Origin of the sequence: Streptomyces aurantiogriseus (assembly GCF_014649375.1) — a bacterium.
Lineage (GTDB): Bacteria > Actinomycetota > Actinomycetes > Streptomycetales > Streptomycetaceae > Streptomyces > Streptomyces aurantiogriseus.
Genome location: NZ_BMSX01000025.1, coordinates 57,224 through 113,368, shown reverse-complemented (window position 1 = coordinate 113,368; position 56,145 = coordinate 57,224). Strand labels below are relative to the sequence as shown.

At 70.2% G+C, this 56,145-nt stretch carries 53 protein-coding genes and 1 riboswitch (2 of these 54 only partly in view); of the genes, 27 read left to right on the top strand and 26 right to left on the bottom strand.

All coding sequences use genetic code 11. The annotated features are described in order from the left end of the window. The 7 genes from IE263_RS38960 to IE263_RS38930 all read left to right on the top strand — a co-directional run. Positions 1-430 carry the 3' portion of a spermidine synthase family protein gene (locus IE263_RS38960; protein ID WP_189942820.1) on the top strand. The gene continues 260 nt to the left of window position 1, outside the view, so only the last 430 of its 690 coding nucleotides appear in the window; the start codon falls outside the window, past its left edge; it ends in the stop codon at positions 428-430. Positions 431-551: 121 nt separating this feature from the next. Continuing rightward, positions 552-1,292 (top strand): response regulator transcription factor, encoded by a 741-nt coding sequence (locus tag IE263_RS38955; RefSeq protein ID WP_189942819.1) that lies wholly within the window; start codon positions 552-554, stop codon positions 1,290-1,292. Beyond that, positions 1,289-2,392 carry a HAMP domain-containing sensor histidine kinase gene (locus tag IE263_RS38950; RefSeq protein WP_189942818.1) on the top strand — a complete coding sequence of 368 codons (1,104 nt, stop codon included), beginning with the start codon at positions 1,289-1,291 and terminating at the stop codon, positions 2,390-2,392. Before IE263_RS38955 ends, IE263_RS38950 begins: the two co-directional genes overlap by 4 nt. 301 nt (positions 2,393-2,693) lie before the next feature. Beyond that, positions 2,694-6,488, top strand: coding sequence for a multifunctional oxoglutarate decarboxylase/oxoglutarate dehydrogenase thiamine pyrophosphate-binding subunit/dihydrolipoyllysine-residue succinyltransferase subunit (locus IE263_RS38945; RefSeq protein ID WP_189942817.1), 3,795 nt, complete (start codon positions 2,694-2,696; stop codon positions 6,486-6,488). A gap of 85 nt (positions 6,489-6,573) precedes the next feature. Next, entirely contained in the window at positions 6,574-6,753 is a 180-nt protein-coding gene (locus IE263_RS38940) for a DUF6104 family protein (RefSeq protein ID WP_003992906.1), read from the top strand. Between the two features lie 193 nt (positions 6,754-6,946). Beyond that, positions 6,947-7,894 carry a DUF4097 family beta strand repeat-containing protein gene (locus tag IE263_RS38935; RefSeq protein ID WP_189942816.1) on the top strand — a complete coding sequence of 316 codons (948 nt, stop codon included), beginning with the start codon at positions 6,947-6,949 and terminating at the stop codon, positions 7,892-7,894. A 1-nt stretch (position 7,895) separates the two neighbouring features. Then, the gene (locus IE263_RS38930; protein ID WP_189942815.1) at positions 7,896-8,957 is read left to right on the top strand and encodes a helix-turn-helix transcriptional regulator; all 1,062 of its coding nucleotides are present in this window, start codon (positions 7,896-7,898) and stop codon (positions 8,955-8,957) included. Between the two features lie 379 nt (positions 8,958-9,336). Here IE263_RS38930 and IE263_RS38925 read toward each other — a convergent pair whose 3' ends face one another. The 4 genes from IE263_RS38925 to IE263_RS38910 form a co-directional block, all read right to left on the bottom strand. Then, positions 9,337-9,903: a Clp protease N-terminal domain-containing protein gene (locus tag IE263_RS38925; RefSeq protein WP_189942814.1), complete on the bottom strand. Its 567-nt coding sequence runs from the start codon at positions 9,901-9,903 to the stop codon at positions 9,337-9,339. Further along, positions 9,903-10,112, bottom strand: coding sequence for a helix-turn-helix domain-containing protein (locus tag IE263_RS38920; RefSeq protein ID WP_018571396.1), 210 nt, complete (start codon positions 10,110-10,112; stop codon positions 9,903-9,905). The genes IE263_RS38925 and IE263_RS38920 overlap by 1 nt, the downstream gene beginning before the upstream one ends. Positions 10,113-10,211: 99 nt before the next feature. Next, positions 10,212-11,177: a zinc-binding dehydrogenase gene (locus IE263_RS38915; RefSeq protein ID WP_189942813.1), complete on the bottom strand. Its 966-nt coding sequence runs from the start codon at positions 11,175-11,177 to the stop codon at positions 10,212-10,214. A 305-nt stretch (positions 11,178-11,482) separates the two neighbouring features. Further along, a complete protein-coding gene (locus IE263_RS38910) occupies positions 11,483-12,715 on the bottom strand; it encodes an NAD(P)-dependent malic enzyme (RefSeq protein ID WP_189942812.1) in 1,233 nt (410 codons plus the stop codon). A 625-nt stretch (positions 12,716-13,340) separates the two neighbouring features. Here IE263_RS38910 and IE263_RS38905 point away from each other — a divergent pair. Genes IE263_RS38905 through IE263_RS38895 form a run of 3 tightly spaced genes read left to right on the top strand, consistent with a single transcriptional unit; the run spans position 13,341 to position 16,068 of the window. Beyond that, a complete protein-coding gene (locus IE263_RS38905) occupies positions 13,341-14,309 on the top strand; it encodes an ABC transporter substrate-binding protein (RefSeq protein WP_189942811.1) in 969 nt (322 codons plus the stop codon). A 29-nt stretch (positions 14,310-14,338) separates the two neighbouring features. Beyond that, positions 14,339-15,307 carry an amino acid ABC transporter permease gene (locus IE263_RS38900; protein WP_189942810.1) on the top strand — a complete coding sequence of 323 codons (969 nt, stop codon included), beginning with the start codon at positions 14,339-14,341 and terminating at the stop codon, positions 15,305-15,307. Then, a complete protein-coding gene (locus IE263_RS38895) occupies positions 15,307-16,068 on the top strand; it encodes an amino acid ABC transporter ATP-binding protein (RefSeq protein WP_308430800.1) in 762 nt (253 codons plus the stop codon). The genes IE263_RS38900 and IE263_RS38895 overlap by 1 nt, the downstream gene beginning before the upstream one ends. 148 nt (positions 16,069-16,216) lie before the next feature. On the opposite strand, the gene IE263_RS38890 is transcribed toward IE263_RS38895, so the two are convergent. Then, on the bottom strand, positions 16,217-16,975 hold the full coding sequence (locus IE263_RS38890) for a class I SAM-dependent methyltransferase (RefSeq protein WP_189942809.1): 759 nt from the start codon (positions 16,973-16,975) through the stop codon (positions 16,217-16,219). A 100-nt stretch (positions 16,976-17,075) separates the two neighbouring features. Between IE263_RS38890 and IE263_RS38885 the strand changes: the two genes are divergently transcribed. Next, a complete protein-coding gene (locus tag IE263_RS38885; RefSeq protein ID WP_189942808.1) occupies positions 17,076-17,705 on the top strand; it encodes a CGNR zinc finger domain-containing protein in 630 nt (209 codons plus the stop codon). On the opposite strand, the gene sodX is transcribed toward IE263_RS38885, so the two are convergent. Next, positions 17,609-18,043, bottom strand: coding sequence for a nickel-type superoxide dismutase maturation protease (gene sodX, locus IE263_RS38880; protein ID WP_189942807.1), 435 nt, complete (start codon positions 18,041-18,043; stop codon positions 17,609-17,611). The two genes, IE263_RS38885 and sodX, sit on opposite strands and share 97 nt — an antisense overlap. 146 nt (positions 18,044-18,189) lie before the next feature. Here sodX and sodN point away from each other — a divergent pair, with 146 nt between their 5' ends. After that, on the top strand, positions 18,190-18,585 hold the full coding sequence (sodN, locus tag IE263_RS38875; RefSeq protein ID WP_189942806.1) for a superoxide dismutase, Ni: 396 nt from the start codon (positions 18,190-18,192) through the stop codon (positions 18,583-18,585). 130 nt (positions 18,586-18,715) lie between these two features. Here the strand turns inward: sodN and IE263_RS38870 are convergent, their stop codons facing one another. Beyond that, positions 18,716-18,949 (bottom strand): hypothetical protein, encoded by a 234-nt coding sequence (locus IE263_RS38870; protein WP_189942805.1) that lies wholly within the window; start codon positions 18,947-18,949, stop codon positions 18,716-18,718. 19 nt (positions 18,950-18,968) lie between these two features. Beyond that, positions 18,969-20,123: an inorganic phosphate transporter gene (locus IE263_RS38865; protein ID WP_189942804.1), complete on the bottom strand. Its 1,155-nt coding sequence runs from the start codon at positions 20,121-20,123 to the stop codon at positions 18,969-18,971. Between the two features lie 169 nt (positions 20,124-20,292). Between IE263_RS38865 and IE263_RS38860 the strand changes: the two genes are divergently transcribed. Then, entirely contained in the window at positions 20,293-21,063 is a 771-nt protein-coding gene (locus IE263_RS38860) for a VOC family protein (RefSeq protein WP_373312235.1), read from the top strand. Here IE263_RS38860 and IE263_RS38855 read toward each other — a convergent pair. From IE263_RS38855 to IE263_RS38840, 4 genes are all read right to left on the bottom strand, one after another. Continuing rightward, entirely contained in the window at positions 21,045-21,329 is a 285-nt protein-coding gene (locus IE263_RS38855) for a hypothetical protein (RefSeq protein ID WP_189942857.1), read from the bottom strand. The genes IE263_RS38860 and IE263_RS38855 overlap by 19 nt on opposite strands. A gap of 30 nt (positions 21,330-21,359) precedes the next feature. Then, positions 21,360-21,623 (bottom strand): hypothetical protein, encoded by a 264-nt coding sequence (locus tag IE263_RS38850; protein ID WP_189942856.1) that lies wholly within the window; start codon positions 21,621-21,623, stop codon positions 21,360-21,362. Positions 21,624-21,838: 215 nt separating this feature from the next. Beyond that, entirely contained in the window at positions 21,839-22,960 is a 1,122-nt protein-coding gene (locus IE263_RS38845; RefSeq protein WP_189942803.1) for a family 2 encapsulin nanocompartment cargo protein polyprenyl transferase, read from the bottom strand. 112 nt (positions 22,961-23,072) lie between these two features. After that, positions 23,073-24,479, bottom strand: a complete 1,407-nt coding sequence (locus IE263_RS38840) for a family 2B encapsulin nanocompartment shell protein (protein WP_189942802.1) — start codon at positions 24,477-24,479, stop codon at positions 23,073-23,075. 113 nt (positions 24,480-24,592) lie between these two features. Here IE263_RS38840 and IE263_RS38835 point away from each other — a divergent pair, with 113 nt between their 5' ends. Continuing rightward, positions 24,593-25,567 carry a 1-aminocyclopropane-1-carboxylate deaminase/D-cysteine desulfhydrase gene (locus IE263_RS38835; RefSeq protein ID WP_189942801.1) on the top strand — a complete coding sequence of 325 codons (975 nt, stop codon included), beginning with the start codon at positions 24,593-24,595 and terminating at the stop codon, positions 25,565-25,567. A gap of 165 nt (positions 25,568-25,732) precedes the next feature. Here IE263_RS38835 and IE263_RS38830 read toward each other — a convergent pair whose 3' ends face one another. After that, positions 25,733-27,331 carry a Na+/H+ antiporter gene (locus IE263_RS38830; protein WP_189942800.1) on the bottom strand — a complete coding sequence of 533 codons (1,599 nt, stop codon included), beginning with the start codon at positions 27,329-27,331 and terminating at the stop codon, positions 25,733-25,735. A gap of 60 nt (positions 27,332-27,391) precedes the next feature. On the opposite strand from IE263_RS38830, the gene IE263_RS38825 reads away from it, so the two are divergent. The 3 genes from IE263_RS38825 to IE263_RS38815 all read left to right on the top strand — a co-directional run bounded on the left by IE263_RS38825 (position 27,392) and on the right by IE263_RS38815 (position 29,472). Further along, complete coding sequence (locus IE263_RS38825; protein WP_189942799.1) at positions 27,392-27,652, top strand: UBP-type zinc finger domain-containing protein; 261 nt, start codon at positions 27,392-27,394, stop codon at positions 27,650-27,652. Positions 27,653-27,922: 270 nt separating this feature from the next. Beyond that, a complete protein-coding gene (locus IE263_RS38820) occupies positions 27,923-28,336 on the top strand; it encodes an ATP-binding protein (RefSeq protein WP_003992877.1) in 414 nt (137 codons plus the stop codon). Further along, positions 28,333-29,472: an RNA polymerase sigma factor SigF gene (locus IE263_RS38815; protein WP_189942798.1), complete on the top strand. Its 1,140-nt coding sequence runs from the start codon at positions 28,333-28,335 to the stop codon at positions 29,470-29,472. The genes IE263_RS38820 and IE263_RS38815 overlap by 4 nt, the downstream gene beginning before the upstream one ends. A 21-nt stretch (positions 29,473-29,493) precedes the next feature. Here IE263_RS38815 and IE263_RS38810 read toward each other — a convergent pair whose 3' ends face one another. Continuing rightward, positions 29,494-29,946 (bottom strand): hypothetical protein, encoded by a 453-nt coding sequence (locus IE263_RS38810; protein WP_189942797.1) that lies wholly within the window; start codon positions 29,944-29,946, stop codon positions 29,494-29,496. Positions 29,947-30,080: 134 nt separating this feature from the next. On the opposite strand from IE263_RS38810, the gene IE263_RS38805 reads away from it, so the two are divergent. Together IE263_RS38805 and IE263_RS38800 are read left to right on the top strand one after the other, a co-directional pair. Next, the gene (locus IE263_RS38805; protein ID WP_189942796.1) at positions 30,081-31,049 is read left to right on the top strand and encodes a diacylglycerol/lipid kinase family protein; all 969 of its coding nucleotides are present in this window, start codon (positions 30,081-30,083) and stop codon (positions 31,047-31,049) included. A gap of 319 nt (positions 31,050-31,368) precedes the next feature. Beyond that, positions 31,369-31,626: a WhiB family transcriptional regulator gene (locus IE263_RS38800; protein ID WP_016639615.1), complete on the top strand. Its 258-nt coding sequence runs from the start codon at positions 31,369-31,371 to the stop codon at positions 31,624-31,626. Positions 31,627-31,836: 210 nt separating this feature from the next. Here IE263_RS38800 and IE263_RS38795 read toward each other — a convergent pair whose 3' ends face one another. Beyond that, positions 31,837-33,312, bottom strand: a complete 1,476-nt coding sequence (locus IE263_RS38795; protein WP_189942795.1) for a sensor histidine kinase — start codon at positions 33,310-33,312, stop codon at positions 31,837-31,839. Positions 33,313-33,888: 576 nt separating this feature from the next. On the opposite strand from IE263_RS38795, the gene nagB reads away from it, so the two are divergent. Next, positions 33,889-34,674, top strand: a complete 786-nt coding sequence (nagB, locus tag IE263_RS38790; RefSeq protein WP_189942794.1) for a glucosamine-6-phosphate deaminase — start codon at positions 33,889-33,891, stop codon at positions 34,672-34,674. A gap of 256 nt (positions 34,675-34,930) precedes the next feature. On the opposite strand, the gene IE263_RS38785 is transcribed toward nagB, so the two are convergent. The 4 genes from IE263_RS38785 to IE263_RS38770 all read right to left on the bottom strand — a co-directional run bounded on the left by IE263_RS38785 (position 34,931) and on the right by IE263_RS38770 (position 39,662). Then, on the bottom strand, positions 34,931-36,421 hold the full coding sequence (locus IE263_RS38785) for a glycoside hydrolase family 3 protein (protein WP_189942793.1): 1,491 nt from the start codon (positions 36,419-36,421) through the stop codon (positions 34,931-34,933). An 8-nt stretch (positions 36,422-36,429) separates the two neighbouring features. Continuing rightward, on the bottom strand, positions 36,430-37,296 hold the full coding sequence (locus tag IE263_RS38780; RefSeq protein ID WP_189942792.1) for a carbohydrate ABC transporter permease: 867 nt from the start codon (positions 37,294-37,296) through the stop codon (positions 36,430-36,432). Next, the gene (locus IE263_RS38775; RefSeq protein ID WP_189942791.1) at positions 37,293-38,279 is read right to left on the bottom strand and encodes a carbohydrate ABC transporter permease; all 987 of its coding nucleotides are present in this window, start codon (positions 38,277-38,279) and stop codon (positions 37,293-37,295) included. Before IE263_RS38775 ends, IE263_RS38780 begins: the two co-directional genes overlap by 4 nt. Positions 38,280-38,375: 96 nt before the next feature. Next, entirely contained in the window at positions 38,376-39,662 is a 1,287-nt protein-coding gene (locus IE263_RS38770; RefSeq protein ID WP_189942790.1) for an extracellular solute-binding protein, read from the bottom strand. Positions 39,663-40,083: 421 nt separating this feature from the next. Between IE263_RS38770 and IE263_RS38765 the strand changes: the two genes are divergently transcribed. The 7 genes from IE263_RS38765 to IE263_RS38735 all read left to right on the top strand — a co-directional run bounded on the left by IE263_RS38765 (position 40,084) and on the right by IE263_RS38735 (position 48,566). Then, on the top strand, positions 40,084-40,848 hold the full coding sequence (locus tag IE263_RS38765; protein ID WP_189942789.1) for a GntR family transcriptional regulator: 765 nt from the start codon (positions 40,084-40,086) through the stop codon (positions 40,846-40,848). Positions 40,849-41,150: 302 nt separating this feature from the next. Further along, positions 41,151-41,417: a DUF3311 domain-containing protein gene (locus tag IE263_RS38760; RefSeq protein ID WP_189942788.1), complete on the top strand. Its 267-nt coding sequence runs from the start codon at positions 41,151-41,153 to the stop codon at positions 41,415-41,417. Beyond that, positions 41,414-43,042 (top strand): monocarboxylate uptake permease MctP, encoded by a 1,629-nt coding sequence (gene mctP / locus IE263_RS38755; protein WP_189942787.1) that lies wholly within the window; start codon positions 41,414-41,416, stop codon positions 43,040-43,042. The genes IE263_RS38760 and mctP overlap by 4 nt, the downstream gene beginning before the upstream one ends. A 72-nt stretch (positions 43,043-43,114) precedes the next feature. Further along, positions 43,115-43,621: a GNAT family N-acetyltransferase gene (locus IE263_RS38750; protein ID WP_189942786.1), complete on the top strand. Its 507-nt coding sequence runs from the start codon at positions 43,115-43,117 to the stop codon at positions 43,619-43,621. 17 nt (positions 43,622-43,638) lie between these two features. Beyond that, a riboswitch (cobalamin riboswitch) is annotated at positions 43,639-43,809 on the top strand. 122 nt (positions 43,810-43,931) lie between these two features. Then, the gene (locus IE263_RS38745) at positions 43,932-46,316 is read left to right on the top strand and encodes a ribonucleoside-diphosphate reductase subunit alpha (protein WP_189942785.1); all 2,385 of its coding nucleotides are present in this window, start codon (positions 43,932-43,934) and stop codon (positions 46,314-46,316) included. Positions 46,317-46,372: 56 nt separating this feature from the next. Beyond that, entirely contained in the window at positions 46,373-47,380 is a 1,008-nt protein-coding gene (locus IE263_RS38740; protein ID WP_189942784.1) for a ribonucleotide-diphosphate reductase subunit beta, read from the top strand. A 223-nt stretch (positions 47,381-47,603) separates the two neighbouring features. Beyond that, positions 47,604-48,566 carry a GlxA family transcriptional regulator gene (locus IE263_RS38735; protein ID WP_189942783.1) on the top strand — a complete coding sequence of 321 codons (963 nt, stop codon included), beginning with the start codon at positions 47,604-47,606 and terminating at the stop codon, positions 48,564-48,566. Between the two features lie 22 nt (positions 48,567-48,588). Here the strand turns inward: IE263_RS38735 and IE263_RS38730 are convergent, their stop codons facing one another. The 7 genes from IE263_RS38730 to rsrA form a co-directional block, all read right to left on the bottom strand. Beyond that, entirely contained in the window at positions 48,589-49,959 is a 1,371-nt protein-coding gene (locus tag IE263_RS38730; RefSeq protein ID WP_189942782.1) for a bifunctional albaflavenone monooxygenase/terpene synthase, read from the bottom strand. After that, entirely contained in the window at positions 49,956-51,065 is a 1,110-nt protein-coding gene (gene cyc1 / locus IE263_RS38725; RefSeq protein WP_444545107.1) for an epi-isozizaene synthase, read from the bottom strand. The genes IE263_RS38730 and cyc1 overlap by 4 nt, the downstream gene beginning before the upstream one ends. A 273-nt stretch (positions 51,066-51,338) precedes the next feature. After that, positions 51,339-51,989, bottom strand: a complete 651-nt coding sequence (gene def / locus IE263_RS38720; RefSeq protein ID WP_189942780.1) for a peptide deformylase — start codon at positions 51,987-51,989, stop codon at positions 51,339-51,341. 149 nt (positions 51,990-52,138) lie between these two features. Continuing rightward, complete coding sequence (locus tag IE263_RS38715; RefSeq protein ID WP_189942851.1) at positions 52,139-53,119, bottom strand: tetratricopeptide repeat protein; 981 nt, start codon at positions 53,117-53,119, stop codon at positions 52,139-52,141. A gap of 107 nt (positions 53,120-53,226) precedes the next feature. After that, entirely contained in the window at positions 53,227-54,471 is a 1,245-nt protein-coding gene (locus tag IE263_RS38710; protein WP_189942779.1) for an HD-GYP domain-containing protein, read from the bottom strand. Next, positions 54,468-55,775 carry an HD-GYP domain-containing protein gene (locus IE263_RS38705; RefSeq protein WP_189942778.1) on the bottom strand — a complete coding sequence of 436 codons (1,308 nt, stop codon included), beginning with the start codon at positions 55,773-55,775 and terminating at the stop codon, positions 54,468-54,470. Before IE263_RS38705 ends, IE263_RS38710 begins: the two co-directional genes overlap by 4 nt. 122 nt (positions 55,776-55,897) lie before the next feature. Continuing rightward, positions 55,898-56,145, bottom strand: partial view of a mycothiol system anti-sigma-R factor gene (gene rsrA, locus IE263_RS38700; protein WP_189942777.1) — the 3' portion only. It continues 55 nt past the right edge of the window; only the last 248 of its 303 coding nucleotides appear in the window; the start codon falls outside the window, past its right edge — the gene reads right to left on this strand; it ends in the stop codon at positions 55,898-55,900.

Below are 56,145 nucleotides of genomic sequence, written 5' to 3'. Positions count from 1 at the left end.
GGGCCGCATCACGGTCGTCGAGCGCGAACGCGCCGTCATCGGCTGGCATCTCGACGGCCCCCTCGCCGCCCTCTCCGGCCCCGCTCTCGCCGATCCGCGCACAAAGATCGAGGAAGCGGATCTGCTCGACTACGTCAATGAGACATCCGCCACGTTCGACGCGCTGTGCCTGGACATCGACAACGGGCCCGACTGGACCGTCACGGAGGGCAACGACAGCCTCTACTCACCGGCCGGACTCGCAGGCTGCGCACGGGTGTTGAGACCCGGCGGGGTACTGGCCGTATGGTCCGCACAGCCGTCTCCGGAATTCGAGGGAACCTTGGGGAATGCCGGGTTCCAACAGGTGCGTACCGAAGAGATCCCTGTTGCCCGAGGCGTGCCGGACGTCGTGCACCTCGCCGTTCGACCCGCCGTTCGACCTGGATAGCAAAGCCGCGGTGACTCCGGGTACGTTGCTGCCCTGACGCCGATCATTTACGCGTCAACCGCAGTCATGCGCAAACAAGGGATCACCCCACTGATTCCGGAAAGCACCTCAGGGGCGGGCGATGGAGCAGACACACACCTCGCACAACGGCACGACGACGGCGACCCCGGGCGCACAGCGCCGCGTTCTGGTCGTGGAGGACGACCCGACGATCGTCGACGCCATCGCGGCCCGCCTGCGCGCCGAGGGATTCCTCGTGCAAACGGCAGGCGACGGTCCGGCGGCCGTCGACACCGCAGAGGCCTGGCAGCCCGATCTGCTGATCCTCGACATCATGCTGCCCGGCTTCGACGGTCTGGAGGTCTGCCGTCGTGTGCAGGCCGCCCGCCCGGTGCCGGTGCTGATGCTCACCGCGCGCGACGACGAGACCGACATGCTGGTCGGGCTCGGCGTGGGCGCCGACGACTACATGACCAAGCCGTTCTCGATGCGGGAACTGGCGGCACGCGTGCACGTGCTGCTGCGCCGCGTCGAGCGGGCCGCGCTGGCCGCGGCGACGCCGAGGAGCGGCATCCTGCGCCTCGGCGAGCTGGAGATCGACCACGCCCAGCGCCGGGTACGGGTGCGCAGCGAGGACGTGCACCTCACGCCCACCGAGTTCGACCTGCTGGTCTGCCTGGCCAACACCCCGCGCGCGGTGCTCTCCCGTGAGCAACTCCTCGCCGAGGTGTGGGACTGGGCGGACGCCTCCGGCACCCGCACCGTCGACAGCCACATCAAGGCGCTGCGCCGGAAGATCGGGGCCGAGCGGATCCGTACGGTGCACGGCGTGGGCTACGCGCTGGAGACGCCGACACCATGAGCGGCGGGCCGGACGCACCGAGAAGCCCCGGGGAGCCCTGGGGCGGCGTACGCCCGTTCTCGATCAAGACCAAGCTGGGAGCGCTGGTCGTCATCTCGGTGCTGATCACCACCGGGCTGATGATGATCGCCATGCGCACCGAGACCGAGCTGCGCTTCATCACGGTCTTCTCAATGATCGCCACACTGCTGATTACGCAGTTCGTGGCGCATTCGCTCACCGCGCCGCTGGACGAGATGAACACGGTGGCCCGGTCCATCTCGCACGGCGACTACACCCGCCGGGTCCGCGAGAACCGCCGCGACGAGCTGGGCGACCTCGCCCAGACGATCAACGTCATGGCCGACGAGCTGGAGGCCCAGGACCGTCAGCGCAAGGAGCTGGTGGCCAACGTCTCGCACGAGCTGCGCACGCCCATCGCGGGCCTGCGCGCGGTCCTGGAGAACGTGGTCGACGGCATCGCGGAGGCCGACCCCGAGACCATGCGGACGGCGCTGAAGCAGACGGAGCGGCTGGGACGTCTCGTGGAGACGCTCCTCGACCTGTCCCGGCTGGACAACGGCGTCGTACCGCTGCGCAAGCGGCGGTTCGAGGTGTGGCCGTATCTGTCCGGGGTGCTGAAGGAGGCCAACATGGTGGCCTCCGCGCGCGCGACCATGGGCTCGGGCGGCAGTCACACACGGACGGACGTCCATCTGCACCTGGACGTCTCGCCGCCGGAGCTGACCGCGCACGCGGACCCGGAGCGCATCCACCAGGTCGTCGCCAACCTCATCGACAACGCGGTCAAGCACAGCCCGCCGCACGGGCGGGTGACGGTGAAGGCGCGGCGCGGACCGCAGCCGGAGTCGCTGGAGCTGGAGGTCCTGGACGAGGGCCCCGGCATTCCGCGCTCCGAGTGGCGCCGCGTCTTCGAGCGGTTCAACCGCGGGGCCGTCCGCCGGCCGCACGGTCCGGGCAGCGACGGCGGCACGGGACTGGGGCTCGCGATCGCCCGCTGGGCGGTCGATCTCCACGGAGGCCGGATCGGGGTGGCCGAATCCGAGCGGGGTTGCCGGATTCTTATCACCCTTCCGGGAGAGCCTTCCGTGCCAAGTTGACGTAAAGTGCGAAGCGGAGCCACAAGATCCACCGGTGTCCGCGCAGCCGGACACGTGTGATCAGGCAGAGCACCGGCGCAGGCCGGAGGGGGTCCGTACGTTCAGGTGCGCGACCTGCGTCAACCCATCCTTTTTGCAGGGCAACCGCGCTTGTTTCCCGCCATTTCCACCCTCGAAACACGCTCTTTGATGTGACTTACACGACGAAGCAGCGGGCTGACCTGACCTTCACCCGCTGGGAGGCGTAGCCTTTATTCCCGCTGTCCATCACCTTGTGAAGCGGAAGAGGGCGGTTGCCGCCGTGTCGCCACAGTCCCCCAGTAACTCGAGCATCTCGACCGACGCCGACCGAGCGGGCAAGAACCCCGCCGCGGCCTTCGGGCCCAACGAGTGGCTCGTCGACGAGATCTATCAGCAGTACCTCCAGGACCCGAATTCTGTAGACCGTGCCTGGTGGGACTTCTTCGCCGACTACAAGCCGGGGGCCGCCAGCGCTCCGGCTCCGGCGGGTACTGCGGCCGCGGGGGCCGCAGGGACCACCACCACGCCCCCGGCGGCGCCCGCCGCCCCGGCCGCTCCGGCCCAGGCCGCGCCCGCTGCTCCGGCCACCGTGCCGGCCCCGGCCGCCCCGAAGCCCGCGGCCGCCGCCCCGGCTCCCGCGAAGCCCGCCCCGGCGGCCAAGCCGGCCGCCGCCCCGGCGAAGGCCGAGCCCGTCACCGCGGCCCCCGACGGCCCGGAGTACGTGACGCTGCGCGGCCCGTCCGCCGCGGTCGCCAAGAACATGAACGCCTCCCTGGAGCTGCCCACGGCCACGTCCGTGCGCGCGGTCCCGGTGAAGCTGCTGTTCGACAACCGCATCGTCATCAACAACCACCTGAAGCGCGCCCGGGGCGGGAAGATCTCCTTCACGCACCTGATCGGCTTCGCGATGGTGCAGGCCATCAAGGCCATGCCGTCGATGAACTGGTCGTTCGGCGAGAAGGACGGCAAGCCGACCCTCATCAAGCCGCCGCACGTCAACCTCGGCCTGGCCATCGACCTGGTGAAGCCCAACGGCGACCGCCAGCTCGTCGTGGCCGCCATCAAGAAGGCCGAGACGCTGAACTTCTTCGAGTTCTGGCAGGCCTACGAGGACATCGTCCGTCGCGCCCGCGACAACAAGCTGACGATGGACGACTTCACCGGCGTCACGGTCTCCCTGACCAACCCCGGTGGCCTCGGCACCGTCCACTCCGTGCCGCGTCTGATGCCCGGCCAGTCGGTCATCATGGGCGTCGGCTCGATGGACTACCCGGCGGAGTTCCAGGGCACCAGCCAGGACACCCTCAACAAGCTCGGCATCTCGAAGGTCATGACGCTCACGTCGACCTACGACCACCGGGTCATCCAGGGCGCCGCCTCCGGCGAGTTCCTGCGCGCCGTCGCCAACCTCCTCCTCGGCGAGAACGGCTTCTACGACGACATCTTCGAGGCCCTGCGCATCCCCTACGAGCCGGTCCGCTGGCTCAAGGACATCGACGCCAGCCACGACGACGACGTCACCAAGGCCGCCCGTGTCTTCGAGCTGATCCACTCCTACCGGGTCCGCGGCCACGTCATGGCCGACACCGACCCGCTGGAGTACCGCCAGCGCAAGCACCCCGACCTGGACATCACCGAGCACGGCCTCACCCTGTGGGACCTGGAGCGCGAGTTCGCGGTCGGCGGCTTCTCCGGCAAGTCCCTGATGAAGCTGCGCGACATCCTCGGCGTGCTGCGCGACTCGTACTGCCGCACCACCGGCATCGAGTTCATGCACATCCAGGACCCGAAGCAGCGCAAGTGGATCCAGGACCGCGTGGAGCGCGGCCACACCAAGCCGGAGCGCGAGGAGCAGCTGCGCATCCTGCGCCGTCTGAACGCCGCTGAGGCCTTCGAGACCTTCCTGCAGACGAAGTACGTCGGCCAGAAGCGCTTCTCCCTGGAGGGCGGCGAGTCCGTCATCCCGCTGCTGGACGCGGTGCTGGACTCGGCTGCCGAGTCCCGCCTGGACGAGGTCGTCATCGGCATGGCCCACCGCGGCCGCCTGAACGTGCTCGCCAACATCGTCGGCAAGTCGTACGCGCAGATCTTCCGCGAGTTCGAGGGCAACCTCGACCCGAAGTCGATGCACGGCTCCGGCGACGTGAAGTACCACCTGGGCGCCGAGGGCACCTTCACCGGCCTCGACGGCGAGCAGATCAAGGTCAGCCTGGTCGCGAACCCCTCGCACCTGGAGGCCGTGGACCCGGTCCTGGAGGGCGTCGCGCGCGCCAAGCAGGACGTCATCAACAAGGGCGGCACGGACTTCACGGTCCTGCCGGTGGCGATCCACGGCGACGCGGCCTTCGCGGGCCAGGGCGTGGTGGCCGAGACCCTGAACATGTCGCAGCTGCGCGGCTACCGCACCGGCGGCACGGTCCACATCGTCATCAACAACCAGGTCGGCTTCACCGCGGCGCCCGAGTCGTCGCGTTCCTCGATGTACGCCACGGACGTGGCCCGCATGATCGAGGCCCCGATCTTCCACGTGAACGGCGACGACCCGGAGGCCGTGGTCCGCGTCGCACGTCTGGCCTTCGAGTTCCGCCAGGCGTTCAACAAGGACGTGGTGATCGACCTCATCTGCTACCGCCGCCGCGGTCACAACGAGTCGGACAACCCGGCCTTCACCCAGCCGCTGATGTACGACCTGATCGACAAGAAGCGCTCGGTGCGCAAGCTGTACACCGAGTCCCTGATCGGTCGCGGCGACATCACCCTGGAAGAGGCCGAGCAGGCGCTGCAGGACTACCAGGGCCAGCTGGAGAAGGTCTTCACGGAGGTCCGCGAGGCCACCGCGCAGCCGGCTCCGGGCACCTCCCAGGACCCGCAGGACGGCTTCCCGGTCGCGGTCCCGACCGCGATCTCCACGGAGGTCGTCAAGCGCATCGCCGAGTCCCAGGTCAACGTCCCGGACCACATCACCGTCCACCCGCGTCTGCTGCCGCAGCTGCAGCGCCGCGCGGCGATGGTCGAGGACGGCACCATCGACTGGGGCATGGGCGAGACCCTCGCCATCGGCTCGCTGCTGCTCGAGGGCGTCCCGGTCCGTCTGGCGGGCCAGGACTCCCAGCGCGGCACGTTCGGCCAGCGGCACGCGGTGATCATCGACCGTGAGACGGGCGAGGACTTCACCCCGCTGCTCTACCTGTCCGAGGACCAGGCCCGCCTGAACGTCTACAACTCCCTGCTCTCCGAGTACGCGGCGATGGGCTTCGAGTACGGCTACTCGCTGGCCCGCCCGGACGCGCTCGTGATGTGGGAGGCGCAGTTCGGCGACTTCGTCAACGGCGCGCAGACGGTCGTCGACGAGTTCATCTCCTCGGCCGAGCAGAAGTGGGGCCAGACGTCCGGCGTCACCCTGCTCCTCCCGCACGGCTACGAGGGCCAGGGCCCGGACCACTCCTCCGCCCGCCCGGAGCGCTTCCTCCAGCTCTGCGCCCAGAACAACATGACGGTCGCGATGCCGACCCTGCCGTCGAACTACTTCCACCTCCTGCGGTGGCAGGTGCACAACCCGCACCACAAGCCGCTGGTCGTCTTCACCCCGAAGTCGATGCTGCGCCTGAAGGCCGCGGCCTCCAAGGCGGACGAGTTCACGAGCGGCCAGTTCCGCCCGGTCATCGGCGACGTGTCGGCCGACCCGGCCGCGGTCCGCAAGGTCGTCTTCTGCGCCGGCAAGGTCTACTACGACCTCGAGGCCGAGCGTCAGAAGCGCGGCGTCACGGACACCGCGATCATCCGCATCGAGCGCCTGTACCCGCTGCCGGGTGCCGAGCTCCAGGCGGAGATCGCCAAGTACCCGAACGCCGAGAAGTACCTGTGGGCCCAGGAGGAGCCGGCCAACCAGGGCGCCTGGCCGTTCATCGCCCTGAACCTGATCGACCACCTGGACCTGGCCGTCGGCGCCGACGTCCCGCACGGCGAGCGCCTGCGCCGCATCTCGCGGCCGCACGGCTCGTCCCCGGCGGTCGGCTCGGCGAAGCGCCACCAGGCCGAGCAGGAGCAGCTGGTGCGTGAGGTGTTCGAGGCGTAACCGCTCTCGACAGGCGTACCCGGCCGGGCCGCACCCCTCTCGTGGGGGTGCGGCCCGGCCGTTTCCGCGCACTTATCCTTGACCCATGTACTTCACGGACCGTGGCATCGAAGAGCTGGAGAAGCGGCGCGGCGAGGAGGAGGTCACCTTCGAGTGGCTCGCCGAGCAGCTGCGGACGTTCGTCGATCTGAACCCGGACTTCGAGGTGCCGGTGGAGCGGCTGGCGACGTGGCTGGCTCGGCTGGACGACGAGGACGACGAGTAGGTCGGGCCGGAGGCCTGTCGTCGGGTCGATTCGCGTGTGGGCGCCCCCAGGGGCGCCCTTCGTCGTTGGTACCACTGGAACAGGTGCCTTGCGGTGCCTTGACTTTCGATGGCCGCGATATATCGTGAATTACGGGAGACGCGATATGGCGTGTCCGGGGATGTGATGTCGCGTCGTCGAGGAGGTCTGCACCATGTCCGAGTGGTCCGTCGCTGAGCCCAGCAAGCTCTCCTTCGACGAGCCGGTGAGCGATCTGCACGTCCGGATCGTCGCCGGCACGGTGAACGTGGTGGGGACCGACGAGGGTTCCGCCCGCCTGGAGGTGTCCCGGATCGAGGGACCACCCCTGGTCGTGACCCACCGCGACGGGACCTTGACGGTGGCGTACGAGGATCTGCCCTGGAAGGGCTTCCTCAAGTGGCTCGACCGCAAGGGGTGGCGGCGCAGTGCCGTGGTCTCGCTGGCCGTCCCGGCGGGCACGCGCGTGGAGGTGGGCGCGGTGAGCGCCGGGGCGGTCGTCTCCGGCATCGACGGGCGCGCCGAGGTGAAGGGCGTCTCCGGGGACACGACGCTGGTGCGGCTCACGGGTCCGGTGCGCGCGGACACCGTCTCCGGGAGCGTGGAGGCCCAGGCCCTCACCGGCGACCTGCGTTTCAACTCCGTCTCCGGGGATCTGACCGTGGTCGAGGCGGGCTCCTCCGTGAAGGCCGACTCGGTGAGCGGGTCGATGATCGTCGACCTCGACCCGACGAGCCGCCCCACCGACATCAGCCTGACCAGCGTCTCCGGTGAGATCGCCATCCGGCTGCCGCACCCGGCGGACGCGGAGGTGGAGGCCAACACGGCGAGCGGCTCGGTCTCCAACGCCTTCGAGGACCTCCGGGTCAGCGGCCAGTGGGGCGCCAAGCGCATCACCGGCCGGCTCGGCACGGGCAACGGCAGCCTGAAGGCGACAACCGTCTCCGGCTCGATCGCCCTGCTGCGCCGCCCGCAGGAGGAGGACGAGCCATGGGAGCCGGAGGCGACGGCTCCGGCCAACGGCGCAGCTGCCGCCTCGGGGGACAATTCCTCTCCCGGCCCGGACGACGCGACCTCCTCCGACGGCCCGGCCGACAGCACGACCGACAAGAAGGTGCTCTGACATGCCTCCCGTCTTCGCCCACGGCCGCCTCCGCCTCTATCTGCTGAAGCTCCTGGACGAGGCCCCGCGCCACGGCTACGAGGTGATCCGCCTCCTGGAGGAACGCTTCCAGGGGCTGTACGCGCCGTCGGCGGGCACGGTGTACCCGCGCCTGGCCAAGCTGGAGGCCGAGGGCCTCGTCACCCACACCACCGAGGGCGGCCGCAAGGTCTACGCCATCACCGACGCCGGCCGGGCCGAGCTGGCCGACCGCAGCGGTGAACTGGCCGACCTGGAGCTGGAGATCCACGAGTCGGTCGCGGAGCTGGCCGCGGAGATCCGGGCCGATGTGCGCGGTGCCGCGGGCGACCTGCGCCGCGAGATGCGGGCGGCGGCCTCGGATGCCCGTCGTGGCGCCGGCACGGGCGCCGACGAGTACGGCGGCTACGGAGACCAGGGTGACAAGGAGGCGTGGCGCGTCGCCAAGGAGGAGATGCGCCGCGTCAAGCAGGAGTGGAAGGAACAGGCCCGCCGGGCCAAGGACGAGAGCCGCCGGGCCCGTGAGGAGGCCCAGCGGGCCCGCCGCCAGGCCAAGGAGGCCCAGGACCGGGCCCGCACCCAGGCCCAGGAGGAGGTCCAGCGCATAGCGCGCCGCGTTCAGGAGCAGGTCCAGGACCACTTCGCCCGGGGCGACTGGCCGACGGGAGTCCGCGAGGGCCTGACCGAACTGGCCAAGGAGTTCGGCGAGTTCGGCAAGGACTACGGGAAGGAGTTCGGCAAGGACTTCGGCTTCGGACGCGGCAACGGCGGCGGCAGCGGCGCGGAGAGTCCGGCGGGCAGGGGGCCCGTGTACTCGGAGACCCCGGCGGACTTCCCCGCCGACTACGAGCCGGCCTGGGCCCACGAGGACCCCAGCGGCGACCCGGCCCGCGACCTGGACCGCATGCTGGACCGCTTCCGCGACGACATCCGCGACGCGGCACGCGACCACGGGGTCACAGCCGACCAACTCCGCGACGCCCGCCGGCACCTGTCGACGGCGGCGGCGCACATCGGGGCGATACTGCGGGCACCCAAGGACTGAGCGGGCCGGGACTGAGCGGGCCGGGTTGAGCGGGCCGGGCCTGAGCGAGGCCGGGTTGAGCGAGGCCGGGTTGAGCGAGGCCGGGTTGAGCGAGGCCGGGTTGAGCGAGGCCGGGTTGAGCGAGGCCGGGTTGAGCGAGGCCGGGTTGAGCGAGGCCGGGCAGGGCCGTCGGTGCGCGTCGCGCCGTCGGCGGCCCCCGGACCCGTCCGCTCCGCTCGCCCGCTGAGCACGCCCCCTCAGCCCTTCCGCTCCGCTCGCCCGCTGAGCACGCCCCCTCAGCCCGTCCGCTCCGCTCGCCCGCTGAGCACGCCCCCTCAGCCCTTCCGCTCCGCTCGCCCGCTGAGCACGCCCCCTCAGCCCGTCCGTTCAGCCCGTGCGTTCAGCCCGTCTGCGCCTCTCCCCCGCCGTACACCACCCGGGTCAGGGACGCATGGGTGACGCCGTGGTCGGCGAGGGTTTCGGCGGATGGGCCCGGGCGGGCGGTCAGGGCGAGGAGGCGGTGTTCGTCGCCGATGTGCCGGTCACGGTGGGCCAGGGCGATACGCAAGGACTTCTCGAGGACGTCCTTGGCGTCCCGCCCGAAGCCCGGACGCCCCGTCCACGAGCCCTTGTCCCGCCGGTCCCCGGACATCGCCCCGACGCCGTGCACCTCCTCGACCCGGGAGACGATCTCCGACACGTCGATGCCGAGGCCGGCGAGGGCGTCGGCGTCGGCCCGGGACAGGCCCGCGCGCCGGCGTACCTCCTCCAGCGCCCGCCGTACCGACTCCCTGCGCTCCGCGGTGAGTCCGAGGGCGGTCAGCGCGAAGGATCCGCGGCTCGCCTCATGGTCCAGCAGGGCGAGCAGCAGATGCTCGGGCCCCACGGTCCGCGCTCCCGAGCTCTCGCACTGCCCGACGGCCCCTCGCACCACGGCGCGGGCGTCCTTCGTGAACCGCTCGAACATCACTGCCTCCCGTACTTCTTGTGCACGGCCTGCCTGCTCACTCCGAGTTCCGCGGCGATCTCCTGCCACGACCAGCCCTGGTTGCGGGCACTGCGCACCTGCACCGCCTCCAGCTGCTCCAGCAGCCGGCGCAGGGCGGCGACGGCGCGCAGGCCGACCCGTGGATCGCGGTCGCCGGCGCGCTCGGCGAGATCCGTTGCTTCGGTCATGATGTCAACTTACGTTGACACAAGGAAGGTGTCAACCACCGTTGACATGACGGGCATGCAAAAGGCGGGCCCGAGAACCGGGCCCGCCGTGTGGACGCATCAGGAATGGGTGAGGACGATCTTGCCGAACTGGTCTCCGGACGCGAGCCGTTCGAAGCCCTCGCGGGCGCGGTCGAGCGGAAGGACCTCGTCGATGACGGGGCGGACGCCGGTCGCGGCACAGAAGGAGAGCAGGTCCTCCAGCTCGTCCTTGGTGCCCATCGTGGAGCCGACGACCTTGAGTTCGAGGAAGAAGATGCGGGTGAGCTCGGCGTGCGAAGGCCGGTCGCCGCTCGTCGCGCCGGAGATGACGAGCGTGCCGCCGGGCCGCAGGGACTTCACCGAGTGGGACCAGGTGGCGGCACCGACGGTCTCGATGACGGCGTCGACCCGCTGCGGCAGCCGCGCACCCGGCTCGACGGCCTCGACGGCCCCGAGCTCCAGAGCCCGCTTCCGCTTGGCCTCGTCCCGGCTGGTCGCGAAGACCCGCAGCCCGGCGGCCTTGCCGAGCACGATCGCGGCCGTGGCCACACCACCCCCCGCGCCCTGGACGAGGACGGAGTCGCCGGGGCGCACGCCGGCGTTGGTGAAGAGCATGCGGTACGCCGTCAGCCAGGCGGTGGGCAGACAGGCGGCCTCCGCGAAGGAGAGCTCCTTCGGCTTGGGCAGGATGTTCCAGGTCGGGACGGCGACCTGCTCGGCGAAGGTGCCCTGGTAGCGCTCGGTGAGGATGGAACGGGGCTCGTCGGGCCCGACCCCGTGCCCGGTCTGTCCGATCACGGAGTGCAGGACGACCTCGTTGCCGTCCTCGTCGACACCGGCGGCGTCGCACCCGAGGATCATCGGCAGCTTGTCCTCGGCGAGGCCCACGCCCCGCAGGGACCAGAGGTCATGGTGGTTGAGGGAGGCGGCGCGAACGGTGACGGTACTCCAGCCGGGACGGACCTCGGGGGCCGGACGCTCCCCCAACTCCAGGCCGTTCAGCGGCTGGTCGCGGTCGATTCGAGCGGCGTAGGCGGCGAACATGAAGCCGACGATAGGTTCCGGGAACGGTCGGCGAAACCGGGGCCCACTGTGAGACATGCCCTCTTGCAAAGTCAGCCCGTCGTGGGGGTCCCCCCGCTCATGGGGGTCCCCCGCGCGAGCGAAGCCGAGCGTGGGGGAGAAGCCGAGAGGGGACGAGGCCCGTTCAGGGCCGGTACGGGGGTCCGGGGGCGGGGCCCCGGGGCCGGCGGCCTCGTCATCACCCGAGCGGGCGGGCCCGGTGGGCAGAGAAGCCGGTGGGCAAAGAAACGGCCCCGTCCGAACGGACGGGGCCATTCAGGTGCGCGTCAGCGACGAGCAACGCCCTCGGCACGAGCAGCAGCCGCAACCGCCGCGGTCACCGCGGGTGCCACCCTCTCGTCGAACGGCGACGGAATCACGTAGTCCGCGGCGAGGTCGTCACCGACGACGCCCGCCAGCGCCTCCGCCGCCGCGATCTTCATGCCCTCGGTGATCCGGGACGCCCGCACCTGCAGCGCGCCGGCGAAGATGCCCGGGAACGCCAGCACGTTGTTGATCTGGTTCGGGAAGTCCGACCGCCCGGTCGCGACGACCGCCGCGTACTTGTGGGCGACGTCCGGGTGCACCTCGGGGTTCGGGTTGGCCATGGCGAAGACGAACGCGCCCTCGGCCATCGAGGCGACCGCGGCCTCCGGGACCGTACCGCCCGAGACGCCGATGAAGACGTCCGCGCCGGCCAGCGCGTCCTCGAGCGAGCCGGTGAGGCCCGCCTTGTTGGTGAACCCGGCCAGCTCGCGCTTGACGTCGGTCAGGTCCTCCCGGTCCGCCGAGACGATGCCCTTGCGGTCGGTGACCGCGACGTCCCCGATGCCGGCCTCGACCAGCATCTTGGCGATGGCGACACCGGCCGCGCCGGCGCCCGAGATGACGGCCCGCAGGTCTCCGATGGTCCGCCCGCTCAGCCGCGCCGCGTTCCGCAGCGCCGCCAGCGTCACGACGGCCGTGCCGTGCTGGTCGTCGTGGAAGACCGGGATGTCCAGCGCCTCCTGGAGCCGGCGCTCGATCTCGAAGCACCGAGGCGCCGAGATGTCCTCCAGGTTGACTCCGCCGAACGAGGGCGCGAGGCGCACCACGGTCTCGACGATCTCGTCCACGTCCGTGCAGGCGAGCGCGATCGGAACCGCGTCCACACCGCCGAACTGCTTGAAGAGGATGGCCTTGCCTTCCATGACCGGAAGGGAGGCCTCCGGCCCGATGTCCCCGAGGCCGAGCACCGCCGTGCCGTCGGTGACGACGGCGACGACGGACGACTTCCAGGTGTAGTCGTTCACCAGCTCCGGCTGTTCCGCGATCGCGGTGCACACGCGCGCGACGCCGGGCGTGTAGGCGAGGGACAGGTCGTCCTTGTCGCGGACCGGGACGGTGGCCTGCACGGCCATCTTGCCGCCCCGGTGCAGCGCGAACGCCGGGTCGAACGAGTCGAGGGGCTCCGCACCGCCCTCCTGGCCCGTATGGTCCGTTTCGCTCTCGCTGCGAGGATTGACGATCTCCGCTGCCACTTGTCTTACCCCTTAGGTGTTCATGGTTTGAGGGTGGCCACTCCTGGTGAGAAGTGGGCGGGCACCGCGCAGGACCCAGCGGTGATACGTACGGGCACCTGTGCGTCGGGCGCGCCGCACACGCGCCCTGAGCCCCGGATGAGGGGTGTAAAGAACCTTCTTACCGGACGGACACCACCGACGACGAGTCCAATCCGTGCAAGGTCACATACCGCATCTTGCAGAACTCCCACAGACCCGGGCGCCGTGTCGGCCACCTCGCCTCCGCAGTCATATCCCCGTGACATGACTCATGCGCAAAGAGCGGACCAGTATCGGACAAACGCTTGACACGGACTCAAGTCAGCGTACTGACCGCACAACAACCGACCACATCGTGAGATGAACCGAAGATCTTCCGGCCGGAAGGGCAGATTCCCGCAGATGGTGCGGCCTGGTCCGGCCGTGTTGTACCGGACTGGTGCGGTTCGGGGGTCGCCCGTTATCCGATTTTGACATGGGTGGCCCCCTGAATGGCGTCGTCCGAATGGCAAGATGCCGGTAATCACACGAGGTCGCGACACCCGAAGGTGTGTGTTCTCGTCGACCCATCGGCATCTCCATCCATCCGCCGGAGGCACTCACCATGACCGCACGCTCCATCCGCCGTACCACCGCCGCGCGCACCCGGCTAGCCGCGGTCGGTTCCCTCGCGGTCGCGGGCGCCCTGCTGCTCACCGCCTGCGGTGACCAGACCGACAGCGGCAGCGGCAGCAGCACCTCCGAAAGCACGGACAAGGCCAGCACCGCGCCCCTCTTCTCCAAGCTCCCGAAGGAGATCCAGGACAAGGGCGTCATCCAGGTCGGCACCAACGCCGAGTACGCCCCGATGGAGTACGTCGAGGGCGGCAAGATCGTCGGCGTCGACCCCGACATCGCGGCGGCGCTCGGCAAGCAGCTCGGCGTCGAGTTCAAGTTCACCTCCGGCGCCTTCGACGGCCTGATCACCGCGGTCAACACCGGCCGCTACGACATCGCGATGTCGTCGATCACCGACAACAAGCAGCGCCAGGAGGGCCTGGACGAGAGCGGCAAGAAGCTCGGCGAGGGCGTCGACTTCGTCGACTACTTCACCGCCGGCACGGCCGTCTACGTCAAGAAGGGCAACCCCAAGGGCGTCAAGTCCATCGAGGACCTCTGCGGCCAGACCGCCGCGGTGCAGCGGGGCACCACGTACGAGCAGGCCCTGAAGGACCAGTCCAAGAAGTGCACGGACGGCGGCAAGAAGGCCATCAAGATCGAGTCGTTCGAGAACGACACCGAGGCCCAGACCCGAGTGAAGTCGGGCGGCGCCGTGGCCGGCGTCAACGACTACCCGGTCGCCGTGGACATGGCCCGCAAGGCCGACGGCGGCAACGCCTTCGAGGTCATCGGCGAGCAGTACGACGCCGGCCCCTTCGGCATCGTCGTCGACAAGCAGAACACCCAGCTGCGCGACGCCCTCAAGGAGGCCGTCGACGCGATCATCAAGGACGGTTCGTACCAGAAGGTGCTGGAGAAGTGGGGCGCCCAGAGCGGTGCGATCCAGGCCGCGGCGATCAACAGCGGCAAGTGATCTCCCAGCACCACTGAAGGGCAGTCCCCATGACTGACAAGCTCGACAAGTCCGGCGCGGGCGCGCCGCCGGCGGACCAGCCGCCGGTGGCCAAGGACTCGGCGTTCTCCGGCCCGCCGGAGGCCATCAAGGCCATTCCGGTGCGCCACTACGGCCGCTGGGTCAGCGCCGTCGTCGTCCTCGCGCTCCTGGCGCTGCTCGTCCAGGCGTTCGCGAACGGCGACATCCGCTGGCAGGCGGTGTCCGACAAGCTGTTCGACTCGACCGTGGTCGCGGGCGCCGGCCGTACGCTGCTCATCAGCCTTCTGTCGATGGTGCTCGGCGTCGTCCTGGGCGTCGTCCTGGCCGTGATGCGGCTGTCGAAGAACCCGGTCACCAGCAGTGTGGCCTGGCTGTACATCTGGTTCTTCCGCGGCACACCGGTCTACGTGCAGCTGCTGATGTGGTTCAACCTGGCGCTGATCTTCCCCGTCCTGAACCTCGGTCCGATCTACAAGGACGAGATGACGGACGTCATGACGCCGTTCATGTGCGCCCTGCTCGGCCTCGGCCTGAACGAGGCCGCGTACATGGCCGAGATCTGCCGCGCCGGCCTGCTGGCCGTCGACGAGGGGCAGACGGAGGCGGCCCACGCCCTGGGCATGAGCCACGGCAAGACGCTGCGCCGGATCGTCATCCCGCAGGCCATGCGGGTGATCGTGCCGCCGACCGGCAACGAGTTCATCAACATGCTGAAGACCTCGTCGCTGGTGTACGCGGTGACGTACAACGAGCTGCTGCGCTCGACCTCGGTGATCGGTTCCCAGTCGTACGCCGTGATGGAGATGCTCTTCGTCGCCTCGATCTGGTACCTGGTCATGACCAGCGTGTTCAGCGTTTTCCAGTACTACCTGGAGCGGTACTACGCGCGTGGCTCCAGCCGGAGCCTGCCGCCGACCGTCTTCCAGAAGATCAAGATGAACCTGTCCGCCAAGGGCAGCCCGAGGGGAGCCGTGTGATGACCGCCATGGTGAAGGCCGAGGGCGTCCACAAGTCCTTCGGCGCGGTCGAGGTCCTCAAGGGCATCGACCTGGAGGTCCAGTCCGGCGAGGTGTTCTGCCTGATCGGCCCCTCGGGCTCCGGCAAGTCGACCTTCCTCCGGTGCATCAACCACCTGGAGAAGATCAACGCCGGTCGCCTGTACGTCGACGGCGAGCTGGTCGGCTACCGCCAGAAGGGCGACAAGCTGTACGAGCTCAAGGACAGCGAGGTCGCGCTGAAGCGCCGGGACATCGGCATGGTGTTCCAGCGGTTCAACCTCTTCCCGCACATGACGGCGGTGGACAACGTCATCGAGGCCCCGGTCCAGGTCAAGGGTGCGAACAGGGCCCAGGCCAAGGAGCGCGCCATGCAGCTGCTGGACCGGGTGGGCCTGGCCGACAAGGCCGGGAACTACCCCTCGCAGCTCTCCGGCGGCCAGCAGCAGCGCGTCGCCATCGCCCGGGCCCTGGCCATGGACCCGAAGCTGATGCTGTTCGACGAGCCGACCTCGGCCCTCGACCCGGAGCTGGTCGGTGACGTCCTCGACGTCATGCGCGACCTGGCCGAGTCCGGTATGACGATGGTCGTCGTCACCCACGAGATGGGCTTCGCCCGCGAGGTCGGCGACAGCCTGGTCTTCATGGACGGCGGTGTGGTCGTCGAGTCCGGCAACCCGCGCGACGTCCTCACGGACCCGCAGCACGAGCGGACGAAGGCGTTCCTGTCCAAGGTGCTGTAACCGGCGGCGGTACGGCGAAGGGGGCGGTACGGGAATCCCGTACCGCCCCCTTTTCAGCGCCGGCCAACCGTCCAGCCCGTCCGGTGCTTGAGGACGAGGCCCGTTCAGGGCCGAAGCGGGGGTCCGGGGGCGGCAGCCCCTGGTGCGGTCACTTCAACGCGAGCAACAGCGTGTCCGAGGGCGAGGCCCACACCGGCCGCGCCTCCCCGAACCCCTTCTCGCGCAGCACGCGCGCGTGCCAGGCCGCGGACGGCATGTCGCCGTCGGCGTGCTCGCCGTAGATCGCGAAGCGGCGGGCGGTGGGCTCGGCGAGGACGGGGTCGGCGGCGGCCAGCTGCCACCACTCGGACCAGTCGACGGTGCCGGCCGCCCTGGCCTGATCCATACCGGCGTGGCGCTGTGCGCGCTCGGCCGCGTTGATCCGGGGCGTGCCCTCGTCGATCATGTGGTCCGCGTTCATGAAGACACCGCCGTCGCGGACGAGTCCCGCGACCTGACCGTAGAGGGCCTCGAGGGGATCACGGTGCAGCCAGTGCAGGGCGGTGGCGGTGAGGACGGCGTCGTAGGAGTCGTACGGCAGTCGCGCCGGCCAGTCCGAATCCTTGAGGTCGGCGGTCACCAGGGTGACGCGGTCGTCGTCCGCGAAGGTGCCCTCGGCGATGGCGAGGAGGGCCGGGTCGAGGTCGACGCCGGTACTGGTGGCCTCGGGGAATCTGGCCAGCAGCCGGGCGGTGATGCTGCCGGTGCCGCAGGCGAGGTCGAGGACGCGGGGCGCGGTGCCGACGAGGGCCTCGACCATGTCGAGCATGATCCGGAAGCGGTCCTCCCGGTCGGGCATGTACCACTCCTGCTGCCGGTCCCAGCTCTCCTGCCATGCCTGCCAGTCGGCGCCGATACTCATGGTCATGGGAGCCCCCTCTTCAGTCGCAGACGTAATACCCTGGAAGCACGATCAGCTATTACCCGACCGCACCCACGACCATAGAGCCCCTTCGTAAGGACTACAAGTGGAACTGGCCTATTACTCGGACTACGCCGTACGCCTCGTGAACACCGAGGAACCGGTCCGGGGCACGGACACGCTCACCTCCGTCGAGGCCGTCCGGGACCTGTTCGGCGGAAACCGGTCGGCGGCCCGCCGCGCCACGGACGCGGACGTGACCCGCTTCCGCTCGGTACGGGCCCGGCTGCGCGCGGTCTTCGAGGCGGCCGACACGGGCGACGAGACCCTCGCGGTGGACCTGCTGAACTCACTCCTCCTGGAGTTCCCGGTCAGCCCGCAGATCTCCGGCCACGACTTCCGCGACGACGACGGCCGCCCGCTGTGGCACATGCACCTGGCCGACCACCCGTCGAACGCGACCGCGGGCTACGCGGCCATCGCCGCGATGGGCCTGGCCTTCCATCTGACGGAATACGGCGTGGACCGCCTGGGCCTGTGCGAGGCGGCCCCGTGCCGCAACGCCTACCTGGACACGTCCACGAACCGCTCCCGGCGCTACTGCTCCGACCGCTGCGCCACCCGCGCCAACGTGGCCGCCTACCGTGCCCGCAAGCGCCTGGAGGCCGACCGGTCGGCCAGTACGGGCCTGGCCGCCGACAGCGCCCAGCGCAGCACCGCCAGCGGCGAGCGCTGATCCCGCTTCAGCGGCCGGTAGCGGAACCGCACCGTGCCGAGGATCAGCTCGTCGGGCACGGTCCCGTAGTCGGTGCTGTCGCCACCGGCGTAAGCGTTGTCCCCGAGGACCCACCAGCCGCCCTCACGGCGCTCCGCGGCCCGTTTCACGACGAGCAGGTCCTGCTGGAAGGGATGCCTCAGCACGACCACGTCTCCGGGCCTGACCCTGGCGCCGTACTGCAGCACCAGCTGGTCCCCGTGGTGCAGCGTGGGCACCATGGACGGACCGGTCACCTCGGCCAGTCCGAAGGGCGCGGCCCCCCTCCCGCGCTCGGTCTCCCGCGACAGCTCCGGCATCGCCGGCACCTCCCCTGGTCCGTTCCTCCACCAGTCTCAGTCTGACCCCCGACTTTTGTCCTAAGCCCATGGGGGCACTCGCGAAAACCCGTCTTGCAGGGAGTAATGTCCCACCTGAGAAGACGATCACGAGGAAGGAACGCTCCATGCTTTCCCGCCTGTTTGCCCCCAAGGTCAAGGTCAGCGCACACTGCGACCTGCCCTGCGGTGTGTACGACCCGGCCCAGGCCCGCATCGAGGCGGAGTCGGTGAAGGCCGTGCAGGAGAAGATGGCCGCCAACGACGACCCGCACTTCCAGGCGCGCGCCACCGTCATCAAGGAGCAGCGCGCCGAGCTCGCGAAGCACCACGTCTCCGTGCTGTGGAGCGACTACTTCAAGGCCCCGCACTTCGAGAAGTACCCGCAGCTGCACCAGCTCGTCAACGACACCCTGAAGGCCCTGTCGGCCGCCAAGGGCTCGACGGACCCCAAGACCGGTGAGAAGGCCCTGGAGCTGATCGCCGAGATCGACAAGATCTTCTGGGAGACCAAGAAGGCCTGACACCCCAAGGCCACCCCGTGACCCGCGGTCGGTGCACCACCGCAGGTCGGGGAGATCCCGAAGGGGCCCGGTCGGAATCCCGACCGGGCCCCTTCGGCGTACCGCGGGTCAACGGCGGCTGCGGCGGCCTTCAGTGGAACTGCGGCACGATCAAGTAGATCCCGTACGCCACCACCGCCGCACACGCGAGGAAGCACAGCCCCGCCTGGGTCAGCCCCAGGGCGGAGGCGGCGCCGGGCCTCTCCCGGGTGTCCTCGACGCGGGCGAGGCCCAGGACGCCGAGGGAGAAGACGACGACCACCGCGACGGTGACGCCGAGGCTCACCGCGGCGACCTGGCCGAGGGCGCTCCAGTTCAGTTGCATGGCGTGAACTCCCGGTTTCTCAGGCGGCCTTGCCGACCGGCGTCGGCGTCGCGGTGCGGAGGGTGACGTCGTGGGCGTCGTTGACGTTGTGCGCGCTCACGGGGTTGCGGCGGGAGACGAGGACGATGCCTCCGGCGAGCGCGGCGCCGACCAGGGCGACGACCGCCGTACCGACGTCCCCGCCGTGGGTGACCGCGCTCGCGGCGAGGCCGCCGACCAGGGCCGCGGCCGGCAGCGTGATCAGCCAGGCGATCACCATGCGGCCCGCGACGCCCCAGCGCACCTCCGCGAGCCGTCGGCCCAGACCGGCGCCCAGGATGCTGCCGGAGGCGACCTGGGTGGTGGAGAGGGCGAAGCCGAGGTGGGCGGAGGTGAGGATGACGGTCGTGGAGGCCGTCTCGGCGGCGAAGCCCTGGGGGGACTGGATCTCCGTGAGGCCCTTGCCCATCGTGCGGATGATCCGCCAGCCGCCCAGGTAGGTGCCGAGGCCGATGGCGAGCCCCGCGGACGCGATGACCCACAGCGGCGGTCCGGCGTCATGGCCGAGCGCGCCCGCCGAGATGAGGGTGAGGGTGATGACGCCCATGGTCTTCTGCGCGTCGTTGGTGCCGTGGGCGAGGGAGACCAGGGAGGCGGAGGCGATCTGCCCGAGCCGGAAGCCCTTGGTCACCGACTTCGCGCGGGCCCGGGCGGTCAGTCGGTAGGCGAAGTAGGTCGCGATCAGCGCCGCCGCGCCCGCCACCAACGGCGAGGCCACGGCCGGGATCAGTACCTTCTCGACCACCTTGTCGAAGTTCACGCCGTGGGACCCGGCCCCCACCCACACGGCCCCGATCAGCCCGCCGAACAGCGCGTGCGACGAGCTCGACGGCAGTCCCAGCAGCCAGGTGAGCAAATTCCAGAGAATCGCCCCGACCAGCCCCGCGAAGATCATCCCCGGTGTGACGAGGGCGTCGTCCACGATGCCGCCCGAGATGGTCTTGGCCACTTCCGTGGACAGGAAGGCGCCGACAACGTTGAGGACACCGCTGATCAGCACGGCCGTTCTGGGCCTGAGCGCACCGGTGGCGATGGAGGTGGCCATCGCGTTCGCCGTGTCGTGGAATCCGTTGGTGAAGTCGAAGGCCAGCGCCGTGACGATGACCACCGCCACCAGGAACGTAATGTGATCCATTCCCCTATGCAAACAAGCGCAGACCAATCCCGGGCCAACCCCAGGCAAAGGCAGGCCCAGGAACACGCGCACGAGTGAGGGAGACGGCCCGGACGCCTCCCGGAAGGGGGCCGCCGGGGTGCGTGAAGACCCAGGAGATGCGCCGGGACGACCGCCCTACGATCACCCCATGAGCATCCGCATCCGCTGGACGTACGCCTTCGTCGACCGGCCCGCCGAGCGCTTCGAGCGGGCCTGCGCGTTCTGGACCGCCGTCACGGACACGCGCCTGTCCGAACTCCGCGGCGAGAAGGACGAGTTCGTCACCCTGCTGCCGGAGGGCGCCGACGCGTGCGTGAAGGCGCAAGGGGTCGCCGAGGGCAACGGCGGGGCGCATCTGGACTTCTGCGTCGAGGACATGCCCGGCTTCGTACGGGCCGCGCTGGAGCTCGGCGCGGAGACGGTCGCCCCGCACGACGGCTGGACCGTCCTGCGCTCCCCCGCCGGGCAGTTGTTCTGCGCGGTGCCCTGGCACGGCGAGTCCGTCCGCCCGCCCGTGGTGTCCGGCAGCCGCCTGGACCAGGTCTGCGTGGACATCCCTCCGTCCGCGTACGACACCGAAGTCGCCTTCTGGAGCGGTCTGTTGCCCGAGTGGACGGCCCGGCCGGGTTCCCTGCCCGAGTTCCACGTCGTCGCTCCGCCGCCCGGGCTGCCGATCCGCATCCTCCTCCAGCGGCTGGACGAGGAGCGCCCCGTCTCCGCCCACCTGGACCTGGCCTGCGGCCCGGACATCGACGCCGTACGCACCCGGCACGAGCGGCTCGGCGCGACCCTCGTCGCCGCCCACTCCCACTGGACGGTGCTGCGCGACCCGGCGGGCGGCCTGTACTGCCTGACCGGACGGGACCCGGAGACGGGCGGGCTACGGACGGGGGGCGACGGTCAGCGGTTCGTCGTGTAGGCGGTCGCGTAGACGCACTGGACCTGCAGGCCCGGCTCCTCCGGCGGACAGGCGTAGTCGCCCACCTCCACGCCCAGCAGCGGCGCCGGAGACTCCTCCGTCTCGTACCGGCCGCGCGTTTCCGGGGGCTCGGCGGAGTCCTGCAGCCACAGGGTCAGACCGCCCCCGACGGCAGCCGTCACCGCCCACACGACCACGGCCCACCGCCATAACCGTCGGCGGCTTCCCCCTGCGTCCGTCACGTCCGCCCCTCCCCGTTCGGCCATCGGGGCCACGCTAGCCCCTGGGGCCGTGCGTCACGAGGTCGGGGCGGCGGGGGTGCCGGCCTGTTCCGGCTGCTCGGGAGAGTGCTGCTCGGAGTGGCCGTGCGGCTCGGAATGGCCGTGGTGCTCGGAGTGGCCGTGGTGCTCGACGCCGGCCTCGACGTACGCCTCGCACTCGGGGTTGTGGCACGGGCCGGCAACCCAGCGCGGGACCCAGGCGCCCAGCGTCTTGTGGCGCCGGACGACGGTATCTACGGACTGCCCGCAGGCGGGACAGACGTGTTGTTCCCTGTCCATGTCACCAGGGTAGGCCGGTCACCACCTGCCTGCGTAGACGTGTGCCGGCACTCCTTCGGAGAAAGCGCGCGAACGTCGGCAGCCGGAGCAGAGGCGGGTCCCGCACATCGTGGGGTTGTGCGGGACCCGCCGGGCCGGAGCCCCCGGAGACCGTACGGAGTCAGGAGCCGTACGGTCCCAGGGGCGCCGGGGTCTTCAGGGCACGGTCAGGACGCTCACGCGCTGCGCCGTGTCACGAACTCCGCCAGCGACAGCAGGCCGTCCGCGGCCTCGGGGTCCGGGATCGCCCGGGCCAGTTCGGACATCGCGCGGGCCATCCGGTCGGCCGCCTGTTCCTGCGCCCAGGCCCGCCCGCCGGCCCGTTCGACGGCCAGCGTGGTCCGCTCCAGGTCCCGCCGGTCGTACGGCAGCGCGTACAGCTCTGCCAGTTCCGCGGCGGCCTGGGTGCCGGAGGCGAGCGCGGCGACCACCGGCAGGGACTTCTTGCGGGCCGCCAGGTCGGCGCCAGCCGGCTTGCCGGTGTGCCGCGGGTCGCCCCATATGCCGATCACGTCGTCGATGAGCTGGAAGGCGAGACCGGCCTCACGGCCGAACGCGTCCAGCGCCTCGACGTCCTCCCCGGATGCCCCGGCGTACAGCCCGCCGAGGGCGCAGGCGCAGCCGAGCAGCGCGCCGGTCTTGGCCTCGGCCATGGCGATCACCTCGTCGAGGGTGACCTCGGCGGGGCCCCGTTTCTCCATGGCCGTGTCCGCCTGCTGGCCGGCGCACAGTTCGACCACGCAGGCCGCGAGCCGGGCGGCGGCCCCGGGGGACGCCGGGTGCGGGTCCTCGGCGAGCAGGCCGAGGGCCAGCGCCTGGAGGGCGTCGCCGGCGAGGATCGCGTCGGCGTCGCCGAACACGGTCCAGGCGGTGGGGCGGTGCCGGCGTGTGGTGTCCCGGTCCATCACGTCGTCGTGCAGCAGCGTGAAGTTGTGGATCAGTTCCACCGCCGCGGCGGCCCCTACGGCCGCCGCGCGGGCCCCCGGACCGCCGAGGGCGGTGGCCGCGGCGAGGACGAGGGCGGGGCGGATCGCCTTGCCCGCGTTGCCCGCGGCCGGGGTGCCGTCCACGTGCTCCCAGCCGAAGTGGTAGAGCGCGATCCGGCGCATCGAGCCGGGCAGCGAGTCGAGGGCCGCGCGCAGGGCCGGGTCCACCGACGCGCGGGCGTCCTCCAGGATCGCCGCCGCCTCCTGCCCGTCGAACGCTCCCGGCCCGCTCCGGCTCCCGATGAACCCCCTCCTTTCGCTTTCGCGCGTCTTGGCGGAGTGCGGCCTGGCCTCCGTCACGAAATCGGTCATGGAGTCCCCCTCGCAGGGTCCGCGGACGGTGGCGAGTGCGCTCCCACCCGGCGCGTACGCCCTGGCTGTACCCGCCCCAGCGGGCGGGGACACGGCGTGCACACGGGCGAGGTCACCGCCAGCGGCCGATCTCGACGTTCTCCAGGACGCCCAGCGCGTCCGGTACCAGCACCGCGGCCGAGTAGTAGGCCGTGACCAGGTACTTGATGATGGCCTGTTCGTTGATGCCCATGAACCGCACGGACAGGCTCGGCTCGATCTCGTCCGGGATGCCGGACTGGCGCAGGCCGATGACGCCCTGGTCCTGCTCGCCGAGACGCATCGCGATGATCGAGCTGGTGCGGGCCTCGGTGACCGGGATCTTGTTGCACGGGTAGATCGGCACCCCGCGCCAGGTGGGGATCCGGTTGCCGCCGACGTCGATCGTCTCGGGGACGAGCCCGCGCTTGTTCAGCTCGCGGCCGAACGCGGCGATCGCGCGCGGGTGGGCGAGGAACAGCTTGGTGCCGCGGCGCCTGCTGAGCAGCTCGTCCATGTCGTCGGGGCTGGGCACGCCGTCGTGCGGCTGGATCCGCTGGTCGTACTCGCAGTTGTGGAGGAGTCCGAACTCACGGTTGTTGACCAGCTCGTGCTCCTGGCGCTCCTTCAGCGCCTCGACCGTCAGCCGCAGCTGCTGCTCGGTCTGGTTCATCGGCTGGTTGTAGAGGTCGGCCACGCGCGTGTGGATGCGCAGCACGGTCTGGGCGATGCTCAGTTCGTACTCGCGGGGCCGGGCGTCGTAGTCGACGAACGTGTGCGGGATGTCCGGCTCGCCGGCGTGGCCCGCGGCCAGGTCGACGGCCTTCTCGCCGTACTTGTTGGTGCGCTGGTGGGGGATCGCGCGCTGTCGCTGGAGGTGTGCGCGCAGGGAGTCCGCGCGTTCCGCGACCTGCTCGAAGTCCTGGCGGGACAGGATCAGCACCGTGCTGGCCGTGTGGGCGCGGGCGGTGTACTCCCAGATGCAGTCCCCGTCGAGCAGCGCCTGGTCGCCGAAGTAGGCGCCGTCGGCGAGGACCCCGAGGACCTGGTCGTCGCCGTAGGGGCCGGTGCCGACCTTCTCGACCCTGCCGTGCGCCAGCAGGTAGACCCCGTCGGTCCGGCTGCCGAAGGAGGCGATGACCTCGCCCGGGGCGTACTCCCGCTGACTGCAGCGCTGGGCCAGCTCCGAGAGCACCTCATCGTCCTCGTACGAGCGCAGTGCGGGCAGTTCGCCCAGCTCGGCGGGGATGACCTCGACGCGGTCGCCGGTCTTGACGAACGTGATCCGGCCGTCGCCGATCGCGTACGTCAGCCGCCGGTTCACTCGGTACGTGCCGCCCTGCACATCCACCCAGGGCAGCATCCGCAGCAGCCAGCGGGAGCTGATCTCCTGCATCTGCGGTGCGGACTTGGTCGTGGTGGCCAGGTTCCGCGCGGCCGCGGTGCCGAGACTCTGCTGCGGCTTGACCTGCTCGGTGCGGACCTCTTCGCCTACCGACATAGAGAAATGCCCTCCCAGTCATGCACAGGCGCCGTACTGCGCCGATGCACTGTTCTCGCAGGGCAAGCCTTCCATCACTCAGCGTGCTCGTGCCATTACACGAACGAGCGGGAATGGATCATCGTCGGTCTGGGCAGAGCGCACTTTCGCACCGAACGGTGTTCGACAATGGCCTGGTGACCGGCCCCGCCCCCTTCGATCCCGCCGCCCTGCGCCCCCGGCTCCCCTCCCCTCTCCAGGAGGTGTCCGACGACCGGTTCGCCCGGCACGGCGTACGACTGCTGCTGAAGCGGGACGACCTGATCCACCCGGACCTGATCGGCAACAAGTGGCGCAAGCTGGTGCCCAACCTGGAGGCGGCGGCCGGACGGCCGGTCCTGACCTTCGGCGGCGCCTACTCCAACCATCTGCGGGCCACGGCCGCCGCCGGCCGTCTCCTCGGGCTCCCCACCGTGGGCGTGGTGCGCGGCGACGAGCTCGCGGGCCGGCCCCTGAACCCCTCCCTGGCCCGCTGTGCGGCCGACGGGATGCGGCTGCACTTCGTCGACCGGTCGACCTACCGCCGCAAGACCCACCCCGACACCCGCGCGGCCGTCCTGCGCGCGGCCGACGCCGAGGACGCGTACGTCGTCCCCGAGGGCGGCAGCAACGCGGTGGCCGTGCGCGGCTGCCGCGCACTCGGCGAGGAGTTGCGCGACCACGCCGACGTCGTCGCCCTCGCCTGTGGCACCGGCGGCACCCTCGCGGGCCTCGCCGCCGGCCTGGGCCCCGGCCGACGGGCCCTGGGCATACCGGTCCTGAAGGGCGGCTTCCTGGCCGCCGCGACACGGGCACTGCAGACGGAGGCCTTCGGTGGCCCCCGCGGTGACTGGCAGCTCGACGAACGCTTCCACTTCGGCGGCTATGCCCGCACCACCCCCGCCCTCGACGCCTTCGCCGCGGACTTCGAGGAACGCCATGGCCTGCCCGTCGAGCGCCTCTATGTCGCCAAGTTGCTGTACGGACTTGTCGCTCTCGCCGACGAGGGCGCCTTCCCGCGCGGCACGCGCCTCGCGGCCGTGGTGACGGGGGCTCCGTTCGTGAGCTGAGGGGTCGCCCGCAGGGGGCCGTGGCAGGCGCCCGACGAGCACTGACGCGTACGGACCGCCACGGTGCGTGAAACGGACACCGTGTCCGGCAGAGGCTGCGGCACGCGCGCGTGAGGCGCGGCGGTCTGCCGCCGGGGTCGCGTCGGCTCCGGTGCCGGCCCGTCCCTACCCCACCTCCCGGAAAGCCGCCGCCTCCTCCAGGTCCAGTCTGCGCAGCAGTGTGCGGAGCATCTCGTCGTCGATGTAGCGGCCGTCGCGGAGGCGGACGAAGACCTCGCGTTCGGCGCTGATCATCTCGCGGGACAGACGGCGGTAGGTGTCGTCGACGGTTTCGCCGGTGACCGGGTTGGTCTGGCCGAGGCGTTCCCAGACGGCGTTGCGGCGGCGTTCCAGGACGGTGCGCAGGCGGTCGGCGAGGGGTGGGGGCAGGGCGTTGCGTTCGTCGGAGAGGAGGGCGTCCAGGCGCTCCTCGGCGACCCGGGAGGCCTGCGCCTGCGCGTTGGCCTCGGCGAGCGTCGCGGCCTGCGGGTCGGGACCGGGGAACTTCAGCAGGCGGATCAGCGGGGGCAGGGTCAGGCCCTGCACGACCAGCGTTCCGATGACCGTGGTGAAGGTGAGGAAGAGGATGAGGTTGCGGTGCGGGAAGGGGGCGTCGCCGTGGTCGACGGTGAGCGGGATGGAGAAGGCGATGGCGAGCGAGACCACGCCCCGCATGCCGGCCCAGGCGATGACGATCGGCCCCCGCCAGGTCGGGTTGTCCTCACGCTCGCGGATGCGGGCCCACAGCAGCCGCGGCAGGAAGGTCGCCGGGTACACCCACAGGAAGCGGGCCGCGACGACCACGAGGAAGAGGGCGACGGCGTACCAGGCCGCGTCCAGGCCCTCGTAGGCGCCGAGCCCCCGTAGGACGACCGGGAGTTGCAGGCCGATCAGGGCGAAGACCGCCGACTCCAGGACGAAGGCGACCATCTTCCACACCGCCTCCTCCTGGAGGCGGGTGGCGAAGTCGACCTCCCACGCGCGGTGGCCGAGGTAGAGGGCGACGACGACCACGGCGATGACACCCGAGGCGTGGAACTGTTCGGCGGCCGCGTACGCGACGAACGGGATCAGCAGGGAGAGCGTGTTCTGGAGCAGGGGCTCCTTGAGATGCGTGCGCAGCCAGTGGAGAGGGGCCATGAGGATCAGACCGACGGCCGTGCCGCCCACCGCCGCCAGCAGGAACTCCGCGATACCGCCGGCCCAGGACGCGCCCTCGCCGACCACGACCGCGAGGGCCACCTTGTAGGCGGTGATCGCGGTGGCGTCGTTCAGGAGTGACTCGCCCTGGAGGATCGTGGTGATCCTCGACGGCAGTCCGACCCGGCGTGCCACGGCCGTCGCCGCGACCGCGTCCGGCGGTGCCACCACCGCGCCGAGCACCAGCGCCGCGGTCAGCGGCAGTCCGGGAACGAGCAGGTGGGCGGCCCAGCCGACGACGACGGTCGCGAAGAGCACGTACCCGACCGACAGCAGCGCCACGGGCCGCACCTGTGCGCGCAGGTCGAGGTAGGAGCTGTCGGTGGCCGACGTGTACAGCAGCGGGGGCAGCAGGAGCGGCAGGACGACGTCGGGGTCGAGGGTGTAGTCGGGGACGCCCGGGACGTACGACACGGCCAGACCGACGGCGACCAGGAGCAGCGGGGCGGGCACCGGGGTGCGCCGGGCGGCCCCGGCGATCGCCGCACTGCCCGCCACCAACAACAGCAGTGGCATCACGTCCATGTCTCGCCCACCCTAGTTTTTCCGCGCGGGCGTCCGCACGCCCGTCGTAATCTGGCAATCATGAAACAGTGCACGCACGCCGACGCGCTGTCGCACCCCGATCCGGATCCGCTCAGCGAGACGTGTCTGGAATGCCTGCGCGACGGCTCCCACCCGGTGCAGCTGCGGTTGTGTCTGACGTGCGGCCACGTCGGCTGCTGCGACTCCTCGCCGGGACGGCACGCCACGGAGCACCACAAGGATTCGGGCCACCCGGTCATGCGGACCTTCGAACCCGGCGAGAGCTGGCGCTGGTGCTTCGTCGACCACGTGCTCGTATGAGCCGGTCCGAGGACGGCCCGTCCGTTCAGCGGGTACGGTTCGAGCATCTGACGCCTGGGTACGTCAACCCGGCGCGCCCTCTTCCCTTTGGGGCCCGCAGACCTCTAGACACGGAGCGTGTTCACAGCTTTACTGTGAGTGACGCCAGGGGGTTGGGGTCCCGGGGACAGCACACTTGAGAGCGCGATAGCGTCACCGCTGCACCACACACGCGTTACCCCGGGGGGCGACCCTCGGCCCCGAAAAGCTTGTACCACCTTGGAGGTGAGGGTGTCCCAGATCGCAGGCGAGCCCGCGACCCAGGACTTCGTGGAAGTCCGGCTGCCGGCTGCGGGTGCCTACCTGTCGGTGCTGCGGACGGCCACGGCCGGCCTCGCGGCCCGTTTGGACTTCACCCTGGACGAGATCGAGGACCTGCGCATCGCGGTGGACGAGGCCTGCGCGATCCTGCTCCAGCAGGCCGTGCCCGGCTCGGTGCTCAGCTGTGTCTTCCGTCTGGTCGACGACTCGCTCGAGGTCACCGTCTCGGCGCCGACCACGGACGGCCACGCCCCTTCGCGGGACACCTTCGCCTGGACCGTGCTGTCCGCCCTCGCGGGCAAGGTCTCCTCCGCCGTGGACAAGGACAAAACCGTTTCGATCAGCCTCTACAAACAGCGCGGCGCGGGACCCGGGCCGGCGTGAGGAACGGGGACGGGCCGGTGCGGGACGAAGAGCGCGGCACACGGGAGCTGTCGGCCGAGGACGCCGGGAATCCCTCTCCGGGCGGTTCCCGACGCATGGCGGACGGCATCGACGGCATTCCCGAGCAGGCCCGGCCGCACCCGGAGGACGACTCGGCCTCCGTGGAGGCCGACTGCCCGGACAGTGCCGTGCAGGACTCGCCTCCGGAGAGGCGGATCGGGGGTGCTCCCGGCCATGGGGGTCCCCCCGCTCGAGCGAAGTCGAGAGTGGGGGATGAGGCGAAGGCTCGACAGAGGGCGACGGGCGGGACGATGAGCGAGCACGAGCGAGACGACGACCAGAGCGTGCCGGGCACGCGGCACGAGCCTCAGGACCGCGGGCCTCAGGACCGCAGCGGGGCGAAGGCGCTGTTCGTCGAGCTGCGCACGCTGAGCGAGGGCAGCCCGGAGTACGCGGAGCTGCGCAACCAGCTGGTCCGGATGCATCTGCCGCTCGTCGAGCACCTCGCGCGCCGCTTCCGCAACCGTGGAGAGCCGCTGGACGATCTCACCCAGGTCGCCACCATCGGCCTGATCAAGTCCGTCGACCGCTTCGATCCGGACCGCGGGGTGGAGTTCTCCACGTACGCGACTCCGACGGTCGTCGGCGAGATCAAGCGGCACTTCCGCGACAAGGGCTGGGCGGTGCGGGTGCCGCGCAGGCTGCAGGAGCTGCGGCTGGCGCTGACGACGGCGACGGCCGAGCTGTCACAGCTGCACGGCCGCTCCCCCACCGTCCATGAGCTCGCCGAGAAGCTGGCGATCTCGGAGGAGGAGGTCCTGGAGGGCCTGGAGTCGGCCAACGCGTACTCCACGCTGTCGCTGGACGTCCCCGACACCGACGACGAGTCTCCGGCGGTGGCGGACACGCTGGGCGCGGAGGACGAGGCGCTGGAGGGCGTCGAGTACCGGGAGTCCCTCAAGCCGCTGCTCGAGGACCTTCCGCCGCGCGAGAAGCGGATCCTGCTCCTGCGGTTCTTCGGCAACATGACCCAGTCGCAGATCGCGCAGGAGGTCGGCATCTCGCAGATGCACGTCTCGCGCCTGCTGGCGCGCACACTGGCGCAGCTGCGGGAGAAGCTGCTGGTCGAGGAGTGACGGCCGCTCGAGAAGCGGCGGCTACTTCTGGGCGCCGGTGCCGACGTTGCCGGGCCCCCGGATTCCGAGGGCCCGGGTCGTCTCGGGGTTGAGGAGCAGGACGAGCGCGGCGACGGCGACGACCGCGAGCGCGATGCCCGCCGGGATCGCCATGCTGTCGGCCTGCAGCAGGGTGTAGGCCACGGGCAGCGCCATGATCTGCGTGACCACGGCCGGCCCCCGGCTCCAGCTCCGTCGGGCCAGCAGCCCCCGGGCGGCGAGCAGCGGCAGCAGCGCGAGCACGACCAGTGTCACCGCTCCGGTGACGGCCTGCTGCCGGTCGTCCGGATCCCCGGTCACCCCGAGGACGAGCATCCACACCCCACCCACGAGCACCGCCAGCCCCTCCAAGGCGGCGAGCGCGGCGGCGTACGTCAGACGGCGCGGGCGGGGGCCTGCGGTTTCCGGGGCGACGGGGTTCTGCTCACTGCTCACCCCTGAAGGGTAGCCCTCGGCCCGACCGCGCCTTCGAGCACCGGGCACCCCGTGGCGAGGCTCACGGGGCGATCTCTTACCTGATCCCTACTCGGCCTGTGCCCCGGTACCACCCAGTAGGTACGCTGCCCTGCATGCGTGCACTTCTTGTGGTCAATCCGGCAGCAACCACTACGAGTGCACGAACACGTGACGTGCTCATCCACGCGCTCGCGAGCGAGATGAAGCTCGAGGCGGTCACCACGGAGTACCGGGGGCACGCACGCGATCTGGGGCGACAGGCGGCGCAGAGCGAGGACATAGACATGGTCGTCGCCCTCGGCGGCGACGGGACGATCAACGAGGTCGTCAACGGACTGCTGCACGCCGGGCCCGACCCCGAGCGCCTGCCCGGTCTCGCCGTGGTTCCCGGCGGCTCCACCAACGTCTTCGCTCGCGCCCTGGGCCTGCCCAACGACCCCGTGGAGGCCACCGGCGCCCTGCTGGACGCGCTGCGTGAGGGCAGTGAGCGTACGGTCGGGCTCGGCCTGACCTCGGGCACCCCGGGCACGGAGGACGAGGCCGTCCCTTCGCGCTGGTTCACCTTCAACGCCGGGCTCGGCTTCGACGCGGGCGTGGTCGGCCGGGTCGAGCAGCACCGCGAGCGGGGCAAGAAATCCACACACGCTCTTTACGTCCGCCAGGCCGTGCGCCAGCTGCTCGGTGAGCCGCAGCGCCGGCACGGGTCGATCACCCTGGAGCGGCCGGGCGCCGAGCCGGTGACCGATTTGGTGCTGTCCATCGTCTGCAACACGGCTCCGTGGACCTATCTGGGTAATCGCCCGGTGTACGCGTCGCCTAAGGCCTCGTTCGATACCGCGCTCGACGTATTCGGTCTCAGCCGCCTGTCCACGGCCGCGGTTGTCCGGTATGGGACCCAGTTGCTCACTTCGTCCCCCGAGCGGGGCCCTCAGGGCAAGCACGCCGTCTCCCTGCACGACCTGGACCGGTTCACCTTGCATTCGAAGGTGCCGCTGCCCCTCCAGATGGACGGTGACCACCTGGGGCTGCGCACCAGCGTGACGTTCACAGGCGTACGCCGTGCACTGCGTGTGATTGTGTGAGCAGAAGGGGCTAAAGTCCTTTCACTCGAACGTTTAGGCCAGGATCCACCCCATGGAAGTACGGCTGTGACCTAGTCGACACCGAGGAATCAAAAAAAACTTTCCGGAAGGGGTTGTATCCGCCGCTGAGGTTTGCGAGTCTCTACGTGGCGATCGGGACAGCCCGCAACACCGGCATCCACTGATCACCGGAACCCCTCTTCAAACACCAGGACCACGCCAGGGAACCTGGCTGGTGGCCCTTCACTTGTTGAGGGATTCGTGAAAGCGTTCACATTCACAAGCAACCTGCACGTAATACCAAGGAGAGGTAGCAGCCATGGACTGGCGTCACAACGCCGTTTGCCGCGAGGAAGACCCCGAGCTCTTCTTCCCCATCGGCAACACCGGTCCTGCGCTGCTGCAGATCGAGGAAGCCAAGGCCGTCTGCCGTCGCTGCCCGGTTATGGAGCAGTGCCTGCAGTGGGCGCTCGAGTCCGGCCAGGACTCCGGCGTCTGGGGTGGTCTCAGCGAGGACGAGCGCCGTGCCATGAAGCGCCGCGCCGCCCGCAACCGGGCCCGTCAGGCCTCCGCCTGACAACACCCGCCCCGCACAGCCTGAGCTTGGCGGCGCGTACAGCGAGTACGCATCTCCCGCCCCCGAGCCGCAGCGCGCAGTACCCCCGATGCGCAGCAATTGCTGGCAACGAGCATGTTGAGCCCCGGACCCCTGAACGGTCCGGGGCTTCTTGCTGTCGTCCGCGGCTTCTTGCTGTCCTCGACACCGAGGCCGGCCCCGCCGACCGGCCTACTTCTGCGCCCGCACCGGAAGGTCCAGGATCACCTGCGTGCCGCGCTCCGGCGCCGGGACCATGTCGAAGGTTCCCCCCAACTCCCCCTCCACCAGCGTCCGTACGATCTGCAGGCCGAGGTTGCCGGAGGTGTGCGGGTCGAAGCCGGCGGGCAGGCCGACGCCGTCGTCCTGGACGGTGACCAGCAGGCGGGCCTCCTTGGTGGTGCCGCCCCGCACCGCGGAGACCTCGACGGTGCCGGTGTCGCCCTCACGGAAGCCGTGCTCCAGGGCGTTCTGGAGGATCTCGGTCAGCACCATGGACAGTGGGGTGGCGACCTCCGCGTCCAGGATGCCGAAGCGTCCCGTGCGCCGGCCGGTGACCTTGCCCGGGGAGATCTCGGCGACCATCGCGAGGACCCGGTCGGCGATCTCGTCGAACTCCACCCGCTCGTCCAGGTTCTGGGACAGCGTCTCATGGACGATGGCGATCGAGCCGACGCGGCGGACCGCCTCCTCCAGGGCCTCCCTCCCCCGCTCGGACTCGATACGGCGGGCCTGGAGGCGGAGCAGCGCGGCGACCGTCTGGAGGTTGTTCTTCACCCGGTGGTGGATCTCCCGGATGGTCGCGTCCTTGGTGATCAACTCACGCTCGCGGCGGCGCAGTTCGGTGACGTCCCGGAGCAGGACGAGCGAACCGATGCGGGTGCCCTTGGGTTTGAGCGGGATCGCGCGGAACTGGATGACCCCGTCGTTCGCCTCGATCTCGAACTCGCGGGGCGCCCAGCCGCTGGCGACCTTGGCGAGCGCCTCGTCCACCGGACCGCGGGTCGGGGCGAGTTCGGCAGTGGTCTGGCCGAGGTGCTGGCCGACCAGGTCGGAGGCGAGGCCCATGCGGTGGTAGGCGGAGAGCGCGTTCGGGGAGGCGTACTGGACTATGCCGTCCGCGTCGAGGCGGATCAGGCCGTCACCGACCCGGGGCGCCGCGTCCATGTCCATCTGCTGGTCGGGGAAGGGAAAGGCGCCGGCCGCGATCATCTGCGCGAGGTCGGAGGCGCTCTGGAGGTAGGTCAGCTCCAGACGGCTCGGGGTGCGCACGGTGAGCAGGTTGGTGTTGCGTGCGATGACGCCGAGGACGCGGCCCTCGCGCCGTACGGGGATCGACTCGACCCGGACGGGGACCTCTTCGCGCCACTCCGGGTCGCCCTCGCGCACGATCCGGCCCTCGTCGAGGGCGGCGTCCAGCAGGGGGCGGCGGCCGCGGGGGACGAGGTGGCCGACCATGTCGTCCTGGTAGGAGGTGGGGCCGGTGTTGGGGCGCATCTGGGCGACGGAGACATAGCGGGTGCCGTCGCGGGTGGGGACCCACAGGACCAGGTCGGCGAAGGAGAGGTCGGAGAGCAGCTGCCACTCCGAGACCAGCAGATGGAGCCACTCGAGGTCGGAGTCGCCGAGTGCGGTGTGCTGGCGTACGAGTTCGTTCATGGAGGGCACGTCTGCGAGCGTACCCGGGCCTTCTGAGGTGTCCGAAAAAACACCCGCGGGCCGCGGCGCCTGAGAGGGACCCTCAACCCTCCCGGCACCGCAGCCCGGAGCAATATCGGCCGCGGGGTGTGCGGTCCCGGTCGGCCGAAGGTGAGGAGCCGGGGCAGTCAGGGCAGAGAGCTCCGGATCCTCGGTCCGCCTTCCTGTGCGGGGAAGACGGAAGTGTGGTGGTGCTCCTTCGCACGGCTTCCTTACGATTGTGGACTAGACCACTTCCGTGTGTCCATGCGTCGGAGGTTGTTTGTTGATGTCAGTTCGCGAGCCGGCCGCCCGGCCCGGGCGGACTGGTCGGGGGTCCTGGCATCCACAACGCAGCCTAGCCTGTGTGGGTTCCTGTGCGGGACCGGATGGGAGGCCAATTTCGGCGAGTTCCCGCACAAGGTGAAGAGTGGGCGGCGGGGGTGGGAATTCCCGGCGGCGACGCCCGGCCGGAGCGGGTCCGCTCTGTTAGATTGGTCTAAACCACATAGCCCGCGGACTCCCCCTTCCCTCCTTCTTCCTCCCTTCTCAGAACGGCAGGCCAGCGTGGAAGTTGTCATCGTTCCGGACGCCAGGTCGGGCGGCGAGCTCATCGCCGAGGCCATGGCGCAGCTCCTGCGGCGCAAGCCCGACGCCCTGCTCGGCGTGGCCACCGGTTCCACCCCGCTGCCCATCTACCAGGCGCTGGCGGCCAAGGTGCGCTCCCGTGCCGTGGACACCGCACGGGCGCGGATCGCCCAGCTCGACGAGTACGTGGGGCTGTCCGCCGACCACCCCGAGTCCTACCGTTCGGTGCTGCGGCGGGAGGTGCTGGAGCCGCTCGGCGTCGGGATGGACGCGTTCCTCGGCCCGGACGGTACGGCCGAGGACGTCCAGGGGGCGTGCGAGGCGTACGACAGGGCGCTGGCGGAGGCCGGCGGGGTGGATCTGCAGTTGCTCGGGATCGGGACCGACGGGCACATCGGCTTCAACGAGCCGTGCTCCTCGCTGGCCTCCCGGACGCGGATCAAGACGCTGACCGAGCAGACCCGGATCGACAACGCGCGCTTCTTCGACGGCGACATCGAGCAGGTCCCGCACCACGTCATCACCCAGGGCATCGGCACGATCCTGGAGGCGCGGCACCTGGTGCTGCTCGCCACGGGCGAGGGCAAGGCGGACGCGGTCGCGGCGACCGTCGAGGGGCCGGTCGCGGCGGTGTGCCCCGCCTCGGCGCTCCAGCTGCACCCGCATGCGACGGTCGTCGTCGACGAGGCCGCCGCGTCCAAGCTGAAGCTCGCGGACTACTTCCGGCACACCTACGCCAACAAGCCGCACTGGCAGGGACTCTGAGCACCGGCCGCGCGCATCCCGGGCGACACGAAGGCGCCGGGCTCCCAGGAGGGAGCCCGGCGCCTTCGGCCGCGTAGGGCTTCAGCAGGTCGGGGGAGGTCCGCTGCGGTTCGGCAGCGCCCCCGAAGGGGCGCGGAGCTGTGTCGCTATGCGGCTCCGTCGCGTGGGCTCTACCGGCCACGACGGTGCCGCAGACGGCCGACGGCACATCGCGGCCCCGCTGCGAAGCCGCACATCGGCACGGCCGGCGGAGCGCCTACCGCACGCCTGCGATGACCTCCGCCGCCGCTCGGCCGCAGACGCGGGCCGCGCCGTGGGTGGCGAGGTGGAGGGCGCCGCGGGGCGCGGCCTGGGGGACGCCCATCTCGACGACGACGGTGTCCGGGCGGGCGGCGAGGAGGGTGCCGAGGGCCGTCGCCATCCAGGGGTGGCGGTGCTCGTCGCGGACCACGGCGACGATGCGCCGCTCCCCCGCCGCGGCCAGCGCCGCGTGTCCCGCGTCCTCGCCGGCGAAGCTGCCCGTCTCCGTGCCGGGCAGGAGCCGGGCGAGCTCCGCGGTGACGCCCCACGGGGTCTCGTCGCCGACGGCGATGTTGGCGACCGGCGTGAGGGCGGCGACGTACGGGGCCTCGGTGAGCGGGGTGAAGCGGTCCGCGCCGGTGAGGCGGAGGGCGCGGCGGGCGGCGAGGAGGCCGATGTCGGGGCGCACCGCAGCCGCCTCGGCGGGAGCCACGGCCGAAGCCGTCCACCGGGCCAGCGCCCGGACCCGTTCCGCCGCGTCCGCCAGGCGTTCCTCGGGCAGTTCGCCCCTGCGGACGGCGGCGACGAGGGCGTCGCGCAGGCGGCGTACCGTCTCGTCGTCGGCGAGGCCGCCGCCCACGCAGATCGCGTCCGCGCCTGCCGCGATCGCGAGGACGCTCCCCCGCTCGATGCCGTACGTCGCGGCGATGGCCTGCATCTCCATGCCGTCGGTGACGATCAGGCCGTCGTAGTGGAGGTCGCCGCGCAGGAGGTCGGTCAGGACGGGGCGCGACAACGTTGCCGGGCGGTCGGGGTCCAGGGCGGGGACGAGGATGTGGGCGCTCATCACCGCGCGTGTGCCCGCGGCGATGGCCGCGCGGAAGGGGGCCAGCTCGCGCTCGGCCAGCACCGCGGGGTCCGCGTCGATGCGGGGCAGGGCGAGGTGGGAGTCGACGGCCGTGTCGCCGTGGCCGGGGAAGTGTTTGGTGCAGGCCGCCACTCCCGCCGCCTGGAGGCCGGTGACGTAGGCCGCGGTGTGGCGGGCGACCAGGTCGGGGTCGGCACCGAAGGAGCGGACGCCGATCACCGGGTTGCCCGGATCGGAGTTCACGTCGGCCGACGGGGCCCAGTTGAAGTCGACCCCGCAGGCCGCGAGCCGGCGGCCCAGCTCGAAGGCGACCTCTCTGGTCAGTTCCACGTCGTCCACCGCGCCCAGCGCGTGGTTGCCGGGGAAGCTGGAACCGGTGCGCACCTCCAGGCGGGTCACGTCTCCGCCCTCCTCGTCGATCGCAACGAGCACGTCGTCGCGTTCGGCACGCAACTGGGCGGTCAGCGAGGCCAGTTGCCCGGGTGAGGCGATGTTGCGGCCGAACAGGCCGACCGACGCGAGGCCCTCACCGAGGCGGCGCAGCAGCCAGTCGGGGGCGGTGGTGCCGGGGAAGCCGGGCTGGAGGACCGTCAGGGCGTCGCGCGTCAGAGTGTCGGTGCCGCTGGCGATTGTCGTCATCGGGGGCGTTATCCCTTCACGGCGCCCGCGGTCAGACCCGCGGCCATCTTGCGCTGGACGAGGAGGAAGAGGACGACGATCGGTACGGCCATCATGGTGGCGCCGGCCATCATCGGGGCGTACTCGGTGCCGTGCTTGGTGGTGAAGTTGCCGAGCCAGACGGTCGCGGTCTGGTTCTTCTGGCTGAGCAGCATCAGGGCGTAGAGGTACTCGTTCCAGGCCTGGATGAAGCCGTAGACCGAGGTGGCGACCATGCCGGGGGCGAGGAGCGGGAACACGATCCGCAGGAAGGCGCCCGTGCGGGAGCAGCCGTCGACCATCGCGGCCTCCTCCAGCTCCTTCGGGATGTTGACGATGAAGCCGCGCAGCGTCCACACCGTGAAGGGGAGGATGAAGGTCAGGTACGTGATGATCAGGCCGGTCAGCCGGTCGTACTGGCCCAGGTCGTTCAGGAGCAGGAAGACCGGGATGATCATCGCGACCAGCGGGACCATCTGGACGGCCAGGATGCCGACGATCACGATCTTGCGGCCGCGGAAGGCGAACCGGGAGATGGCGAGGGCGGCCAGCATGCCGACGACGACGCCGATCGCGACGACCGCGAGGGAGACGACCAGGCTGCGGCCGACCGGGCCCCAGAAGTCGGCGATGTCCAGGGCGCGGCTGAAGTTGGACAGGGTGAGGCCCGTGGGCAGCAGGCTCGGGTCCGGGTCGATGGCGTCCTTCGCCGGCTTGAACGCCGTGTTGAGCATCCAGTAGACGGGGAAGCCGGCGGTGACGAAGACGAGGAGGCCGAGCAGGTTCCAGCCGAGCTTGGACTTCCGACGCCCCGAGCCGGTCCCGGAGCCGCTTCCCGCGGTGGCGACGGCGCTCATTCGACCTCTCCGATCTTCAGCATCTGGCGCATGTAGACGGCGACCACACCGAGCAGGAGCAGCACGGTGATCAGGGCGATCGCCGAGCCCTGCCCGTAGTCGTTGACGACGAAGGCGCGGTCGTAGGAGTACGTCGTCAGGATCTGGAACTCGGCCTCGGGATGGCCGTTGCGCATCACGAAGACCTGCGGGAAGACGCCCATGTCCCAGATGACCGACAGGGTCGTGAGCATCACGAGGATCGGCTTGAGGACGGGCAGGGTGACGTACCGGAAGACGCCCCAGGAGCCTGCGCCGTCGAGACGGGCGGCCTCCTCCAGTTCCTTCGGGACCTGGGTGAGGCCGGCGCTCAGGGTGATCACGACGAAGGGGACGGCTCCCCAGACCACCAGGAGCATGATCACGGCGAGGCCCTGCGGTCCGCTCGCGAACCAGTTGTGCCCGATCAGTTCGACGCCGGGCAGCTTGCTCAGGACCGCGTTGAGGATGCCGTAGTCGGCGTCGAACAGCCATTTGAAGACGGTGGTGGCGACGATGACCGGCATGCCCCAGCTGGCCACCAGGGCGATGTTGACCAGCGTCTTCACCCAGCCGGAGACCCGCTGGAGCAGCAGCGCGATCAGCATGCCGATGACCATCGTGAAGATCACGCAGCCGGCCGCGAAGACGATCGTGCGCAGCACGACCGCCCAGAACTCGCCGTCGCCCAGCACCTTGGTGAAGTTCTCGAACCCGACCGACTCGGCCGGCTGGAAGCCCCACAGCTGGGACTGGCCGAACTTCTGGAAGGAGAGGGTGACCAGGCGGACCAGCGGATAGCCCATCACCAGCAGGAGGACCAGCAGGCAGGGGGCGAGCAGCAGCCAGGGGGTGCCGGCGGTGCCGGAGGTCCGTTTCACGCGGGGCCGCTGCGGTGCGGGCGGTGGCGGTGCCGACCGCGGCGGCGGCACCTTGGCAGGGGTGGTCGTGTCTGCGGCACTCATCGCGCGCTCCTCAGCGGTCCCTCAGGTCGTACGAAGGCAAAGACCGGTAGGTCGTACGGACGGCGGGGCTCCGCCGCAGCGGAGCCCCGCCTCGCCTCACTTGGTGTTGATGACCTTGTCGATCGCGGCGTCCGCTTCCTTCGCGGCTTCCTCGACCGTCTTCTTGCCGGTGCCGATGCTCTGCAGCATGGTCTGCAGGATCTGGGCCTTCTCGACCTGGCCCCAGCCGGGGGCCATCGGGACGAACCAGTTGGACTCGGCGGCGGTGGCCGGTACGGCCGTCTTGGGGTCGCCCTTCAGGGTCGCGAGGTCGGTCTTGTTGTTGGGCAGGTTGCCCTTGGCCATCAGGCCCTTCTGACCGGAGGGGCCGGTGAACGCGTTGATCCACTCGGCGGCGAGGTCCTGCGCGTCCGACTTCACCGGGACGGCGAGGTCGGAGCCGCCCAGGAAGACGGGGAGGTTCTTGCCGGACGGGCCGGGCATCACGAAGTTCTCGAGGTTGCCCTTGAGCTTGCCGGTCTTGTCGTTCTCCGGGGCCTCGGCGGTCGCGCCCTCCCAGGCGGCACCGAAGATCATGCCGGACTTGCCCTGGCCGTAGACGATGTACCGGTCGGACTCGTCCTTGGTCTTGTCGCCGTGCATGTACTTGTCGACGACGTTCTTGAACTCGTTGAGGCCCTTGACGGACTCCGGCGAGGAGAGGTTGGCCTTCCACTCGCCGCCCGACTCGACCGCGATGGAGCCGCCGGCGTCGTAGACGAAGGACATGGCCGCGTACCAGTCGCGGGTGGGCTGGTACCAGGCGTTGAACTTGTCGCCCTCCTTCTTCTGGACCTTGTCCAGGGCGGCGGTCAGCTCCGCGTACGTCGTCGGGGCGGTCTTCACACCGACGGAGGCGAAGAGGTCCTTGCGCCAGTTGCCGACGCGGCCGCCCGCGTAGTACGGGACGCCGTAGGTCTTGTCCTCGTAGGTCACCGAGGCCTTGAGGCCGTCCAGCCAGGCGGAGGAGTTGTCGAACTTCGAGGCGTCGAGGGGGGCGAAGGCGCCCTTGACCATGTAGCCGAGCATCTCGGTGTTGCCCATCTCGACGACGTCGGGGGCCTTGTCGGTGGCGAGGACCGCGTCGAGCTTGGCGTTCTTGTCGGGCCAGCCGTAGTACTCGTGGGTGATCTTGAGGCCGGGGTGCTTCTTCTGCACCGCCGCGTCGGCGGCCTTCACCAGGTCGGGCCAGTTGTTCTGCGCGTCGACGGTGAGCCAGACCGTCAGTTCCTTGGCCTCGGCGCCGTTCTTGTCCGAGCCCCCGCTGTCCTTGTCGCCCCCGCACGCCGCGATGGAGATCATCATGCCCGCGATTCCGATCGCGGCTGTCAGCTTGCGCTTCACGCCATCCTCCTCAGGGATGCCACAAACCCCCCTGCCTCCTCGCCGCGGTCGAGCGTCAACGCGTACCGTCCGTGGGGCCGGGACCTGGACCAGTGGTGTAGACCAGTGCGGAGAGCTTGGCTCAGACCAATAGGGCTGTCAAGGGTGTGCAACCGGGGTTGGGTCGTCCGTTACGCGACCGCGATATGCAGGGACTTTTCAATTTCTGGGCGGTGGATCGAGCCCCGTCGGCGGGGTGTACCACTGACCCGCAAGCCGCGTGCTGGACTAGACCAAGAAGGGTCCCGGAGGTATACAGAGAAGATCACGGAGCGCGCGAGGTCACCCGCAGGGGACACCCCGCCCACGAACCCGTGCCACGATGTGACCCGCGGCCGATGGGATGTCGGTCGTTTCGGCACCGGAGCCGGGAAGGCAGGCCATGAGCACCGACGTCAGCAGTGCGGAGAACGAGGGTGGGGCGACCGTCCGTACCGCGCGTGTGCCCAAGTACTACCGCCTGAAGAAGCACCTGCTCGACATGACGGAGACCCAGGCGCCCGGTACACCGGTGCCGCCCGAGCGGACGCTGGCGGCCGAGTTCGACACGTCGCGCACGACCGTGCGCCAGGCCCTTCAGGAGCTGGTCGTCGAGGGCCGGCTGGAGCGCATCCAGGGCAAGGGCACCTTCGTCGCCAAGCCGAAGGTGTCCCAGGCGCTCCAACTCACCTCCTACACCGAGGACATGCGCGCCCAGGGCCTCGAACCCACCTCCCAGCTCCTCGACATCGGCTACATCACCGCCGACGACACCCTCGCCGGTCTGCTCGACATCGCCCCCGGCGGGCGCGTGCTGCGCATCGAGCGGCTGCGCATGGCCAACGGCGAGCCGATGGCGATCGAGACGACCCACCTGAGCGCGAAGCGCTTCCCCGCCCTGCGGCGCAGTCTCGTCAAGTACACGTCCCTCTACACCGCGCTCGCCGAGGTCTACGACGTCCATCTCGCGGAGGCCGAGGAGACCATCGAGACCTCGCTGGCCACCCCGCGCGAGGCGGGCCTGCTCGGCACCGACGTGGGCCTGCCGATGCTGATGCTCTCCCGGCACTCCCTGGACAAGGAGGGCAAGCCGGTGGAGTGGGTGCGGTCGGTCTACCGGGGGGACCGCTACAAGTTCGTGGCGCGGCTGAAGCGGCCTGCGGAGTAAGACGGGGCGAGAACAGGGTCGGCTGGGGGTCCGGGGGTTACCCCCCGGAACAATGCAGCGTGGCGCGGCTCAAGCGCCCCCAGGGGGAGTGAACCCCGACGGGTCGCGCAACGACTGGAAACTCGCTGTCAACCGATACCGGCGAGTGGGCAACTCTTGAAGGACGGGAGGGCTCCCGGTGCGCCGCGAAGGAAGCGAAGCGCGCCGGAACCCTCGCTCCTACAGGGGGTTTCCCGGAACGGAACCGTCGCTTAGATTTCCTGCGCACTACACGGTGTTCAGTGAGGGGACGGAGCCGCTCGATGTCAGATGCCCCAGAAGTGACCAGAGGACCGGTGGTGACGCCCGTGCGCGTCGTCATCGCCCTCTGCCTGTTCGCGCCGTTCGTGGCGATGCTGTGGGTGGGTTCTTACGCGAAGGTGGATCCGGCGTTCATCGGGATCCCCTTCTTCTACTGGTACCAGATGCTGTGGGTGCTGATCTCCACCGCGCTCACGATGGTCGCGTACAAGCTGTGGCAGCGTGACCAGCGCGCCCGCAAGGCCTCGGACGGGGGTGCGTCGCAGTGAAGGACGGCGTGAACGGCGTCGCACTCGCCGTCTTCATCTTCTTCTTCCTGGCCGTCACGGTCATGGGCTTCCTGGCCGCGCGCTGGCGCAAGGCCGAGAACGAGCACAGCCTGGACGAATGGGGCCTGGGCGGACGGTCGTTCGGCACCTGGGTCACCTGGTTCCTGCTCGGCGGTGACCTCTACACGGCGTACACCTTCGTCGCCGTCCCGGCGGCGATCTACGCGGCGGGCGCGGCGGGCTTCTTCGCGGTGCCCTACACGATCCTCGTCTACCCGCTGATCTTCACGTTCCTGCCGCGCCTGTGGTCGGTCTCCCACAAGCACGGGTACGTGACGACCTCGGACTTCGTGCGCGGCCGCTTCGGCTCCAAGGGCCTGTCGCTGGCGGTGGCCCTGACGGGCATTCTGGCGACGATGCCGTACATCGCGCTCCAACTGGTCGGCATCCAGGCCGTGCTGGACGTGATGGGCGTCGGCGGCGGTGAGAACACCAACTGGTTCATCAAGGACCTGCCGCTGCTGATCGCCTTCGGTGTGCTGGCCGCGTACACCTACTCGTCGGGTCTGCGCGCCCCCGCGCTGATCGCGTTCGTGAAGGACACGCTGATCTACATCGTGATCGCGGTGGCGATCATCTACATCCCGATCAAACTGGGCGGGTTCGACGACGTCTTCGCCAAGGCGGGTGACGCGTACGCGCAGATCAACCCGGCGACGGAGAAGCCGCGCGGCGCCCTGGTGCCGGCCGAGGCGAGCCAGTGGACCTACGCCACACTGGCGCTGGGCTCCGCGCTGGCGCTCTTCATGTACCCGCACTCGATCACCGCGACGCTGTCCTCGCGCAGCCGTGACGTGATCCGCCGCAACACCACGATTCTGCCGCTGTACTCCCTCATGCTCGGCCTGCTGGCCCTGCTGGGCTTCATGGCGATCGCGGCCGGCGTCAAGGTCACCAACGGGCAGCTGGCGATCCCGCAGCTCTTCGAGAACATGTTCCCGGACTGGTTCGCGGGCGTGGCCTTCGCGGCGATCGGCATCGGCGCGCTCGTCCCGGCGGCGATCATGTCCATCGCGGCCGCGAACCTCTTCACCCGCAACATCTACAAGGACTTCATCAAGCCGGACGCCACGCCCAAGGACGAGACCCGCGTCTCCAAGCTGGTCTCGCTCCTGGTGAAGGTCGGCGCGCTGGCCTTCGTCCTGACGATGGACAAGACGGTCGCCATCAACTTCCAGCTCCTGGGCGGCATCTGGATCCTGCAGACCTTCCCGGCCCTGGTCGGCGGTCTGTTCACCCGCTGGTTCCACCGCTGGGCCCTCCTCGCGGGCTGGGCGGTCGGCATGGTGTACGGCACGGTCGCCGCGTACGGTGTCGCCTCCCCGACCCAGAAGCACTTCGGCGGCTCGTCGAAGGAGATCCCGGGCATCGGCGAGATCGGCTACATCGGTCTGACGGCGTTCGTGCTGAACCTGGTGGTGACGGTGGTCCTGACCTTCGTCCTGAAGGCGGTCAAGGCTCCGGAGGGCATCGACGAGACGAGCCCGGAGGACTACACGGCGGACGCCGGCGACCCGGGCGTCCAGGTGGAGCTGCCGCCGGCGACGGCGGGGGCGAGCCACTGACGCTGCGGTGATCACGGGCCGCCGGAGGATTCCGGCGGCCCGTTGTCGTACCTGTCGGGCACACTCGGCCCCATGGACATCGTGATCAGGCAGGCGGAACGCGGCGAATTCGAGACCATCGGCGAGATCACCGCCCAAGCCTATCTTCAGGACGGTCTGCTCGACTTCGGGGAGAGCGACGCGTACCTCGGCGAGCTGCGGGACGTGGCCAAGCGGGCCGCCGCCGCCGACGTGCTGGTCGCCGTCCAGCAGGGCCGGGTCGTCGGGGGCGTGACCTTCGTGCCGAGCGGCGGCCCCATGGCCGACATAGCCGGGCCCGGTGAGGCCGAGATCCGTATGCTCGCGGTCGCCCACGCCGCACGCGGCCGAGGCGTCGGCGAGGCCCTCGTCCGCACCTGCCTCGACCGGGCCCGGGCGACGGAGGGCTGCGTCCGGGTCGTCCTGTCGAGCCAGCGCACGATGCGTTCCGCCCATCGCATCTACGAACGTCTGGGCTTCACCCGCACCCCCGAGCGGGACTGGAACCCGATCCCGCACCTCGACGACCTCACTCTCCTCACCTACGAGTTGACGCTCTGAAGCCACCGCAACACTACATCTGGGGGTGGTGTGACAGCTGAGCACAAGATGTATGCTCATGCTCGCTGTCGCCGCAGGGGAATCCGGTGCGAATCCGGAACTGTCCCGCAACGGTGTACTCGCGTGCGTCCCTGTCCCTGTGCGCACGCCTGTTCAGTCCGAGGACCTGCCGACAGTGCACCCGGTCCGTCCGGTTCGGGTGCCTGACGTCCGGGCCTCGTGGAGTGGGCCGGTGGACGCGACGCCGTGCGCGCTCGTGTGCTGCCCCCTGCCCTCCGCCAGGCCCCCGCCGAGCGAGGGAGAGCCCCACGTGACCATCGCGCCAGCCGATCCGGCTTCAGCAGTCACCCCCGTGGAGGACGACGGTCCCGGAGCCGCACTGCTGCGCACCCTGACCGAGCTGACCGCCGACCTCCCCGACGCCGACCCCGGCCGGGTCGCCGCCGCCGCCCTGCGGGGCCGGTCCGCACGGGCGGACGAGACGGAGCTGCGCGAGCTGGCCACGGAGGCGGCCGCCGGCCTCATCTCCGAGGACCCCGCCTACTCCCGGCTGGCCGCGCGTCTGCTGACCATCGGCATCCGCGCCGAGGCCGCCTCCCAGGGCGTCACGTCCTTCACCGAGTCCGTCGGCGTGGGCCACCGCGAGGGCCTCATCGCCGACCGCACCGCCGCGTTCGTCCGTCTGCACGCGGACCGCCTCGACGCCCTGATCGACCCCCGGGCCGACGACCGCTTCGGCTACTTCGGCCTGCGCACCCTCCACAGCCGCTACCTCCTCCGGCACCCGATCACGCGCAAGGTCGTCGAGACGCCCCAGCACTTCCTGCTGCGAGTGGCGAGCGGTCTCGCCGAGGACACTGTGCTCAATGCGAAGACGGGCGTACGGTCCGTCGACGAAGTCGCCGCGCTCTACGGGCTCATGAGCCGCCTCGACTACCTCCCCTCCTCCCCCACGCTCTTCAACTCCGGCACCCGGCACCCCCAGATGTCGTCCTGCTACCTCCTCGACTCCCCCAAGGACGAGCTGGACTCCATCTACGACCGCTACCACCAGGTCGCCCGCCTGTCGAAGCACGCCGGCGGCATCGGGCTGTCGTACTCCCGGATCCGCTCGCGCGGTTCGCTGATCCGTGGCACCAACGGGCACTCCAACGGCATCGTCCCGTTCCTGAAGACCCTCGACGCCTCCGTCGCCGCCGTGAACCAGGGCGGCCGGCGCAAGGGCGCGGCCGCGGTCTATCTGGAGACCTGGCACTCCGACATCGAGGAGTTCCTGGAACTGCGCGACAACACCGGCGAGGACGCCCGCCGTACGCACAACCTCAACCTCGCGCACTGGGTCCCGGACGAGTTCATGCGCCGGGTCGACGCCGACGAGCAGTGGTCCCTCTTCTCCCCCGCCGACGTGCCCGAGCTGGTCGACCTGTGGGGCGAGGAGTTCGACGTGGCCTACCGCAGGGCCGAGGAGGCGGGGCTCGCGAAGAAGACCATCCCCGCCCGTGACCTGTACGGCCGCATGATGCGGACCCTCGCGCAGACCGGCAACGGCTGGATGACCTTCAAGGACGCCGCCAACCGGACGGCCAACCAGACGGCCGAGCGCGGCCATGTCGTCCACTCGTCCAACCTCTGCACGGAGATCCTGGAGGTCACGGACGACGGGGAGACGGCGGTCTGCAACCTGGGGTCGGTCAACCTGGGCGCGTTCGTGGTCGACGGGGACATCGACTGGGAGCGGCTGGACGAGACCGTCCGCACCGCCGTCACCTTCCTCGACCGCGTCGTCGACATCAACTTCTACCCGACCGAGCAGGCGGGCCGCTCCAACGCCCGCTGGCGCCCGGTCGGTCTCGGCGCGATGGGCCTCCAGGACGTCTTCTTCAAGCTGCGCCTGCCCTTCGACTCCCCCGAGGCCAAGGCTCTGTCCACCCGGATCGCCGAGCGCATCATGCTCGCCGCGTACGAGGCCTCCGCCGACCTCGCCGAGCGCAGCGGCCCGCTGTCCGCCTGGGACAAGACCCGTACCGCCCGAGGTGTCCTGCACCCCGACCACTACGGCGTCGAGTTCACGTGGCCGGAGCGCTGGGCGGCCCTGCGCGAGCGGATCGCGGCCGTCGGCATGCGCAACTCCCTGCTCCTCGCCATCGCGCCCACCGCCACCATCGCCTCCATCGCGGGCGTGTACGAGTGCATCGAGCCGCAGGTGTCCAACCTGTTCAAGCGTGAGACGCTGTCCGGTGAGTTCCTCCAGGTCAACTCGTACCTGGTGCGGGACCTGAAGGAGCTGGGCGTCTGGGACGCCCGCACCCGTGAGGCCCTGCGCGACTCCAACGGGTCCGTGCAGGACTTCCCCTGGATCCCCGAGGACGTACGCGCCCTGTACCGCACGGCGTGGGAGATCCCGCAGCGCGGCCTGATCGACATGGCGGCGGCGAGGACCCCCTTCCTCGACCAGTCCCAGTCCCTGAACCTCTTCATGGAGACGCCGACCATCGGAAAGCTCTCCTCGATGTACGCGTACGCCTGGAAGCAGGGCCTGAAGACGACGTACTACCTGCGCTCGCGCCCGGCGACCCGCATCGCCCGCGCCGCCCAGGCCCAGACCCGAGCCACCCTCCCCGTACAGCAGCCGGCGCCCGAAGACGCCGTCGCCTGCTCCCTCGAAAACCCCGAGTCCTGCGAGGCCTGCCAGTAATTCCCGCCCGCCACCCGACCACCACCCCTGGAGGACGGCGCTCCGCGCCGACTGTGATGAGTACCCAGAACCTGCTCGACCCCGGCTTCGAGCTGACTCTCCGCCCGATGCGCTACCCGGACTTCTACGAGCGCTACCGGGACGCCATCAAGAACACCTGGACCGTCGAGGAGGTCGACCTCCACTCGGACGTCGCCGACCTCGCCAAGCTCACGCCCGCCGAGCAGCACCTCATCGGCCGCCTGGTCGCCTTCTTCGCGACGGGCGACTCGATCGTCGCGAACAACCTGGTGCTGACGCTGTACAAGCACATCAACTCCCCCGAGGCGCGCCTGTACCTGAGCAGGCAGCTCTTCGAGGAAGCGGTCCACGTCCAGTTCTATCTGACGCTCCTGGACACCTACCTGCCCGACCCGGACGACCGCGCGGCCGCCTTCGCCGCCGTCGAGAACATCCCCTCCATCCGCGAGAAGGCCGAGTTCTGCTTCACGTGGATGGACTCGGTGGAGAAGCTCGACCGGCTGGAGACCAAGGCCGACCGCCGCCGCTTCCTCCTCAACCTCGTCTGCTTCGCCGCGTGCATCGAGGGCCTGTTCTTCTACGGCGCCTTCGCGTACGTCTACTGGTTCCGCAGCCGGGGTCTGCTGCACGGCCTCGCCACCGGCACCAACTGGGTGTTCCGCGACGAGACCATGCACATGAGCTTCGCGTTCGACGTCGTCGACACCGTCCGCAAGGAGGAGCCGGACCTCTTCGACGACGAGCTGCGGCAGCAGGTCACCGACATGCTGCGGGAGGCCGTCGAGGCCGAGCTGCAGTTCGCGCGCGACCTGTGCGGCGACGGCCTGCCGGGCATGAACACCGACTCGATGCGCCAGTACCTCGAGTGCGTCGCCGACCAGCGTCTGACCCGGCTCGGCTTCGCCCCGGTGTACGGCTCGGAGAACCCCTTCTCCTTCATGGAGCTGCAGGGCGTTCAGGAGCTGACCAACTTCTTCGAGCGCCGCCCGTCGGCGTACCAGGTCGCCGTGGAGGGCACGGTCGACCTGGACGAGGACTTCTGAGTCCGCTCCCGTTCGCGGGCAGCCCTCAGCTGACGGTCGATCCGGCGCTCGTGGAGATGTCCCACGAGCGCCGGGCCGGCCAGAAGGACGAAGAGGACCAGGACTGTCACATAGCCACTGACTGCGTTCATGCGGTAAGCATCGTTCTCCGCTGAAGCTCATGACAGTGGCAGGACTGCCGCACACCTTCAAATTCCTGCCACTTCCACGGCACACTGAGCACATGCTGAAGAACGTGGCGGTCATCCTCCTCAACGGCGCGCACCCCTTCGAACTCGGCGTCGTCTGCGAGGTGTTCGGCATCGACCGCAGCGACGAGGGGCTGCCGGTCTACGACTTCGCGGTCGCCTCGGCGGAGGGGCCGACCCTGACCACCCACGCAGGCTTCACCCTGCGTACGGAACACGGGCTGGAGCGGCTGGAGAGCGCCGACCTGATCGCCGTGCCGGCCGGGGACACCTACACCGAGCGGGAGTACCCGCCCGAGCTGCTCGACGCGCTGCGCCGGGCCGTGGACCGGGGGACGCGGGTGCTCAGCGTCTGTTCCGGAGTGTTCGTGCTGGGCGCGGCGGGGCTCCTGGACGGGCGGCGCTGCGCGGTGCACTGGCGGCACGCGGAGCAGCTGGCCCGGCAGTATCCGCGGACGACCGTCGAGCCCGACGTGCTCTACGTCGACGACGACCCCGTGATCACCTCGGCCGGCACGGCCGCCGGCATCGACGCCTGTCTGCATCTCGTCCGCAAGGAGCAGGGACCCGAGGTCGCCAACAGGATCGCCCGGCGGATGGTCGTGCCGCCGCACCGGGACGGCGGTCAGGCCCAGTACATCGAGCGGCCGCTGCCCCGGTCGTCCTGCGACACCGTCGGTGAGGTGCTCGCGTGGATGGAGCAGCACCTCGACCAGGAGGTGACCGTCGAGCAGCTCGCGGCCCGCGCGCACATGTCCCCACGCACCTTCGCCCGCCGTTTCCAGCAGGAGACCGGCACGACCCCCTACCGGTGGATCCTGCGCCAGCGCGTCCTGCTGGCCCAGCATCTGCTGGAGGCGACGGACGAGACGGTCGACGCGATCGCCGGGCGCACCGGCTTCGGCACGGCGGCGGCGCTGCGGCACCAGTTCATGCGGGCGCTGGGCACCACCCCGAACGCCTACCGGCGTACGTTCCGGGGCCCGGAGGCCGCCTGAACGCACGCCGGGAGCGGACTTCTCATCGGGGCAGCGGCTTCAGCAGCAGCTGCTTCGGGTGCAGGGTGATGCCCACCCGGGTGGCGTCGTCGGAGCCCGGGACCTGCTCGAAGCGGAACGACCCCGCGAGCACCGCCGTGACCAGCGTCAGCAGGGCCATCGAGAAGTGGTCACTGGGGCACTTGCGGTTGCCCACGCCGAACGGCCGCATGGCGTACTTCGGGATGTCCTTCGACCGCTGCGGATGCCACCGGTCCGGGTCGAACTCGAGGTGCCGTTCGTAGGAACGCGGATCGCGCTGGATCGCGTACGGGCTGTACACGATGTCGGCACCGGCGGGAATGCGATACCCGCCGAGTTCGGTGTCGGCGACCGCCCGCCTCGTCAATATCCATACGGCGGGGAGCAACCGCATGGCTTCCATGACGACGTTGTTCGTGTGCGTCAGCCGGCGTACGTGCTCGAATGCGACGGGCTTACCGCAGGTTACGGCGTCGACCTCGGCGCACACTTTGTCTGCCTGTTCCGGATGGTCGGCGAGGATCAGCAGCAGCGACATGATCGTGGACGCGATGGTTTCGCTGCCAGGGGTGAGTATCGCGACGACCTGGTCGTGGATCTCCTGTTCCCCGATGGGGTCGCCATTGTCGTCCTTCGCTTCCAGCAATGCCGTGAGCAAATCGTCCGGCCTTTGACCGGACGACCGGCGTTCGGCGATGATCTCGTCGACCAGGAGATGCAAATCGGCCAGGGCGCGGTTGAATTCACGGTTGGCCGGAAGCGGCAGCTTGTACAGCGGTCCGAGCGGCACCACCATGCGGTGGTACATACCTTGGAACACACTGGCGAGCGCGATGCACAGGCGCTCGGCCCGCTCGTCCATGTACTGGCCGCGCAGCAGACAGCGGGCGGCGACGCGCACCGCGATGCGGAACGACTCCGAGGTGCAGTCGATCGTCTCGCCGGACTTCCAGCGCTCGGTGAGCGCGTGCGTCTCCTCCTCCATGATCGGCCCGTAGGCGGGGATGGCGTCGAGCCGGAACGCGGGCTGGATGGTGCGCCGCTGCCGACGGTGGAGCGGGCCGTTGGCGGTGGCCACGCCCTCCTTCCCGAGCAGGCCTTCCAGGGACTCCCACAGGGGTCCGGCGATGATGTAGTCGGGGCTGAGGGCGAGGGCCCCGGTGAGATCCGGGTGGGTGACGGCGTACACCGTCTTGGGGCCCAGCTTGATGCGGACGACGTCGCCGTGGGCGCTCAGCCGGCTCATGAAGGCCAGCGGATCGCGGGCGAGCCTCCAGCCGTGGCCGAGGAGCGGAACCCCGCCACCGGCCAGGGGCGGCACTCGTAACTCCGGTGACCCAGGTGTCGTGGGCTTCACCGACTCGATGGTCATTTCTCACCTGCCGCTTCGTTGTCGACGTATGGAGGGGTGGACCGGTCATCCCAGCTGTCGACCATGTAGCGGCCGGATTCGTGGTGGAACCAGTAGACCGAGCTGAACCAGTTCCGCATGTTTTCCACGCAGTCCCGCACGGCGGTGCCCAACTGCTTTCCGTGGACCGTCCCGTCGGCGAGCCGATCGGCCAGCCGTAAGACGTCCTTTTCCACGGCGAGGAACTCGGATATGCATTCCTCGACGCGCCGCCGGACTTCGTCGACAGCTTCTTCCAGGGTCATCCCCTCATGGGTGATGAGACTGATTCCGAGATTGTGGACCTCGTCGCCCGCGATTTCCTTCGGAAGCGAGCAGAGGTCGTTGTACCAGGCGGCGAATTCCTGGCTGAGCAGGGCCGCACGCCGATAGGCCGGGTGTTTCCGTACCGCGTCCGGGAGTTCGCATCCCGCACTTGGTTCCAGCAGATCCGTCCAGATCCAGTGCGCGAAGGTGAGCCGGCGCAGCGCGAGATACTCGTCGACGGTCGGGATCCGTCCCTCGACACGATTGCGGAATTCCTGGTCGTACGCCTCGATCACCGCGTGGAAGTGCCGGGCGAACCGCGCGTTCCACGTTCCGGGAAGGAAGGAGTACAGCCGGCCCACGCTGTCCGCGAGTCCGGCGACCAGTGGATCCTCGTGGTGCAGATGAGCCGTCGGCGCGTCCAGCGCGGCGTGCAAGCGGAACCTCAACTGCCGCCAGGCGGTGGCCCGATCGTGCACGACGTCGCGGTCGTGCCGGTCGTCCCAGACGAAGAACCACGCGCTGAAGTCGGCGATGGCCTGGAGCACCTCGTCGGATGCGCCGAGGTAGTAGCCCGCCATCAGATCGGTGTAGCACAAGCCGTCGGCATATTCGGCGACCTTGTCCGCCGGCATGAGCCGTTTTTCCAGCAGCCATGAGCGCGTCTTCTCCTGCAACCGGGGCCAATACGGATGCAGTTGCCGGGGAAAGGCCGCCTCGATGACCGGAAGAGAGAGCGAAGGAGGAACCGCGATCGCGGTCACCGTCGCCGCGGTGCGGTATGTGGTGCGGTATGTGGTGCTGCATGGGAAAGCTGGCACGAACAACCCCTCTCAGCCGCCAGTGGTCGCACACCCCTCCCGCCGTGCGGGCGTGCGCCGTCGCGTATCCCCGCACTTCCCATTCAGCACTACAACTGACCGCTCTGGGAACGGATTTGCTTCATTCGTCATCCTGGGCTGCCGAAAATCCACCTCGGGGATGACTGGTTATGGCTCAGTGGATGTGCATAAGCGATCGAACGTGCGTCGGACACACGAACGAGGCCCGGCCGGGAGCGATCCCGGCCAGGCCTCTTGAGAAGGGGAGGTGATTCAGTCGTTCGCGACCACGGGGTAGCGGGGCTCGTTCTCGGCCATCTGCCGCAGGGCGTCCTTGCGTTCCCGCTTGGAGAGGCGGTCGATGTAGAGGTACCCGTACAGGTGATCGGTCTCGTGCTGCAAACACCGAGCGAAGTAGCCGGTGCCGCGCACCTTGATCGGGTTGCCCTTCTCGTCCTGCCCGGTCACCTCGGCGTAGTCCGGCCGCGCGAGCGGCGCGTACGCCGTCGGCACCGACAGGCAGCCCTCGTTGCTGTCGTCCAGCCGGCGCTTCTCGGCGGGCAGTTCGACCAGCTTGGGGTTGCAGACCACGCCGACGTGCCGCACGCCCTCGTCGTCGGGGCAGTCGTAGACGAAGACCTTCAGGTCGACGCCGATCTGGTTGGCGGCCAGGCCCACGCCCTCAGCGGTGCGCTGCGAGGCGAACATGTCCGCGACCAGCCGCTGGAGCTCCTCGCCGAACTCGGTGACGTCCTTGCACTCCTTGTGCAGCACCGGGTTGCCGACGACGGTGATCGGCCGCGAGGTCCCGGCCTCCCGCCAGGCCTGCTCGCGCTCCTCCGTCTCCTCGGTGTCGATGACGAAGCCCTCGTCGTCCACGGGGAGCACGCCCGCGTGCTGCTGATCGGTGTCCTGCTGCGCCATGACCGACGTATGCCTTCCTCAGAAAAACGGGGGGTGAATGCTCGATACAGGGTACGGGGAACGCGCCCCCGCAGGGCGCGGGACTGCATCGATATGCCGCTCCGCCGCAGGGGCGCGACCAGCCACGACGAACCCGCAGCCGGACGGTGTCAGCAGACCTCCTCAAGGTCCCGCCAGTCCCTGGAGTCGGGGCTGTCGGCCACCCACCCGTCCAACAACCCCCGCACCAACGAGGCCGGCGCAGCCACCCCACACTCCCGTTCCGGCACCCACAACTGCCCGTCCGTCCGGTGACCGAGCGGCCCCGGATGCCCCGGCTCACTGTGGTCGTGCGGGTCGAGATGCTCGCCGTCGCCCTCGTCGGACGGCATCCGCGACTCCGAGCACATCCGGCACAGCAGCCGCACGGAGGACGACCAGTCCTCGGCGGCGAACCCGGCGTCGGCGGCCAGCTGCTCCAACGCGTCCCGGTCGGCCTCCGTCGCGGCCTCCAGCAGGACCACCCAGGTCGGTACGGGCGACGGCGCCCACAGCTCGATCTCGTCGAAGACGGGGTAGGCGTGCCCGGCCGACGTGGTCCGCTCGCCGTGCGGTACCCCGTCGTGCAGCACGACCTCGCCCCACCGCCGCCCCGAGGACGGCAGCGGAATCGACAGCACCTCTATCCGGGCGGGGTCCAGCCGCCGCCCCCACACCACCTCGGCCTCCCCCTCGGGCGACAGCCGTACGGCCGCGCTGCCCAGCTCCATGCCGAGAGGCTCGCCGGAGGCTGTGGCGCCGCCCGGCACGTACAGCCCGTAGGCCTGCCAGGCGCGGCGGGCCAGCGGCCAGTCCTGCAGGGCGGTGGCGGCGATGCCGACGTTCCACCAGTCGGGGGCGCCGGTCTCCCGGTCGAGCAGGGCGACCGCACGCAGGCCCGCGGCGCGGGCCTGCTCCCAGTCGTGCCGGAACTTGTGCAGCAGAGCGAGGTTGAACCAGGACTCCGACAGCCAGGGCTCCAGATCGGCGGCACGTGTCAGCAGCGCGCCCGCGTCCTCGTACCGGCCGTCGCCGATCAACGTGAACGCGCGGTCGGTGGCCTGCCGCCAGGAGGCGGAGGGCCGGTGCCGTCCCTTGCCGAAGATCCTCACGATTCCCGCCTGCCAGTTCCGTGACGTGGGCTGGCCAGTGCCCCCGGACACTCTCTCTCCCTCGCATCCAACCACGTGTGGCTGGAACGGCGCTCATTACCCATGGGTTACCCACTGGTCGGGAGGGTCAGACAATCCCGGGACAGCACTCTGGCCAGCGCTTCCACCACCTCCGGTGCGTACTCCCCGCCCGTCCCCAGCCGCAGCTCCTCCAGGGCGGTGAGCGGCCCGCCGGGACCGGCGTCGCGCACCTTCTCCTCGTAGGCGTTGACCACCCGCACGATCCGGGCGGCCACCGGCTGCTCCGGGTAGGGATCGGCCTGGCGCTCCACGACGGTCGCGACCTGCGCGCTCGCCCCGGTCTGGCGGACGACGGCCCCGCCGAGCAGCGCGATCCGCCGCTGTTCCGCGAGCGGCAGCCCGGCCGTGGCGCCGGCCGGGACCGGGTCGACGAGGCTGAGCTGCCCGATGTCGTGCATCAGGGCCGCGTACTCCAGGACGGTCAGCTCGGGCTCCGTGAGACCCAGGTCGCGTCCCACGGCCTGGCTGAGCGCGGCGACCCGACGAGCGTGCCCGGGCGGGGTGTATCCGGCGATCTCGGTGGCGCGGGCGAGGGAGGCGATGGTCTGCCGGTAGGTGGCGCGGACGGCGGCGTACCGGCGCAGGGAGTGCTGGGTGAGCAGCAGCGGCACCGAGAACACGGGCAGCGCCCACAGGCCGACGACGGCCACCGCGAGTGCCATCACCGCGCCCGTCGCACAGACGGCCGACCCGATCCCGGGCACGCACCGCAGCTCGTCGCGGAGCAGCGGGGCGAACGGCCAGCAGGTGCGGGAGTGCGCGAGCGCGGCGGCGACCACGGCGTCGCACAGCACGGTGAGAACGAGCAGGGCGAGCAGCAGCAGCGCGTACGCGGGGCCGCTCCAGTGGTCGAACACGCCGTGGTTGTAGAGGGGCTGGAAGCACACGGCGGTGAAGCCGACGGCCAGGACCCGCCGGACCAGGTGGTCCAGGACCGGTCCCTGCCCGCGCGCGAGATGCGGCACGCTGCCGAGCAGGGAGGCGGCGACCACGACCGCCACGACCTGCGCGACCCCGTGGTGCGTGGCCTGCCCGGCGTGCTCCCCGAGCAGCGCGTACGACAGCGACCCGGCGGTCCCGAGCGGCGCGGCCTCGCGCAGGCCGGGCCCGCTCGTGGGGGTCCTGATCAGCTCGCCGACGGCGATCAGCACGCCGAAGGCGAGGGCGACGGGCCGCTCCTCGACACCCGTGCGGAGGGTGACGAGGAGGGAGACGGTGGCGAGGAGGGCGGCGGCGGTGTGGAGGGCGAGCAGGGGGCGGCGGGAGGTCATCGGCGGGCTCCGGGCCGGTCGGGGACCTGGGTCGGGGGCGGCACGGTGGGCCGGGTCTCCTCGGCGGTCACCACGGGATGCCATCCGTCCCGCGCGATGACCCGGACCAGTGCGGTGACCATCCGGGGGTCGAACTGGGCCCCGGCGCACCGCTGGAGCTCCTCCAGGGCCACCTCCACCGGACGGGCCCTGCTGTAGGACCGCGTGGAGGTCATCGCGTCGAAGGCGTCCGCCACGGCCACCACCCGTGCGCACTCCGGGATCTGGCTCCCCACCAGCCCGTAGGGGTAGCCGCTGCCATCGATCCGCTCGTGGTGGTGGAGGATCGCCGAGCGGGCCTCGCCGAGGAAGGAGATGCCCCGGGTGATCTCGTGCCCGTACTCGGGGTGCAGTTCGATCACACGCCGCTCCTCGGGGGTCAGCGGCCCGTTCTTGCGCAGCAGCCGGGTGGGCACGCCGAGCTTGCCGACGTCGTGCAGGATCCCGGCGAACCGGAGCACCTCGACCCGCCCCTCGTCCATCCCTAGCTCGCGCGCGATCAGCATCGAGGCCTGTCCGACGCGCTCGCTGTGCCCGCGGGTGTAGCCGTCCTTGATGTCGACGGCCTGCACCAGCGCGCGGATGGTGGCCTGGTGGGCGGCCCGCTCCCGGTGGTACTGCGCGAACACCCACCACGAGACACCCATCGGGAACAGCACGAGCAGCGCGGCGACCGGCCCGTAGGGGCTGCGCCACAGGACGGCCATCATCAGCCCCGCGAGCCCGTGCACCCCTACGGGTGCGAGCGAGCGCCGGAAGAGCCCGCGCCGGCACCGCCGCGGCGGCAGCCCCTCCGCCAGCGCGAGGATCCCGCCGTCGAGCACGGCGAAGACCAGACAGAACACCAGCACGGCGGCCCCCGCGGGCAGCAGCGCGTAGGGGACGTCCGAGGCCTCGACGGCGTCCTGCCCGTCCAGCGCCCGGTGCACGCGGGAGGCGGCCCAGACGCCGATCACCAGATGGGCGGCGCGCCAGATCCGCCGCAGCAGGAAGGGCCGCTGCTCCACGAGGGAGAACAGCGCGCCGGGCAGCGGGACGAGCGCCGCGGCGGACGGCGGCAGCAGGAAGGCCCCGGCGAGCAGCACGGGGTAGAAGGTGCCGGCGAACCGGCGGCGGGCGATCCGCTCACCGCCGGCGTACAGCGCGGCGAGCAGCAGGACCGCCCCCCAGGGGACGCGCACCGACGGCAGCGGCGCCAGACAGAGCAGGGCGCCGAGGACCACACAGACGACGTACGCGCGCGCCCGCGCCGGGATCCCCTCCATGTCGCCTCCCCTGACCACACCTTCTCCAGGCTCCGGTTCAGGCTCCGGAGCCTAGGGTGGCGAGGGGTGGCGATGCGGGCGCATCACCCGCGGATTAGCACATTCGGGTGACAGCTGCGGCGTCAGGATTCCTGCGGGGTCGCTGTCACGTCGTGCTCGGGCACGGCCTGTCCGGAGCGAATCAGATCGAGCCGCCCCAGTACCTTGGCCCGCAGGTCGGTCGGCACGTCGTCATGGCCGCAGCACCGCTTGACCAGCTTCTTCACGGCCTCTTCGAGGCCGTACTTCTCCAGGCACGGCGAGCACTCGTTGAAGTGCTGCTTGAACTTGTCGCGATCGACGTCCGGCATCTCACTGTCGAGGAACTCGT

What these genes read in the sequence shown, in the direction of transcription:
- IE263_RS38780 (WP_189942792.1), bottom strand. Translation starts at nt 37,296, where the DNA reads ATGAGCGCCGTCGCCACCGCGGGAAGCGGCTCCGGGACCGGCTCGGGG.
- IE263_RS38900 (WP_189942810.1), top strand. Translation starts at nt 14,339, where the DNA reads ATGACTGACAAGCTCGACAAGTCCGGCGCGGGCGCGCCGCCGGCGGAC.
- IE263_RS38835 (WP_189942801.1), top strand. Translation starts at nt 24,593, where the DNA reads ATGGATCATCGTCGGTCTGGGCAGAGCGCACTTTCGCACCGAACGGTG.
- sodX (WP_189942807.1), bottom strand. Translation starts at nt 18,043, where the DNA reads ATGCCGGAGCTGTCGCGGGAGACCGAGCGCGGGAGGGGGGCCGCGCCC.
- IE263_RS38750 (WP_189942786.1), top strand. Translation starts at nt 43,115, where the DNA reads ATGGACATCGTGATCAGGCAGGCGGAACGCGGCGAATTCGAGACCATC.
- IE263_RS38730 (WP_189942782.1), bottom strand. Translation starts at nt 49,959, where the DNA reads ATGACCATCGAGTCGGTGAAGCCCACGACACCTGGGTCACCGGAGTTA.
- IE263_RS38860 (WP_373312235.1), top strand. Translation starts at nt 20,293, where the DNA reads ATGAGCATCCGCATCCGCTGGACGTACGCCTTCGTCGACCGGCCCGCC.
- IE263_RS38940 (WP_003992906.1), top strand. Translation starts at nt 6,574, where the DNA reads ATGTACTTCACGGACCGTGGCATCGAAGAGCTGGAGAAGCGGCGCGGC.
- IE263_RS38920 (WP_018571396.1), bottom strand. Translation starts at nt 10,112, where the DNA reads ATGACCGAAGCAACGGATCTCGCCGAGCGCGCCGGCGACCGCGATCCA.
- IE263_RS38765 (WP_189942789.1), top strand. Translation starts at nt 40,084, where the DNA reads ATGAGCACCGACGTCAGCAGTGCGGAGAACGAGGGTGGGGCGACCGTC.
- IE263_RS38855 (WP_189942857.1), bottom strand. Translation starts at nt 21,329, where the DNA reads ATGGCCGAACGGGGAGGGGCGGACGTGACGGACGCAGGGGGAAGCCGC.
- IE263_RS38915 (WP_189942813.1), bottom strand. Translation starts at nt 11,177, where the DNA reads ATGTTCGCCGCCTACGCCGCTCGAATCGACCGCGACCAGCCGCTGAAC.
- IE263_RS38925 (WP_189942814.1), bottom strand. Translation starts at nt 9,903, where the DNA reads ATGTTCGAGCGGTTCACGAAGGACGCCCGCGCCGTGGTGCGAGGGGCC.
- IE263_RS38735 (WP_189942783.1), top strand. Translation starts at nt 47,604, where the DNA reads ATGCTGAAGAACGTGGCGGTCATCCTCCTCAACGGCGCGCACCCCTTC.
- IE263_RS38710 (WP_189942779.1), bottom strand. Translation starts at nt 54,471, where the DNA reads ATGACCTCCCGCCGCCCCCTGCTCGCCCTCCACACCGCCGCCGCCCTC.
- IE263_RS38840 (WP_189942802.1), bottom strand. Translation starts at nt 24,479, where the DNA reads ATGTCGGTAGGCGAAGAGGTCCGCACCGAGCAGGTCAAGCCGCAGCAG.
- sodN (WP_189942806.1), top strand. Translation starts at nt 18,190, where the DNA reads ATGCTTTCCCGCCTGTTTGCCCCCAAGGTCAAGGTCAGCGCACACTGC.
- IE263_RS38845 (WP_189942803.1), bottom strand. Translation starts at nt 22,960, where the DNA reads ATGACCGATTTCGTGACGGAGGCCAGGCCGCACTCCGCCAAGACGCGC.
- IE263_RS38805 (WP_189942796.1), top strand. Translation starts at nt 30,081, where the DNA reads ATGCGTGCACTTCTTGTGGTCAATCCGGCAGCAACCACTACGAGTGCA.
- IE263_RS38905 (WP_189942811.1), top strand. Translation starts at nt 13,341, where the DNA reads ATGACCGCACGCTCCATCCGCCGTACCACCGCCGCGCGCACCCGGCTA.
- IE263_RS38895 (WP_308430800.1), top strand. Translation starts at nt 15,307, where the DNA reads ATGACCGCCATGGTGAAGGCCGAGGGCGTCCACAAGTCCTTCGGCGCG.
- IE263_RS38740 (WP_189942784.1), top strand. Translation starts at nt 46,373, where the DNA reads ATGAGTACCCAGAACCTGCTCGACCCCGGCTTCGAGCTGACTCTCCGC.
- IE263_RS38785 (WP_189942793.1), bottom strand. Translation starts at nt 36,421, where the DNA reads ATGACGACAATCGCCAGCGGCACCGACACTCTGACGCGCGACGCCCTG.
- IE263_RS38930 (WP_189942815.1), top strand. Translation starts at nt 7,896, where the DNA reads ATGCCTCCCGTCTTCGCCCACGGCCGCCTCCGCCTCTATCTGCTGAAG.
- IE263_RS38825 (WP_189942799.1), top strand. Translation starts at nt 27,392, where the DNA reads ATGAAACAGTGCACGCACGCCGACGCGCTGTCGCACCCCGATCCGGAT.
- IE263_RS38760 (WP_189942788.1), top strand. Translation starts at nt 41,151, where the DNA reads ATGTCAGATGCCCCAGAAGTGACCAGAGGACCGGTGGTGACGCCCGTG.
- IE263_RS38935 (WP_189942816.1), top strand. Translation starts at nt 6,947, where the DNA reads ATGTCCGAGTGGTCCGTCGCTGAGCCCAGCAAGCTCTCCTTCGACGAG.
- IE263_RS38870 (WP_189942805.1), bottom strand. Translation starts at nt 18,949, where the DNA reads ATGCAACTGAACTGGAGCGCCCTCGGCCAGGTCGCCGCGGTGAGCCTC.
- IE263_RS38955 (WP_189942819.1), top strand. Translation starts at nt 552, where the DNA reads ATGGAGCAGACACACACCTCGCACAACGGCACGACGACGGCGACCCCG.
- IE263_RS38950 (WP_189942818.1), top strand. Translation starts at nt 1,289, where the DNA reads ATGAGCGGCGGGCCGGACGCACCGAGAAGCCCCGGGGAGCCCTGGGGC.
- IE263_RS38705 (WP_189942778.1), bottom strand. Translation starts at nt 55,775, where the DNA reads ATGGAGGGGATCCCGGCGCGGGCGCGCGCGTACGTCGTCTGTGTGGTC.
- IE263_RS38800 (WP_016639615.1), top strand. Translation starts at nt 31,369, where the DNA reads ATGGACTGGCGTCACAACGCCGTTTGCCGCGAGGAAGACCCCGAGCTC.
- IE263_RS38865 (WP_189942804.1), bottom strand. Translation starts at nt 20,123, where the DNA reads ATGGATCACATTACGTTCCTGGTGGCGGTGGTCATCGTCACGGCGCTG.
- IE263_RS38775 (WP_189942791.1), bottom strand. Translation starts at nt 38,279, where the DNA reads ATGAGTGCCGCAGACACGACCACCCCTGCCAAGGTGCCGCCGCCGCGG.
- IE263_RS38890 (WP_189942809.1), bottom strand. Translation starts at nt 16,975, where the DNA reads ATGACCATGAGTATCGGCGCCGACTGGCAGGCATGGCAGGAGAGCTGG.
- IE263_RS38830 (WP_189942800.1), bottom strand. Translation starts at nt 27,331, where the DNA reads ATGGACGTGATGCCACTGCTGTTGTTGGTGGCGGGCAGTGCGGCGATC.
- IE263_RS38850 (WP_189942856.1), bottom strand. Translation starts at nt 21,623, where the DNA reads ATGGACAGGGAACAACACGTCTGTCCCGCCTGCGGGCAGTCCGTAGAT.
- def (WP_189942780.1), bottom strand. Translation starts at nt 51,989, where the DNA reads ATGGCGCAGCAGGACACCGATCAGCAGCACGCGGGCGTGCTCCCCGTG.